We start from the raw sequence: 56930 nt of genomic DNA, 5'->3' as shown, positions 1-56930 counted from the left end.
GGCCGGTACCCGCACCAGTTCTCCGGCGGCCAGCGGCAGCGCATCTCGATCGCCCGCGCGCTCGTGTGCCGTCCCCGCATCCTCGTGGCGGACGAACCCGTCTCCGCCCTCGACGTCTCCGTGCGCGCTCAGGTGCTCAACCTGCTCTCCGATCTCGTCGACGAGTACGGTCTCACCCTCGTGTTCGTCTCCCACGACCTGGGCGTGGTCCGGCACCTCTGCGACGAGGTGGTGGTCATGCGTGCGGGCGAGGTCGTGGAGGCCGGTCCCGTCGACGCCGTCTACGACCGTCCGCAGGAGGAGTACACGCGCGCGCTCGTCGCGGCGACGCCCACCCTCGCCGGCGCCCTCGCACGCAGCTGAAGCGGCCCCTCGACGAAAGGCAGCGAAGAATGCACACCCACACACCCGCGTCCCACGGCCTCGCGGACCTCGGCACCGCAGAACTCGTCGCCGGGTACCGCAGCGGCGCGTTCACCCCCGTCGAGGTGCTGGAGGCCGTGCGCCGGCGGGTCGAGGAGCTCGAGCCCACTGTGAACGCTCTCTGGGCCGGCGATCTCGACGACGGCTCCGCCGCCTGGGCGGCAGCGGAGGAGGCCGGCAGGCGCTATGCCGCAGGCACGCCGCGCGGTCCCCTTGACGGGGTGCCGGTGACGGTGAAGGAGAACATCGCCCGGAAGGGCGTGGCGAAGCCGGCCGGTCATGCGGCCGGGGTGCCGCCGGTGGCGGAGGCGGACGCTCCCATCGTCGCCCGGCTCCACGAGGCCGGTGCCGTGCTCTTCTCCTCCACGGTCATGCCGGACTGGGGCATGCTCTCCTCCGGCGTCTCCTCCCGTCACGGGATCACCCGTTCTCCGCTGGACCCCACGCTCACCACGGGCGGCTCCTCCTCCGGTGCCGGCGCCGCGGCGGCAGCCGGCTACGGCCCCGTCCACATCGGCTCGGACATCGGCGGCTCCATCCGCCTGCCCGGCACCTGGCTGGGGCTCGCCACGCTCAAGCCCAGCTTCGGCCGCGTGCCGCTGGACGCGCCCTACCTCGGGCGTTGCGCGGGTCCGCTGGCCCGCCGTGTGTCGGACCTCCGCGCGGCGATGCAGGTGATCGGCAGGCCGGACGTCCGCGACGTCTCCGAGCTCCCGCCCTACCACGGCGACTACTCCCGCCCGCTGTCCGCGGCCCCGGGGCCTGCGCAGGCCCCGGGCTCACGGCCCGCCTCGCTGGAGGGCGTGCGGATCGCGTGGCACACGGACGCCGGCTGCGGCGCGAGCACGGATCCGGAGGTCGCAGAGGTGGTCGTGCGGACGGCGGAGCTGCTCCGCGACGCGGGAGCCGAGCTCACGGAGATCCCGCCCTTCATGGACCCCGGTCTGCTCGCCGACGTCGACAGGTTCTGGCGGGTGCGCTCCTGGGGAGACCTCCGGGCGCTGCCCGTCGAGGAGCAGCACAGGATCCTGCCGCACGTGGCGCAGTGGTGCCAGGCCGGTGCGGACGTGAGCGGGGTGGAGGTGCTGCGGTGCTACCACTCCATCCAGCAGATGCGGGAGGCCGCGATCGCCGCGACAGCGGCCTACGACTTCGTGCTCTCCCCGGTGGCGCCGATGGCCGCCTTCCCGGCCGAGCAGCCGATGCCCTTCCTCGACCCGAGCGTTCCCATGACCCACATCGGCTTCACGGTGCCGTACAACATGTCCGAGCAGCCCGCGGCGACCGTGGACGCGGGAGCCACCGCGGACGGCCGGCGCGTGGGCGTCCAGCTGGCCGGGCGCCGGTTCGACGATGCCGGCGTGCTCAGCCTCGCGGAGGTCCTGGAGGGTCTGCTGAGCGGCTAGGGTCTGCCGGGAGGCTCCGCAGGCCCGCAGGCCTGCGGAGCCTCCGCTCAGCCGTTCGTGAGGAAGTCGATGACGATCTTGTCGTCCTCGATCTTCGTCGTGCCGGAGGGGCCCAGGTCCGCCTCGAGCTGGTACTCGTCGCCGTTCTCCGCCTCGACGACGGCCTCCACCTTCCCGCGCTTGCCGTCCTCGGTGTAGAAGGAGCCGGTGGCGACCAGCCCGAGTGAGGACACCGTGACGGTGGGCTTCTCCTTGAGGTCGAAGTCGACGCCGTCCTTCTTGAGCGTGTCGAACTTCTCCTTCTCGTCCTCCGTGGCGAAGGCGTCGCGGGAGAAGAACCCGCAGTCGGTCTCGAGCTTCTCCGAGTCCACGCACTTCTCCAGTGCGGCGTCGACGGCCTTCTGCACGTCCTCGGCGTAGGCCTTGTTGGTGTGGATGGTCACGTCCAGCGGTGCCGGCTGCGGCTCCGGCGTCTCCGAGAAGCCCAGCGAGATCGTCGACTCCGCCGGTTCGGTGTACTTCGTCTCCGCCACCGCCGCGCGATAGGTCCCGGGCATCACTGCGTACTCGGTGGCTCCGGACTGCAGGGACACGTCCACGTCGTTGACGGTGGTGCCGTCCGTCTGCACGAGGTCGAGCGTGAGGGTCTGCAGGACCGGAGCGTTCAGCGTCCACTCGTCGAAGAAGAGACCCGTCCGCCCGGTCCGCGTCGCCGTGAGCGGCAGCTCGTAGCTCTGCCCGTCCACGCTGTAGGCGGCGGTGAGCGTGGCGGAATCCCCGTCGATCCGGGGCTCGGAGACGGAGACCTCTTCGATGCTCTCCGCCGCGGCCCGTGCGATCTCCGGGTCGAGCAGTGTCGTGTCCGCGCCGTTGGGCACCTGCGGCTCCGCGATCGCCTGCGCGGCATCGAGATCCCCGTCGGCCACCGCGTCCATGTACTTCTGGGCCACCACGTCCGGCCCGTACTCGGACCGGTTGACGTTCCTCACCGTGAGGATGCCCACCACCACGAGGACGAGGACGACTCCGACGGCGCACAGGGAGAGGATGAGCGGCAGCCGGCGCTTCCTCTCCCCGCGGGAGCCCCGCCGGGTCTCCGGGGCGGCCTGGGCTCCGGTGGGGCCGGTGCCCGCGTATCCGGGAGCGGGCGCAGGCTGGGGCACCCCGTCCGGGCCGGAGCCCGGGGGCGGTCCCGAGGCGGCTCCCGGGCTGAAGTCCGCAGGCGGGACGGGACCGGATCCCGGGGGCGGAGAGCCCGGCGGCGGCTGCTGCGGCATCGGTGGGAACTGATCATGGGAGCTCATCGGAGGACGCTCACCTTCATGACGGGGACGGGCACGGTGTTCAAGCTACCACCCGGCCGCGGACCCCCGCCTGCTGTGACGGCCGCGACGCCGGTGTGTCGAGGACCCTCTCAGCACTCGGGAGCGGGGAAGATGGGCTCGATGTCTCCTGCACCTGAACCTTCCCCCTCCCTCAGCCGCCACCCTGTGACGATCGGCGCCCTCGAATCCCTGCGCGCCTTCGTCGTCACGGCCTGTGTCGCCCTCATCGTCGCGACGGCGGCCTGGTTCGTCGCTCTCGCTCAGCAGCAGCCGCTCAGCGTCGTCCCCGTGTGGGCCGGCACTCTCGTGGGCACCGCCGCGGGCTGGGCGACCGAGGCCCCGCCCGCTCTGCCTCCCACCCTCCTCACCGTGGGCCTCGTCGTGCTGCTGGGACAGGCGTTCGGCCGCACGCGCAGGGCACTGGCGGTGAACGCGGACCTGGCCCGCGCCGGGCGCCTGCCCGCTTCCCCGCACGCGTTCCTGTGGGGCATCTCCACCGTCGTGGGCGCGAGCGTCGTGTGGGTGGCGGTGAGCGGCCTGCTCGTGGGCGCCTGCGCCGCCGGCCCGCTCGGCACCGCCCGCTTCCTGACGGTCCTGCTGTGCGCCGGCCTGCTCGCCTTCCTCCGACCGGCGCGCTCGCGTCGTGAGCGCAGGGCGGAGCGCCGGGCGCGCCGCGCGGCTCGCAGAGAGCAGCCCCCGGGCCGGGTGCGGCGGGATCCCGGTGCCGAGGCCGCGTGGGCGCACCGGCTCACCGGCTGGGCGGAGCCGCGCGTGGGCGAGGACTGGGCGGCGGCCGCGCTGCGCGGGCTGCGGCTGACCGGCCGCACCTGGGTCGCCTTCGGCATCCTCGCCCTCCTGCTCGTGGGCACCGGGCTCGTGCTGGGCCGCACAGCGGTGGGCACGGCCCTCGACGCCTACTCCGATCCGGCGGCCGCGGCCGTGGGGCTCACCCTGGTGCAGCTGGCCTTCGCCCCGACCATCGGCCTGCTGGCGCTCTCGTGGGCCTCCGGTGCGGGGATCTGGATGTCCTCGACGGTGCTCGCCTCACCGTCCGCGGGCTTCGAGGGGCCGGTGCCGGCGGTCCCGGTGCTCGCCCTGGTGCCGGCCGATCCGCCGGCGTGGTGCGGCTTCCTCGTCGTGGCGCCGGTCCTCGCCGCCGTCCTCGCCGCGGCGGCGAGGAGGGAGTGGACGGACGGGCTGGACTGGCGGACGCTCGTCGTCCACACGGCGCTCATGTGCGTCTCGGCCGGTGCCGGTGCGCTGTTCTCCCGCGGCGGGATCGGTCCGGAGGGGCTGGAGCAGTTCGGCGCGCCGGTCCTGCTCATGACCGCCCTGCTCACCGCCTGCGCGGCGGTGGGTGCGGCGGCGGTGTGGGGGCTGCGCCTGCTCGCCGAACGCAGGGGCGAGGAGTGAGGCGCCGGGTCAGCTCTGCGAGCCGGGGAGGGGCTGACCGGTGAGCTTCTCGAACCAGTCCGCCACACCGCTGCTGTAGTCGTTCTGGCAGGTCGCCTGCGCCTGTTCGGTGAGTGCGTGCGAGACGCAGTCCTCGAACTCCTGGCGCAGCGGCCAGATCGCCGCCGTGGACGCAGCGGAGACGAGGACGTATCCGGCCACGAGGATGCCGATGACGCCGGTGACGATCGCCTGCGCGGCGTTCCCGGCGCGCACGCCGGCGACGATGCTCATGACCGCGCAGACGATCGCGGCCACGGCGAGCACGCCGGAGACGATGACGAAGGGCAGCGGCAGCAGGGAGGTGAGCACCGCGCCGGCGAGGAGCAGCGTGAGGACGAGGCCCAGTTTCACGGCCCGCTTCTGGGGGCCGGTGGGCTCCGGTGTCCCTCCCGTGCCGGGATCCTCCGTGCCCGGGGTGCGGGTGCGGTCTTCGTCGGTCCTGTTCGGTGTGCTCACCGGATCAGTCTCCCACATCCTGCTCCGTCCCGGACGCGGCGGGCCGACGGGGACGCGGCCGTCTAGACTGTGGCCCGTGCGCTGCGTACTCCTTGCCTCCGGTTCCGGAACCCTCACCCAGGCCGTCCTCGATGCCCATGCCGGCACGGGGACCGGCGTCGACGTCGTCGCCGTCGGTTCGGACCGCCCCCGGGCGCAGGTGCTCGACCGTGCGCGCGCGGCGGGGGTCGAGACCTTCGCGGTCCCACCTGCGGAGCATGCGGACCGCTCCGCCTGGAACTCGGCGCTCACGGCGGCCGTGGCCGCCTACGCCCCTGACTGGGTGGTCTCGGCCGGTTTCATGCGCATCCTCGGCGAGGAGTTCGTGGACCGCTTCGCCCACCGCATCATCAACACCCACCCTGCTCTGCTGCCGTCCTTCCCCGGCGCCCACGGCGTCAGGGACGCGCTCGCCTACGGGGTGAAGGTCACCGGCACGACGATCCACCTCGTCGACGCGGGCACGGACACCGGGCCCATCATCGCGCAGTTCCCCGTGCCGATCCGGGAGGACGACGACGAGGACTCGCTCCACGAGCGGATCCGCGCCGTGGAGCGGGCCCGCCTCGTCGAGCTGCTGGGCCACCTCGCCTCCGCCGGCCTCAGGGTGGAGGGCCGGAGAGTGACGGGATGGAGCCCCGTCGAGTAGGCCCGCTCCCGCCACCCATGCTCCCCGCACGACGCCCCGGCAGCCGTGCGGGACACACACCAGACAGCCGGATCCGCGAGTTCCAGGAGGACAGAAGACCGTGAACGTAGCCCGCCCCATCCGCCGCGCCCTCATCAGCGTCTACGACAAGACAGGTCTGGAGGAGCTGGCCCGCGGTCTGCACGCCGCCGGCGTCACGATCGTCTCCACGGGCTCCACCGCCGCGCGCATCGCCGATTCCGGCGTGCCGGTCACGCCGGTCGAGGAGCTCACCGGCTTCCCCGAATGCCTGGAGGGGCGGGTGAAGACCCTGCATCCCCGCGTGCACGCCGGCATCCTCGCCGACACCCGCAAGCCGGACCACCTCGCCCAGCTGGAGGAGCTGGGTGTGGAGGGCTTCGACCTGGTGGTCGTCAACCTCTATCCCTTCACGCAGACGGTGGCCTCCGGTGCGGGCTTCGACGAGTGCGTCGAGCAGATCGACATCGGGGGCCCCTCGATGGTCCGCGCGGCGGCGAAGAACCATCCCAGCGTGGCCGTCGTCACCCGCCCGGAGACCTACGCGGAGGTCGTCGAGGCGGCCGCGGGGGAGGGCTTCGGCCTGGACCGCCGCACACAGCTCGCGGCCGAGGCCTTCGCCCACACCGCCGCCTACGACGTCGCCGTGGCCTCCTGGCTGGCGGAACAGACCGCGGCGGAGTCCGCACTCCCGGCCTTCGCCGGTCTGGCCGGGGAGAAGACCGCTGATCTGCGCTACGGCGAGAACCCGCATCAGGCGGCCGCCGTCCATGCTCTGCCGGGCGCGGGAGGCACGGCGAACGCCGTGCAGCTGGGCGGCAAGGAGATGTCCTTCAACAACTACCAGGACATCGACGCGGCCATCCGCGCCGCCTATGACTTCGCGGAGCCGGCCGTGGCGATCATCAAGCACGCCAACCCCTGCGGTATCGCCGTGGGCGAGGACATCGCACAGGCGCACCGGCGTGCGCACGCCACGGACCCCGTCTCCGCCTACGGCGGGGTGATCGCCGCCAATCGCGAGGTCACGCTGGCCATGGCGGAATCCGTCAAGCCGATCTTCACGGAGGTGCTCGCCGCTCCCTCCTTCGCCGCGGACGCGCTCGAACTCCTGCGGACGAAGAAGAACCTGCGCCTGCTGCAGCTGGGCGAGGTGGAGCGCGAGACCACGGAGCTCAAGCCCATCTCCGGAGGCTTCCTCGTGCAGGAGCGCGATCTGCTCCAGGCCGAGGGCGATGCGCCGGAGAACTGGACGCTGGTGGCCGGCGAGGCCGCGGACGTGCAGACGCTCGCGGATCTCTCGTTCGCCTGGCGTGCCTGCCGCGCCGTGAAGTCCAACGCCATCCTGCTGGCGAAGGACGGCGCGGCCGTGGGCGTGGGCATGGGCCAGGTCAACCGCGTCGACTCCGCCAGGCTCGCCGTCGAGCGCGCCGGTGAGGAGAGGGCTGCGGGCTCCGTGTGCGCCTCCGATGCGTTCTTCCCCTTCGCAGACGGCCCCCAGGTCCTCTTCGACGCAGGCGTGAAGGCGATCGTGCAGCCCGGCGGCTCCATCCGGGACGAGGAGGTCGTCGCGGCGGCACAGGCAGCCGGGGTGACGATGTACGTGACGGGGTCGCGTCATTTCTTCCACTGAGCATCCGCGCCACGTGAGGGCGTCCCTGCCGCGCACCGGCCGCGGCAGGGGCTGGTTCTCCAAGCGCTGGATCTACTGGAAGCGGCGGTACTCGGATCCCACCCGCCGCGACTGGGTGATGCTCGCGGTCCTGCTCGCGATCCTGCTGGCCCTTGCGCTGTCCCCGGTGAGCTTCCGCCTCACGGGGGGAGTGCTGGCCGCGGTGCCTGCGGGGATGGGCGTGCTCCGCCTCCTGGGCGACGAATGGGCGGCCACGGTGCGCAACCGCGGCCGCGGTTTCGATGCGACGCTCCTGTTCGCCGTCGCGGTGCTGCTCGCCCTGCTGACCGTCACGGTTCCGGGCTGAGCGGGACGGCGGGACCGGGGCAGTCTGTGAGGCCCCTGTGCGATCCGCGCGAGATGCCCGCAGATCGTGTGGCCGGCGACGCCGACCGTTGCGCCGGTGCCCGCGGCCTGGAAGGCTCGGGGGTGAAGCCGCCGGACGAAGGCGGTCCCCAGCCGACAGGAGGTGCCGCATGGGATTCGGCGACATTGCGAACAAGGCCAAGGACGCTCTCAACTCGGACAAGGCGGAGCAGATCACGGACACGGGTCTGGACAAGGCCGCCGCGGCCGCGGACAAGCTGACCGGCGGCAAGTACACCGAGCAGATCCAGAAGGGCCGTGACGCGGCCGACGAGAAGATCGGCAACCGCGGTGCCGACGGCGGGCAGGCGGACTCCCGCCCCTGAGAGGTCGCACACCACGAGAGAAGGCCGGTTCCCTGCGCGGGAACCGGCCTTCGCCGTGAACGGGAGTCCTCAGAGCTTCTCCACCGGGGCGTAGCGCATGAGGAGACGCTTGGTGCCCTCCGAACCGAAGTCCACGACCGCGACCGTCTTGTCCCCGGCGCCGTTGACCTCCACGACGGTGCCGAGTCCGAAGGAGTCGTGGGAGACGCGATCGCCGGCCTCCACGGACACCATCTCGCGCTGCGGCCGGATGCGGTTGGGGAAGCCGGTGCCCGGCCGGCTCGAGGCGCTCGCGCTCCGGCTGCCGCCCGCACCCCCGAAGCCTCCCGAGGCGGCAGCGCCGAACAGCCGGTCCGCACCACCCGTGGACCCTCCTCCGCCGTAGGCCGCGCCGTACGCACCCGCGCCGCCCGCGCCGAGGCCGCCGATCCCGCCGGAGCCGGTCGACTCCCAGTCGATCAGCGCTTCCGGGATCTCCGCGAGGAAGCGGCTGGGCGGGTTGTACTGCGGCTGGCCCCACTGGCTGCGCGTCTCCGCCCGCGTGAGGAGGAGCTTGCGCTTGGCGCGGGTGAGCCCCACGTAGGCCAGCCGGCGCTCCTCGGACATCTCCTGGGAGGAGGTGAAGGAGCGCTGGTGCGGGAACGCCCCGTCCTCCATGCCGGTGAGGAACACCACCGGGAACTCCAGGCCCTTCGCGGTGTGCAGGGTCATGAGGGTGACCTCGCCGCCGTCCTCGTCCGGCAGGGAGTCCGAGTCCGAGGAGAGTGAGACCGCCTCGAGGAACTCGTCCAGGGTGCCCTCGCCCTCGTGCTGCGCATCGAACTGCTCCGCGACCGCCACCAGCTCCGCCAGGTTGTCCACGCGTGATTCGTCCTGCGGGTCCGTCGACTGGGAGAGCGAGGCGAGGTACCCGCTCTGCTCCAGGGCGGCCTCGAGCACGGGTGCCACCCCGCCGGCCTCGGCCACGCCCTGCAGATCCGTCATGAGGGTGAGGAAGGTGCGGATGGGGCCGAGGGAGCGCGAGGTGATGCCTATCGCGTTCTCCGCGTCCTCCAGCGCGGTGCGGAAGTCCGTCCGTTCGCGTTCCGCGTGCGCGGCGACGAGGGCCTCCGTGCGATCGCCGATCCCGCGCTTGGGCTCGTTGAGCACGCGGCGCAGGTTCACGTCGTCCGCCGGGTTCGCCACGGCGCGCAGATAGGCGAGCGCGTCCTTGATCTCCTTGCGTTCGTAGAACCGGGTGCCGCCCACCACGCGGTAGGGCATGCCGGCCCGCACCAGCGCGTCCTCGATCGCACGGGACTGGGCGTTGGTCCGGTAGAACACCGCGAAGTCGCCGTAGCTCAGCCCGTGCTCGTCCCGGAGCTCGTCGATGCGCTCCACGACGAAGCGCGCCTCCGCCTGCTCCGTCTCCGCGACCCAGCCCGTCACCTTGTCGCCGTCGCCCCGGTCCGTCCACAGCCTCTTCTCCCGCCTGTCCGGGTTGTGGGAGATGACGGCATTGGCCGCGGAGAGGATCGTCTGGGTCGAGCGGTAGTTCTGCTCCAGCAGGATGGTGCGCGCCTGCGGGAAGTCCTTCTCGAACTCGACGATGTTGCGCACCGTCGCCCCGCGGAAGGCGTAGATGGACTGGTCCGCGTCGCCCACCACCGTGAGCTCTCCTGTGGGCGCGGGCAGATCCGCTCCCGCGAGAGCACGGATGAGGCGGTACTGCGCGGGATTCGTGTCCTGGTACTCGTCGACGAGGATGTGCCGGAACCGGGCGCGGTAGTTCTGCGCGAGCGCCTCGAAGGCCTCCAGCAGGTGGACGGTCTCCATGATGATGTCGTCGAAGTCCAGCGCATTGGCCCGCCGCAGCCGCTCCTGGTAGCGGCGGTAGACGTCTGCGACCTCCGCCTCGTGGGCACGCTCACCCGCGGTCGCGGCGAAGTCCTCCGGCGTGAGGAGGTCGTTCTTGAGGTTCGAGATGCGGCTGCGCAGGGCCCGGGGCGGGTGCTTCTTGGGGTCGAGGTCCGCCTCCCTCGCCACCTGCGTGATGAGGCGCAGGGAGTCCTGTGCGTCGTAGATCGTGAAGTTCGACTTCATGCCGAGCGTGGCGGCCTCGCGCCGCAGTATCCGCACGCAGGCGGAGTGGAAGGTGGAGATCCACATGCTGCGCGCGGCGGGCCCCACCAGGGAGGCGACGCGCTCCTGCATCTCCTTCGCGGCCTTGTTCGTGAAGGTGATGGCGAGGACCTCGCCGGGCCGTGCCCGTCCGGTGCGCAGGGCATAGGCGATCCGGCGCGTGAGCACGCTCGTCTTCCCGGAGCCGGCGCCCGCCACGATCAGCAGCGGCGAGCCCGTGTGGAGGACCGCCTCCCGCTGCGCGGGATTGAGCCCGTCCAGCAGAGCGTCCGCACCGGAGGCGGCACCCGCAGGGCCGGGGGCATGACCGACGGCGGTCTCCGCGGGGTCTCCGGCGGAGCCTGCGGCTGCCGGCGGAGCGTCTGCGGGCGCGGCGTCCGGGTGTGCGGGGCCGGTGAGAGCGGAGAGGAAGTCGAACGGCGAACTCATAGTGCTCACGAACCTATCAGCGGGGACGGACGCAGCCCGGAGGCACGAGGCGTCCGGGCTGCGGGGAAGGAGAGAGGGCGGTTCAGCGCGGGGTGGACGCTCAGGTCCAGAAGACCGCGACCGCGACGGCGGCGACGGCAGCGACGACAGTGCCGTGGGCGAGCCCCGCGGAGGTTCCCTCTCCCGGTGCGGCCTTCTCCCGGCGGTTGCCCAGCAGGGCGAGGACCGTCACCGCGAGGGCGAGGACGAGCTTCACAGCGATCTTCGCGTGATCGACATCTCCCGGTCCCATCTCCGCGACGCCCACCAGTGCGAGGCCGGTGAGGAGCTGGAGGAACGAGGCGTGCAGCATGCCGGGGATGACCCGCGGGGCCTTCACATTGGCGAAGTAGCCGCCGATGATGAGAGCCATGCCGAGCAGGTGCAGGAAGAGGAGGATGAGACGGAGGATTTCCATAGCGCTGAGTCTAGTGGCAGGATTGCACCCGGTGCTGGGCGGCCCCGCGCAGTCCGCCCTGGTGTAATGGCAGCACGCCGGCCTTTGGAGCCGTGCAGTCTAGGTTCGAGTCCTAGGGGCGGAACTCCTCCGCCGGCCGCGGGGTGCGGCAGTGCGCACCACGCAGCGAAACCGATCCACGAGGAGCTTTAGAGCATATGGCGGACCACTCTCCGGCAGCGGTGATCGTCCTCGCCGCAGGCGAAGGCACCAGGATGAAGTCCGCGACGCCCAAGGTGATGCACCCCATCGCCGGGCGCTCCCTCCTCCATCACGCGATCAGCGCGGCGGCCGGCACCGAGCCCGAGCACCTCGTGGTGGTCCTGCGCCACGCCCGCGAGCAGGTCGCGGCCCACGTGGAGCACGTCTCCGCCTCCGTCCGGCGCTCCGTGCTCATCGCGGACCAGGACCACGTCCCGGGCACCGGCCGCGCCGCCGAATGCGCCCTCACGCAGCTCCCGGAGTCCCTCTCCGGCACCGTGGTCGTCACCTACGGGGACGTCCCCCTGCTCACGACCGCGACCCTCGAACAGCTCATCGCCCACCACGAGGAGCAGGGCAACGCCGTCACCGTACTGTCCGCACAGGTGAGCGATCCCCACGGCTACGGCCGGATCGTGCGTGACGCCGCAGGGGGCCTCGAACGCATCGTCGAGGAGAAGGACGCGGACGACGCGGTCCGGGCCATCACCGAGATCAACTCCGGCATCTATGCCTTCGACCTCGCGGCCCTGCGCCGTGCGCTCGCCCAGGTGAGCACCGAGAACGCCCAGGGGGAGAAGTACCTCACGGACGTCATCGGGATCGAGCGCGAGGCGGGCTCCCGCGTGGCCGCCTTCACCACCGAGGACGTGTGGCAGGTCGAGGGGGCGAACGACCGCGTGCAGCTCGCGCAGCTGGGCCGGGAGCTCAACCACCGGATCGTGGTCGCCCACATGCGCGCCGGCGTCACGGTGGTGGACCCGGAGACGACGTGGATCGACGCAGACGTCGTCATCGCCCCGGACGTGACGGTGCTCCCGGGCGTGCAGCTGCACGGAGCGTGCGACATCGCCACGGGCGCGGTGATCGGCCCGGACACGACGCTGGCGGACACCGAGGTGGGCGAGGGCGCACAGGTGATCCGCACCCACGGTTCGCTCGCGGTGATCGGCGCGGGCGCCTCGGTGGGTCCCTTCGCCTACCTGCGCCCGGGCACGGAGCTGGGTCCGGAGGGCAAGATCGGCACCTTCGTCGAGACGAAGAACGCGCAGATCGGCGCCGGGTCCAAGGTTCCGCACCTCACCTATGTGGGGGATGCGACGATCGGCGAACAGTCCAACATCGGGGCCTCCTCCGTGTTCGTCAACTACGACGGCGTGAACAAGCACCGCACGACGATCGGCTCGCACGTGCGAATGGGCTCGGACACCATGTACATCGCCCCCGTGGAGGTGGGCGACGGCGCCTATTCCGGTGCCGGCGCGGTGATCACCGAAGATGTTCCTGCAGGGGCGCTGGCCATCAGGGAAGGCCGGCAGCGCAACATCGAAGGGTGGGTCGTGCGTAAGCGACCGGGCACCCCTGCGGCACAGGCGGCCCAGCTGGCCGCGGACAGCGAAGGTCCCACCGCGGATAAGGAGTCCCGATCGTGAAGTCGATCACCACAGCAGGCGAGAAGAAGCTCGTCCTCGTCGCCGGACGCTCCAACCAGGAGCTCGCCCAGCAGGTCGCCGAGAGCCTCGGCACCGAGCTCCTGGAGACTGACGTCTACAACTTCGCCAACGGCGAGATCTACGTGCGGTTCGGCGAGTCCGTGCGCGGCTGCGACGTCTTCGTCATGCAGTCCCACTCCGCGCCCATCAACGAGTGGGTCATGGAGCAGCTCATCATGGTGGACGCGCTCAAGCGGGCCTCCGCCAAGCGGATCACGGTGATCGCCCCGTTCTTCCCCTACGCCCGGCAGGACAAGAAGCACCGCGGCCGCGAGCCCATCTCCGCCCGCCTCATGGCGGACCTGTTCAAGACCGCCGGCGCGGACCGCCTCATCACGGTCGATCTCCACACCGCGCAGATCCAGGGCTTCTTCGACGGCCCCGTCGACCACCTCGTGGCGATGCCGATCCTCTCCGACTACGTCAAGCGGAACTATCCCGGCGATCTCGCCGTGGTCTCCCCGGACGCCGGGCGCATCAAGGTGGCCGAGAACTGGTCCGCCTCCCTGGGGGGCGTGCCGCTGGCCTTCATCCACAAGACCCGCGACATCACCCGGCCCAACGAGACGAAGGCCAACCGCGTGGTGGGCGAGGTCGAGGGCCGCACCTGCGTGCTCGTCGACGACATGATCGACACGGGCGGGACCATCGTCCAGGCCGCCGAGGCGTGCATGGCGGCCGGTGCGAAGGGCGTCATCATCGTCTCCACGCACGCCGTGTTCTCCGGCCCCGCGGTGGAGCGCCTGTCGAGCTCCGTGGCGGAGGAGGTCATCGTCACGAACACCCTCCCGATCGAGGACGAGAAGCACTTCGACAAGCTCACGGTGCTCTCGATCGCCCCGCTGCTCGCGCGTGCCGTGCACGAGGTGTTCGAGGACGGCTCCGTCACGAGCCTCTTCGACATCTGAGCATCCCTGCTGTGCGCCTCCGCTCCGTGCGGAGGGCCCGAGACCCCGTTCCGGCATGCGCCGGGACGGGGTCTCGCCGCGTCTGCGGGTCGGGAAGCGTGGGGACGAGGATGCCCCGTGCGGTGCGGACTCCAGATATTCGTCTGCTTTCTGTCCATCGCTGAGCAGGCGGCATCGCTCTTCGGTGAGGGGTTGCCGTTCGATGGAGGCGCTGCTCGCAGCTTGGGCCTCATACTCCAGGCAGTCGTGAGGCATGGTGGGCGGCCTCGTGCCCACATGAGGGATCGCATGATCGCTGCTGCGGCGGCCGCGAATGATGTGCTGTTGCTTACGCTCAACGCGGCCGACTTCCAAGGGCTTGAAAGCGTTGTGGAGGTCGTGGAGCCGGTGTGAAGGCCCGTTTGGCGTGGCGGGGCAGCGCGCGTATCCTTGTGGGGTTGCCTCGGCGAGGGAAGCCCACATGGCTTCCGTGATCGACGCGGTGCTCTCAGCCTCCTCCCGGCCGTTCGCCGGTGCAGGTGCGGTTCCACGAGCAGCGTCCGCCGTGGTCCCGTCACCACGAAGGAGAAGACAATGGCTGACACCATCAAGCTGCTCGCCGCGAAGCGCGAGGAGTTCGGCAAGGGAGCGTCGCGCCGCGACCGCCGCGCGGGCAAGATCCCCGCAGTCCTCTACGGCCACGGCACGGAGCCGGAGCACCTGCTGCTCGAGGGCCACGCCACCATGCTCGCGCTGCGCAACGCCAATGCCCTGCTGGAGCTCGAGAACGCCGAGGGCACCCGCAACGAGCTCGCGCTCCCCAAGGACGTCCAGGTGCACCCGGTCTCCCGTGAGATCGAGCACGTCGACCTCATCATCGTCAAGCGCGGCGAGAAGGTCGAGGTCGAGATCCCCGTGCACGTCGTGGGCGAGGCCGCCCCCGGCACGCTGGTCTCCCACGAGGCCACCACCCTGCTGCTCGAGGCCGACGCCCTCAAGCTGCCTGAGCACGTCGAGGTCAGCATCGAGGGCCGCGAGGCAGGCGAGCACGTCTACGCCGCCGATGTGGTGCTGCCCAAGGGCACGACGCTCGCGGGCGACCCGGAGCTGCTCGTCGTCAACGTCTCCGCCGAGATCTCCGAGGCGCAGCTCGAGGCCGAGCTCGAGTCCGACGCGGTCGAGGGTGACGCCGTCCCCGCTTCGCAGGAGGACGAGGGCCCGGCGGAACCCGCCGACAAGGAGTGAGCCGCTCGTGGCCGGCGGAACAGCGCCCGGCTGCGTGATCGCACACCGCTGAGGGGCGGGGCCGCACGGTCCCGCCCCTCAGCCGTGAGGCCTCCTCTGCAGTGATCGCGGCGGAGACGGCATCCGGACGCGGGCGGGTGCAGAAGCACCGGCAGTTCCGGGAGAGACAGCAACGGGGGAGAGGACGGGCAGATGGCGGAGGACACGTGGCTGATCGTGGGGCTGGGCAATCCCGGCTCCCGCTACGCCGGGACGCGGCACAACATCGGCTATCTCGTGGTCGACGAGCTGCTGGAGCGCATGGGTGCGGCCCTCACGAAGACGCGCTTCCAGGCGACCGCGGCGAGCGGGCGGCTGCCCGGCAGCGGCGGGCTGCCGGGACCGCGGGCGGTCCTCATGCGCGCCGCCGCGTACATGAATGAGTCCGGACAGGCGGCGGGCGCCCTCGCACGCTTCCATTCGATCCCCGCCTCCCACGTCATCGCCGTCCACGACGACGTGGACCTCGACTTCGACACGGTCCGGCTCAAACGCGGCGGGGGAGAAGGCGGTCACAACGGCCTCCGCTCGCTCACCCGGCACCTCGGGACCAGGGACTACCTGCGGCTGCGAGCAGGGGTGGGCAGGCCGCCGGGGCGCATGGACACAGCCGACTACGTGCTGGCCCGCTTCTCCAAGGACGAGCAGCAGACCCTGCCGATCTTCGTCTCCGATCTCGCCGACGCCGTGGAGCAGCTCACGGCGGAAGGCCTCGAAGCCGCACAGCAGCGCTTCCACAGCCGCGGCTGAGGGGAACTGACGCGCAGGCGTCCCGTCCTGAGCCGCCGCCTCACTCTCCTGCCGCCGGGGCTGCCCGGAACGGCTGCTGCACCAGCCCGGAAGGGCCGGTGCACCCGCTGCGGAATCGCCGGTGCAGCCTTACCGTGAGGCGGCTGTGCAGATGCAGGCGCGGTTGCCGTCCGCATCCTCGAGCACGGTGAAGCTGGGGGCCTGGGAGTCATCGGCGACCCGCCCACCTGCGTCCACCACTGCACGGATGCGCGCCGGTGCGACGGCCTCGGGCAGCCAGAGGTCCACGTGCAGGCGCTGGTGCGGGACCTCGTGGGGCTCGCAGTCCTGGAACCACAGAGTGGGGAGCTGACCGCTGGGGTCGACGACCTCCCCGCCGGTGAGGCGATCCGGTTCCCCGGTGAGGAGTGCGGACCAGAACGGGAGGATCTCGTCCCTGCGCGCGGTGTCCAGTCCGAGTTCCATGACGGCAGGCGCCGCGGGGAGCGCAGCCACCCCCGCCTCCCGGGCGAGCGCGCTGATCCGCGCGGCGAGACCGAGGTCCCGGTCCGTCACCGCACCGGTGTCATGGCTGGTGAGGCGCACATCGAGGTGCGGGTACGTGAGCGTCAGATCCGGGTGGTGGTTCGCTGCCTCCGCCGCGTCGCCGATCTTCTGGGCGAGGGCGAGGCCGGCGGCGAAGTTCCCGGTGGCGAAGCGCGCCCGGATGCACCCGGGAAGCACCTGCCAGTCCTCGAGGCCCGCCTGCGCGAGCGCGTCCAGGAGTCGCTGGCTCCGGTACGCGTTCTCCTGCTGGTCCTGCTCCGGTGTCCGTCCCTGTTCGGCAGTCATGCCCGCATGCTACGCGCCGGCCGCGGCGCTCCGGAACCCCTCAGGAGCAGTCCCGCGCACACCCCTCCCACTGCGCCGGACAGATGCCCCTGCCAGGAGACTCCGGGGCTCACGGGCAGCACGCCGGTGAGCATCGAGCCGCCGTAGACCGCGACGACGAGCACCGCGATGACGATCTGCAGGACGCGCCGCCCGCCCGGCGGCGTGCGCTTCACCCTCACCAGCAGGTAGGCGAAATAGCCGAAGACCAGGCCCGAGGCCCCCACCGTGACGGTGCCCGGCACGGCGAGCAGCCAGGGGCCCACTCCGCCCACCAGGGCGACGATCGCCGTCACGGCCCAGAAGCGGCGCCCGCCCTCGGCGGCGACCAGGATCCCGAGCACGAGGAACGGGACGGAGTTGGCGATGAGATGGCTCCACGTGGAGTGGAGCAGCGGTGCGAGGAGGATGCCCTGCAGATGAGTCACGTCCCAGGCGCGGATGCCGAAGACCTCGAAGCTGCCGGGCAGGACGGCATCGGCCGCCTCGACGACCCACATGAGCGCCAGGAGGAGGACGGGCGGCAGGAACCGGGCGAGGGCGGAGGCGGGGGCTGAGGAACCCGAGGTCTGCGGCATCCTCCCATTCTCCCCGAGGATTCTGGGTGCGGGATGCTGGGTGGCGGCGAGGGTGGTGGCGGTGGCACGACTGCTGTTTCGATCGGTCTGTGGGCGACTGGCAGGCACCAGGGCCGCAGCAGTGTCAGCCTTCGTAGATTGCGCTCCGGTGGTCTGTATCAAGTGCGACGATGGCCAATTCGCCCCGGCGGATATCGATGATCGTCCGGTAGTCGCCAGTCCGAATGTGCCAGAGGCCTTCGAGGGGCCCAGTCATCGGTTTGCACCGCACAGAAGGATCTTCCAGTGTGCAGAGCCCGTAGAGCTTGACGAGGATCCGCCGCTGCACGTGCCGGTCCAGCTTGCTCAGAGCCTTGTCGAACTTACGGGTGCGGATCACGTCGTAGGTCATGATGGAGTGGTGCGCGGCGGTTACTCGGCGGCCTCGGCACGCGCCTCAGCGCGCAGCTCCTCCGGATCGAACCCGAGCTCGCGTGTCAGTTCGTCCAGGGGGCCGGTTTCAGCAACGCCTGCGCGGGCGGCTTCTGCATGCGCAGCAAGATCGTAGGCCCACTCGATGCCGCTCAGGTGCTCTTCCAGCGCCTCACGCACGTAAAAGGACTTGGGTCGCTGCGTCGATTCAGCGAGCCGGTTCAGGCGGTCGTTGAGATCCGCCGGCAGGCGAAGCGAGATGGTGTCCGACATGTAATACATTGTCCACCGCCAGTCCTCCGACCACAAGAGCCGTGCCCCGGCCCCACGGCCGCGTCCGCCCCTCCGCCTAGAATGGGCGGGTGCTCTCGAGACTCAGCGATGCCCTCACCCTGCCCCAGTTCGCCGCCGTCCGCGAGGCCGTCGCGGACGCCTCCTCACCGGGCGGCACCGTCTCGCTGGTGCGAGGGCTGTGGCCTGCGCTGACGGCAGCCACGGCACGCAGCGGCCCGGTGCTCGCCATCACGGCCACCACCCGTGAGGCCGAGGATCTCGCCCGCGCCCTGGGCGACTATCTGCCGGCGGACGCCGTCGCGGTCTTCCCCTCCTGGGAGACGCTGCCGCACGAGCGGCTCTCGCCGCGTTCGGACACCGTGGGCGCCCGCCTCACGGTGCTGCGCCGGATCACGCATCCGGAAGGGGAGGCCACCCCTCTGCAGGTCGTCATCGCACCGGTGCGGGCCGCACTGCAGCCCCTGGTGAAGGGCCTCGGCGAACTCGAACCGCTCACCCTGGCCGCCGGTGACAGAGCTGACCTCACGGCACTCGCGGAGCGTCTGTCCGCACTCGCGTACTCGCGTGTGGACATGGTCTCCCGGCGCGGCGAGTACGCGGTGCGCGGCGGCATTATCGACGTCTTCCCGCCCACGGCGGAGTCCGCGCTGCGCATCGAGTTCTTCGACGACGAGGTCGAGGAGATCCGCCGCTTCTCCGTGGCGGACCAGCGCTCGCAGCCGGCGGAGCCGGGGGAGACGGTCACGCTCTGGGCGCCGCCGTGCCGGGAGGTCCTGCTCACCCCCGCCGTGCGTCAGCGTGCTGCAGAGCTCGCGAAGACGGTGCCCGCTGCTGCGGACATGCTCACGAAGATCGCCGACGGCACCGCGGTGGAGGGCATGGAGTCCCTCGCCCCGGTGCTGGCGGACGGCATGGAGCCGCTCGTGGCGGTGCTGCCGGCCGGGACCCGGGTGCTCGCGATCGAACCGGAGCGCATCGCCGCCCGGGCCGAGGACCTCGTGCGCACTTCGGAGGAGTTCCTCGCCGCGGCCTGGGAATCCGCCTCGGACGGGGCTCAGGCACCCGTGGACCTCTCCGCCGCCAGCTTCCGGACCCTCGAGCAGACGCGCGAAGCCGCGCAGGTCCTCTCACTGCCCTGGTGGGAGATCGGGGGCTTCGCCGCCGACGAGGAGCTCGCGGCCCCCGGCGAGGAGGTCTACACGGTTCCCGCGCGTGAGCCGCGCGGCTACGCCGGTGACGTGGAGGCGATCCTCGCGGACGTGCGCGCACTCGTCCACGACCAGTGGTCCGTGGTGGTCCTCACCGAGGGGCACGGGCCCGGCCAGCGCCTCGTCGAGGTGTTCGCGGAGGCGGATGTGCCCGCCGCGTTCGTCGAGGAGCCGGACTTCGCGGCCGCCGCGCGGGTGGAGGTGGCGACGGCCGCCGGATTCGGCGGGTTCGTCGTCGACGACCTCAGGCTCGCCGTCCTCACGGAGGCGGACGTGCTGGGCAGGGCGTCCGCGGCCTCCACCCGTGACATGCGGAAGCTGCCGGCACGGCGCAGGCGCAACCAGGTGGACCCCCTCAACCTGGCGCCGGGGGACTATGTGGTGCACGAGCAGCACGGCGTGGGCCGGTTCGTGGAGATGATCCAGCGCACCGCCGGACGGGGGAAGGACGCGCACACCCGCGAGTACCTCGTCATCGAATACGCGCCGTCCAAGCGCGGGCAGCCCGGAGACCGCCTGTTCGTCCCCTCCGACTCGCTCGACCAGGTCACCCGCTACGTGGGAGGGGAGAGCCCCGGCCTCAACAAGATGGGCGGGGCGGACTGGGCGAAGACGAAGTCCCGTGCGCGCAAGGCTGTCAAGGAGATCGCAGGCGAACTCGTCCGTCTCTACTCCGCCCGCCAGGCCACCTCGGGCTACGCCTACGGCCCGGACACCCCCTGGCAGCGGGAGCTCGAGGACGCCTTCCACTACGTGGAGACCCCGGACCAGCTCACCACCATCGACGAGGTGAAGGCGGACATGCGCAAGTCCGTGCCCATGGATCGCCTCATCTGCGGCGACGTGGGCTACGGCAAGACCGAGGTGGCCGTCCGCGCCGCTTTCAAGGCGATCCAGGAGGGCAAGCAGGTGGCCGTCCTGGTGCCCACCACACTGCTCGTCCAGCAGCACTTCGAGACCTTCTCCGAACGCTACGCCGGCTTCCCCGTGACGCTGGCCTCCCTCTCGCGCTTCCAGTCCAAGAAGGAGTCCGACCGGGTGGTGGAGGGCCTCGCCGCCGGGACCATCGACCTGGTGATCGGCACGCACCGGCTGCTGTCCGGTTCCGTGAAGTTCAAGGACCTGGGACTCGTCATCATCGACGAGGAGCAGCGGTTCGGCGTGGAGCACAAGGAGACGCTCAAGGCGATGCGCGCGGACGTGGACGTCCTCGCGATGTCCGCCACCCCCATCCCGCGCACGCTGGAGATGGCCGTCACCGGCATCCGCGAGATGTCCACGCTGGCCACTCCGCCGGAGGAGCGCCATCCCGTCCTCACCTACGTGGGCCGCTACGAGGACCGGCAGGTGGCCGCCGCGATCCGGCGCGAGCTCATGCGCGAGGGCCAGGTGTTCTACATCCACAACAAGGTCCAGGACATCGAACGGGTCGCGGGCCACATCGCGGAGCTCGTGCCGGAGGCCCGGATCGGGATCGCCCACGGCAAGATGGGCGAACAGCGCCTCGAACAGGTGATCGTGGACTTCTGGGAGCGGAAGTACGACGTCCTCGTCTGCACCACCATCGTGGAGACGGGCATCGACATCGCCAACGCCAACACGCTCATCATCGACCGGGCGGACCGGTTCGGCCTCTCCCAGCTGCACCAGCTGCGCGGCCGGGTGGGGCGCGGCCGCGAACGCGCCTACGCCTACTTCCTGTTCCCCGGCGACGGCACGCTCACGGAGACGGCGCACGACAGGCTCAAGACCCTCGCCGAGCATTCGGAGCTGGGCGCGGGCATGCAGGTGGCGATGAAGGACCTGGAGATCCGCGGGGCCGGCAACCTGCTGGGCGGCCAGCAGTCCGGTCACATCGAGGGCGTGGGATTCGACCTCTACATCCGCCTCGTGGGCGAGGCCGTAGCCAACTTCCGGGGGGAGGACACCCACGAGGAGCCAGAGATGCGGATCGAGCTGCCGGTGGACGCACACATCCCCACGGACTACGTGGAGCACGAACGGCTGCGGCTGGAGGCCTACCGCAAGCTCGCCGCGGCGTCCGGGGAGGAGCAGATCCAGGAGGTGCTGGCCGAGCTCGCGGACCGCTACGGCCCGCCGCCGGCCTCCGTGGGCGTGCTCGCGGACGTCGCCCGGCTGCGGATCCGGGCGCGGGCCTCGGGCATCACCGACATCGTGATGCAGGGCAACTTCATCCGCTTCGGTCCCGTCGAGGACCTGCCGGACTCGCAGATCGCCCGGCTCAGGCGCATGTACCCCAAGTCGCTCATCAAGCCCGCCGTGCGCTCCCTGCTGGTACCCAAGCCGGTGGCCGGCAACGGCTTCGACCGGCGGGAGGTCGTCGACTCGGACATCCTCACCTGGGCGCGGTCCTTCCTCGATGCGATCCTCCCGGAGCCGGAGATCGTGCAGGGCACCGAGGTCCCGGCCACGACCGCCGGATCTGCGGGTGGTGCCGGCGCTGCGGGCACAACCGGGTCCGCGCGCGGGAACCGCTGATGGATCCGCGGGACACGCGCGAGCCGTGGCCCCGTCCGGACACGGACGGGATGAGCCTCACCGGGATCATGGCGTTCGTCCGGGCCCGCTGTCCGTGGGCCTCAGCGCACACGCACGCCACGCTCGCGCGGTATCTCGTGGAGGAGTCGGCGGAGCTCCTGGCCGCGGAGGAGCAGCTGTACGCGGAGGGGCAGCTCCGCGAACCGGGTGCCGAGGCCGGCCCCGGGCAGGCCCAGCGCGTCGACGCGGTGGAGGGCGAGATCGCAGATCTCCTCTACCAGGTGCTGTTCCACTCCGCGCTGCTGGACGATCACGGCGGACGCGCGCCCGGTGAGACCTTCGAACGGGTGGAGCGGAGACTCGCGGCCAAGCTGGTGCGCAGGCACCCGCACGTCTTCGAGTCCGCGCATCCCGTACCGCTCGACCGGGTGCAGGCGGCCTACAGTGCTGTCAAGGCAGAGGAGAAGCGGACGGGGGCCTCGGCCCCGGAACCGCCCCGCGCCGCGGGAGAGCGGGCCGTCGGGCTGATGCGGCGGGCGCTCGGGGCGGCCGAGCACAAGCTCCTCGGCACACCTGAGACGGACCACGGACCGGACCGCACCACCCGCACCGCAGAGGAGGACGGATGACGACGACACCGGGCACACGGACGCCGGACGCGCACGCACGGGAGGAGGCCGCGCCGGTGGGGGCCGGCACCCACCTCGCCCCGCGCATACCCGTGCAGGGGACCTTCAACTTCCGCGACCTGGGCGGGTACCGCACCGCCGACGGCGGGCGCATCGCCGCAGGCCGCCTCTTCCGGGCGGACGGCCTCGGCAGGCTCGACGCCAGCTCCCACTCGCTCATGGCCGAACTCGGGATCCGCAGCGTCGTGGACCTGCGGGAGGAGCGCGAGGTCGCACGCATTCCGGATGTCCTGGGGAGCGAGGCGTTCTCGTACGCACACGTCCCCCTCCTCGGCAATCGCTTCATGCCGCTGGACCCGCAGAGCCCGCGGCGGCTCACCCTCTCCGAGCATTCCCTGCCCGGCCTCTACCGGGCCATGATCGACACGGCGGGCGCGGCGTTCGTGGACGTCGTCAGCCGGCTCGCGGCGCATGAGGAGGGAGCCGTCGTGTTCCACTGCTCCGCAGGCAAGGACCGCACCGGCATGATCGCGGCCTTCGTCCTCACCCTGGCCGGTGTGCCGCGTGACGACGTCATCGCCGACTACGCGCTCACCGAGCGGTACCTGGGCGAGGACTTCCTCCGCGCGCTGGGACGCAACGTCGCCAGCGCGGGAGTCTCCGAGACCGGGATCAGCGCCACGGCGGCCCGGCCCGAGTGGATGGCGGACGTCCTCGATCGGCTCGACCGCGAGTTCGACGGGGTCGAGGGATATCTGGCCCATCACGGCCTGGGGGAGGACGTCACCGGCCGGCTGCGTCGGACGCTCGTGAGCCGGGAGGACTGAGCCGCTCCGGCCGGGCAGCCGGCGCAGGGGCACCGGCGGTCCGATGCGAGGCGGCCCCGTCCTGATGTGAGGCGGTCCCGGCGTGCGCGATCCGGCGCAGCAGGATCAGCCAGACGAGTAGTGCGAGCACGAGGCCGCCCGTGTAGGTCAGCAGGCCGGCGGGATGGGTCGTGGCGGTCTGCTGGATGAACCTGTCCGGGAGGAGCGCTGCGAAGGCGAAGGCGATGAGCGTGCCCGCGTAGCTGCCGATCATGTTGCCCGCATGGCCGCGCCGGTCGCCCCGCCGTATCCGCCACACGCCCAGTGACACCGTGCAGAGCGTGAACACCGCGAGCACGTGGAAGAACGAAACGCCGTGGTCGTAGATGAAGAGGCCGGAGACGCAGGTGGCGTACATGAGCGCGACCCACGAACGGCCGAGCAGGCGATGGAAGCGGTCCCGGCGGCGCCGGAGCATGTTCACGGGCCCGAGCAGGAGCACCGCGAGAGCGGCGGAGGCGTGGGAGACGATGAGCACGGTCTGGAGTCCCATACCTCCATCAGATAGTGTCGCTACCCGAGCCTGCAACGTGGACAGCAGCGGGGAGGATCCCTATCCAACCTCCTGGCGGCAGCCGTCACCGGCTCGGCCCCGCAGGCGGACAGTCCGGCGGGCGGGCAGCGAGGGCCCGCGGCGGGAGACGCGAGGAGGCAGGATGAAGCTCAGCGAACTCGCCGCGGCGGCGGACACCACCACCGCAAGCGTGAAGTTCTACATCCGGGAGGGGCTCCTGCCGCCGGGCGAGAAGCGGAACCAGACCACGGCGGTCTACGGCCGGCCCCACCTCGAGCGCCTCGAACTCATCCTGGGCCTGCGCCGGCACATCGGCTCCTCACTGGAGACGATTCGCGCGCTCACGGAGGTCATCGACGATCCGGAGGCCGGAGACCTGGCGGTGATGGAGGCGGCGCAGACGCTCGCCGTCGGAGAGCGCAGGCCTCCGGAGGGGCGCGCCGAGGCCTCGGGCGGGGGAGACGGTCGCGAGGCCCTCCGGGACGTCATGGAGACGCAGGGGTGGCCCGATGCCGCGAGTGCGGCCCGTGCCGCCGTGGAGGAGAGGATCGCGCGGTCCGCGGCGGTGGGCATCGAGTGGCGGACGGACACGCTCCGCACGATCGCGGACGCGGTCGGACGGATCGGCACGCTCGGCCTGGACATGACGGGTTCGCGAGACCGGACCGCCCTCGGGGTCGCGGTGGGCACGTACGAGCTCTCGCGGCTCGTGGTGGACATGCTGCGGCTGGCGCAGACCTCGGAGAGCATCAGCCGGCTCTCCGGCGGACGGCCTACCGGGCCGGAGTGAGGCGGGGAGGGCTGGAGGCCGCTCGTGCACTAGGGTTGTGGGCGTCCGCATGCCCACGCGGCTGTTGACGCATTCTTGAAGCCGGAGAGCACGCGCAGAGCGTGCGCGCGCCGCTGTGCGTGTGATGACAGAAGGAGAGCTCGTGGCAGAGATCATCGCCGCTAACGCACGGGAGATCCTCGACTCCCGTGGAAACCCCACCGTCGAGGTCGAGGTGCTCCTCGAAGACGGCGCCACGGCACGCGCGGGCGTGCCGTCCGGTGCCTCGACCGGTGAGTTCGAGGCCGTCGAGAACCGTGACGGCGATCCGGAGCGGTACCTGGGCAAGGGCGTGCTGGGTGCCGTCGAGTCCGTGGTCGACGAGATCAACGAGGCGATCGCCGGCATCGACGCGGACGAGCAGCGCATCGTCGACGACGTCCTCATCGACCTGGACGGCACGGAGAACAAGTCCCGGCTGGGTGCGAACGCGATCCTCGGCGTCTCCCTCGCGGTGGCGCGTGCGGCCGCGACGTCCGCGGACCTGCTGCTCTTCCGGTACCTGGGCGGCCCCAACAGCCACCTCATGCCGGTGCCCATGATGAACATCCTCAACGGCGGCTCCCATGCGGACTCCAACGTGGACATCCAGGAGTTCATGATCGCGCCCATCGGGGCGGCCTCCTTCAGCGAGGCACTGCAGTGGGGCGCGGAGGTCTACCACTCCCTGAAGAAGGTGCTGGCGGAGCGCGGGCTCTCGACCGGCCTCGGCGACGAGGGCGGCTTCGCCCCCAACCTGGAGTCCAATGCCGAGGCGCTGGATCTCATCCTCACCGCCATCGAGGCAGCGGGACGCATCCCCGGCAAGGAGATCGCGCTCGCCCTCGACGTCGCCTCCTCCGAGTTCCACTCCGAGGCCGGTTACAGCTTCGAGGGGCAGACCCGCACCGCCGAGCAGATGACGGACTACTACGCGGACCTCGTCGCGAAGTACCCGCTGGTCTCCATCGAGGATCCGCTCGACGAGAACGACTGGGACGGCTGGGTCACCCTCACGGAGCGGCTGGGGGACAAGGTGCAGATCGTGGGCGACGACCTCTTCGTCACGAACCCGGATCGTCTGCGCCGCGGCATCGAGTCCGGTGCCGCGAACTCGCTGCTCGTGAAGGTCAACCAGATCGGCACGCTCACGGAGACGTTCGAGGCGGTGCGCCTGGCACAGTCCAATGGCTACACGGCGATGATCTCGCACCGCTCCGGTGAGACCGAGGACACCACGATCGCCGACCTCTCCGTGGCTCTGAACGCCGGCCAGATCAAGACCGGTGCGCCCGCCCGCTCGGAGCGCGTGGCGAAGTACAACCAGCTCCTGCGCATCGAGGACTGGCTGGGCGATGCCGCGCGGTACGCGGGCCGTTCCGCGTTCCCCCGCTTCCAGGGCTGACACGCCGGGACCTTCGGAATCCGGGCGGAGTCTCGTCCCGGGGTGAGGGCCGGCGGGCGGACACGCCGGGACCTTCGGAATCCGGGCGGAGCGACAGGGGGCGCGGCACACTGGAGTGTGCCGCGCCCCTTCCCCCGTTCCGCGGCCCGAGGTGACGGATGAGCAGACGCAGCGACAAGAGCCGGCCGGAACGCGGTCCCGGACGCAGCGGTTCCGGAGCGCGCCGCAGCTCCGCCCGCGGGTGGAGCCCGGGTTCGTCGATCCTCGATCCGGACGCCGCCGACGCCACCGCTGCAGGCCGCCGCTTCACCTACCGCTCCGCGGTCATCCTCGGAGCGGTCCTCCTCGTCGCCGCGGGGCTGCTCAAGCCCATCGGCACGGGCCTGTCGCAGATGCAGCAGGTCGCCGCGCTGGAGGCGGACATCGAGTCGACGCAGGGCGAGGTGGAGCACCTGCGGGCGGAGCGGGAGAAGCTCGACGACCCCGCCCACATCGAACGCCTGGCCCGCGAGAGGATGGGCTATGTGCGCGAAGGGGAGAATGCCTATATCGTCGTCGGCGGCGGCGAGGACGGGAACGCATCGTCCACCTCGCAGGCAGGGGCGTCCAGTGAGGCGCGCGCACGCCCCTGGTACATCGAACTCGTCGACTCCCTGCGCGCGGTCGGCTACGCATACGAGGAGGACCGGTGATCACCCCCTGCACCGACGCTGACCGCGAGCGCATCCGCGAGCAACTGGGCCGGATGCCGCGGGGTGTGGTGGGAGTCGCGGCCCGCGCCGCCGGCACCGGCGAGCCCCTCGTGGTCGCGACCGCGCCCCGGCTCGAGGACGGCACGCCGTTCCCCACCACCTACTACCTCACGCACCCGGAGATCGTCGCCGAATGCTCCCGGATGGAGGCCAACGGCGTGATGGCGGAGTTCACCGAGAGGCTCGCCGCGGATGCGGACCTCCGCGCAGCCTATGCCGAGGCCCACCGCGCCTATCTCGCCGACCGCTCCCGGGTGGGCGCGGAGGCCGGTCTGGCCGAGGTGACGGAGATCGAGGACTTCTCCGCGGGCGGCATGCCCACCCGGGTGAAGTGCCTCCACGCGCTGGTGGGCCACAGCCTCGCCGCCGGTCCGGGCACCAACCCGGTGGGTGATGAGGCGCTCGCGCGCATGAGCGGGGTGCCGCTCACGGAGGCCTTCGCCGCGCATCTCGCATCGGCAGGTGCATCGGGGAACGCGGGCACGGAGGACTCCGCCGTCACACCGGGGGCCGACCGCCCTGCGGGCACGGTCCGCACCGCCGCCTTCGACTGCGGCACCAACTCCCTGCGTCTGCTGGTGGCGGACGTCGCTCCCGACGGCACGCTCACGGAGCTGGCCCGCGAGATGCGTGTGGTGCGCCTGGGTCAGGGCGTGGACGCCACCGGCGAGTTCGCCCCGGAGGCCCTCGAACGCACCTTCGCCGTGTGCGAGGAGTACGCGGAGATCGTCGCGGGCCTGCGCCCGGACCGGCAGCGGTTCGTGGCGACCTCGGCCAGCCGCGACGTGAGCAATCGGGACGTGTTCGCCGCCGGCGTCCGGGAGCGGCTCGGCATCGCGCCGGAGGTCATCGAGGGCGTGGAGGAGGCCGCGCTGTCGTTCCGCGGAGCCACCGCGGGTCTCGACGCGACCGGCCCTCATCTCGTCATGGACCTCGGCGGAGGTTCGACGGAGCTGGTGCTGGGCTCCGGCGAGGTCGCCGGAGCCCACTCCATGAACATCGGGTGCGTGCGCCTCTTCGAGCGCTGGGTGCGCAGCGACCCGCCGGCGGAGGCGGAGCTCGGCTCGCTGCGCGCGGACGTGGACCAGGCATTCGCGGAGGCGTCCGCGCACGTCGACGTCTCCGCCGCGCGCACCCTCGTGGGAGTGGCCGGCACCATCACCACGCTCGCGGCGGCTGCGCTGGAGCTCGACGAGTACGACCGCGAGGCGATCCACGGGAGCGCTCTCACCCGGACGCAGATCGTGGAGACGGCGGACCGCCTCAGCGCGATGACCGCGGACGAGCGCCGGGCGCTGCCGTACATGCATCCCGGTCGTGCGGACGTGATCGCCGCGGGCGCGCAGGTGTTCTCCCGGCTGGTGGAGCTCATCGACGACGCGGTCTCCGGCGGCGGGGGCACCCTGGAGATCCGGGTGAGCGAGTCCGACATCCTCGACGGGATCGCGCTGGGCCTGGCCTCGCCCGAGGCCGCGGGCACATCCGCGGATCCTGCCGCCTCCGCGAGCTGACCGTCGCCATGGAGCCACGAGGGCACCGGCGCGAGCGGCGCAGGCGTCTGCGCACGCGGATCCTCCGCATCGCCGCGGTCGTCGCCGCCCTCGGAATGATCGCCGTCTACGTGTTCGGCGGTGCCGCGGGCGCGGCACCCGCCCAGGCGGCCCCGGACGACGTGCCGGAGCCCGGCCCCGGGCAGTGGTTCCTTGAGGACTACGGCATCCCGGAGATGTGGGAGACCACCCAGGGCGAGGGCGTCACGGTCGCGGTCATCGACTCCGGGGTGAAGGACGACCACGAGAACCTCACCGGCAGGGTCACCGCCTCCAAGGACTTCTCCGGTTCCGGTCACGACGGCACCGTGCCCGTGGGGCCGGACGAGATCATCCACCACGGGACGGCCGTGGCCGGGGTGATCGCCGGCAACGGCACGGGCGCGGGACCGGTGGGCGTCGCGCCGCAGTCGAAGATCGCGGCGGCCTCCGTCTGGCTGGGTGCCGGCGGCCCTTCGGACGCGGAGTCCACCCGCACGCAGGCCCAGCAGGCGCTGGACTGGGCGATCGACTCCGGCGCCTCCGTCGTCAACATGTCCCTGGGCTGGAACGACCCCGCCTGGCCCGAATCCTGGGACGAGACCTTCGCCCGGGCCTATGCGGAGGACGTCGTCGTCATCGCCTGCGTGGGGAACCGCTCGCAGGGAGCCACGCAGGCGTGGTCCCCCGCGACCGTCCCGGGTGTGGTGGGGGTGGGCGGTCTCGCCCGCTCCGGCGAGGTGCGCCAGTCCTCCTCGGCGCCGGGCACCGCGGTGGACCTCATGGGACCGGCCGAGGGCATCCCCGTCCCGTTCTACGACGGCGGCTACGGCACGGCGGACGGCTGTTCGTTCGCGGCACCCGTCGTCTCCGGGGTCGTGGCGTTGCTGCGCTCCGCGCACCCGGAGATGAGCGCGGACGAGGTGGTCGCCGCGCTGGAGCAGACCGCCGGTGCGGTGAAGGGCCACGACGGCCGGAGCACCGCGGACGCCCCGGACCCGGAGGTGGGCTGGGGGAGGATCGACCCCCCGGCGGCACTGAACTGGGAACCGTCCGGTGAGACGGCCTCGGCCGCGGACGAGCTGGCGGACTGGGTGCGCATGCACAGGAGGGCGGCCGACGACGAGGCACAGGCGGGCGAGGAGACCGCCTCCCCGGACTCGGGCGGGGGACCGGGCGCGTCCGAGGACGCGGAGCAGGCGCCCGTCGCCGTGGGCGGGACCGTGCCGCCCGCCCGGCTGGGGCCTGTGGTGCTGGTGGCCGGCGGGCTCGTCTCCCTGGGCCTTCTCATCGCGGCCGGTGTGGGTCTCCTGCGGATCCGGCGGAGGTCCCGGGACGGCTAGTGAAAGTTTTCACAAGGGCCTAGGATGAGGGCATGGCTCTCATTCGAAACAACGCTCTGCGTCCTCGCATCCTCATCGTCGGCGGCGGCTACCTGGGCCTCGTGGTGGCCCAGAACCTCCTCAGCGACCTGGGTCGGGGTGAGGCCACGGTCACCGTGGTGGACCCCAACCCGTACATGACCTACCAGCCGTTCCTGCCGGAGGTCGCCGGCGGCAACATCGAGGCGCGTCACGCCGTCGTGCCGCTGCGCCGCAACCTCCGCGGTGCGGAGGTCATCACCGGCTCCGTGGCCTCGATCAACCACGAGAAGAAGTTCGTCGTCATCGAGCAGGACGGCGACGAGCCCTTCGAGCTCGACTACGACCAGATCGTCCTCGCAGCGGGCTCCGTGCCGCGCACGCTGCCGATCCCCGGGCTGGCCGAGGAGGCCATCGGCCTCAAGCGGATCGAGGAGGCCGTGGCTCTGCGCGACCACGTGCTGGGCCGCATCGCCGAGGCCTCGCTCATGGAGGACGACGCCGAGCGCCGCAAGGCCCTGACCTACGTGTTCGTGGGCGGCGGCTTCGCCGGCATCGAGTCGCTCGCTGAGCTCGAGGACCTCGCGCGCGCCGCCGTGGCCCAGTACGACACGCTCACGGAGGCCGACCTCCGCTTCGTCCTCGTCGAGGCGATGGGCCGGGTCATGCCGGAGGTGGGCGAGGCCCAGGCCCGCTGGGTGGTGGACCACCTGCGCGAGCGCGGCATCGACGTCTACCTCGAGACCTTCCTCCAGGACTGCACGGACAAGCACATCAAGCTGTCCAACGGCGAGGAGTTCGACGCGGACACCATAGTCTGGAACGCCGGCGTCAAGGCCAACCCGGTCCTGGTCGACTCCGATCTCCCGCTCGACGAGCGCGGCCGGGTGACGGTGCGTGCGGATCTGCGCGTGGAGAGCGAAGAGGGCGTCGTCGAGGGCGCCTGGGCCGCCGGCGACAACGCGGCGGTCCCGGATCTCTCCGGCGAAGGACCCGGCGGCTTCTGCGTCCCCAACGCGCAGCACGCCGTCCGCCAGGCTCCGGTGCTCGCGAAGAACCTGCTCGCCGCCATGCGCGGGGAGTCCGAATTCACCCAGTACTTCCACAAGTCGCTGGGTGCGGTCGCGGGCATGGGCCTGTACAAGGGCGTGAGCCAGATGGGCAGCTTCGAGGCCCGCGGCGTGCTCGCCTGGCTCATGCACCGCGGCTACCACGGCTACGCGATCCCCACGCTGGACCGCAAGGTGCGCGTGTTCGCGAACTGGGGCCTCAACCTGGTCCTGGGCCGCGACGTCACCCCGCTCAAGGATCTCGACGTCCCGCGCAAGGCCTTCGTGGAGGCCGCGCACTCCAAGCCCGCTCCCAAGAAGGAGCCCGCCAAGGCGTGAGCGTCTCACTGAGGTGCACGTGCAGAGGCGCGTGCACCGATGTGGGAGAGCTGAGGCGCGCGTGCCGGTGACGGCGCGATGAGCAGAGGGCCCTGGACCGCAGACATGCGGGACGGGGCCCTCCGCTCGTTCCCGGGCGCGGGACGCTGTGTGAAGCGGGGCGCTGTGTGAGGCAGGACGCCCTGTGGGGCGGGGCGCGGCGGGAGGCCTCGGCGCAGGCGGCGGGAGGCGTGTGCGCATCGCCGCGTTCGCCCCCGAACTGAGGTCACCCTTACCATGGAGGTGAGAGAGCCGCCGGCGGTGCCGCCCGGCAGCCGGGCGGCGAGTGGACTCGCACTCCGGTCGACGCGCCGGGGGAGTGGGAGGTGAGATGGACCCGAGCTCCTGGAACATGCCCTTCGCGGTGGTGTGGCTCATCATGTACGGCATCGTGCTGGTGCGTGCCGGCGGCACCTATGCGCTGGGGCGCCTGGCACGGGGCGGCCTCTCGCGGTCCCGGAGGGTGCGGCGGATGCTGGAGTCCCAGCGCTACGCCGCGGCCGAGGCCAGGGTGGGCCGCTGGGGCGCGCCTGTCGTGGCGCTGAGCTTCCTCACGGTGGGCTTCCAGACGGTGGCCAATCTGGCGGCCGGCACCGTGCGGATGCCGTTCCTCCGCTACCTGCCCGCGCTGGCACTGGGCGGCGCCGCCTGGGCGACGGTCTACTCGCTGGTGGGCTTCGCCGGGTTCGCGGCGGTGCTCTACGCCTATGAACGCGCACCCGCCGCCACGGTGGGCGTGGCGGCGGCAGCGGCCGCAGCCGTGGTGCTGATCCTGCTGATCCCTTCGCGCCGGGGTGAGGAGAAGGCGGAGCGGCGGCCCGAGGGCGCTGAGGCGAGCGGCGGCACCACACGCTAGGCTGAGCCTGCCCCCTATAGCCCAATCGGCAGAGGCAGTCGACTTAAAATCGATTCAGTGTGAGTTCGAATCTCACTGGGGGGACATGGAGCAGGGTCCTCGCCTGCATGAACGTGAGGCGAGGGGTGCGGTCGGCGTCCGAGGGCCCGCCATTGTGTGACGTGCCGTCCTTGTGCCTCAGGACTTCACGAGCCTGCGGATCGCGTCCGCGGCCTCCGTGACCTTCTCATCCGCAGAGCCTGCGCGTGCGGCGTCCACGACGCAGTGTGCGAGGTGATCCTCCAGGAGCGCCAGGGCCACGTTCTCCAGGCCGGAGGTCGTCGCGCTGACCTGGGTGAGGATGTCGATGCAGTACTTGTCCTCGTCGATCATGCGTGCCAGGCCGCGCACCTGTCCTTCGATGCGCTTGAGGCGAGCCTGCAGCCGTGCCTTGTCCCCGGAGTAGCCGTGCGTGTGGCCCTGCTCCTCGCAGGAGTCTGCGCCGTCCGTGTGCGCCGCTGCAGTACTCGTCGCGTCCGTGTCTGTGCTCATGCGGTGATCCTCTCATCCCCAGCTCCCGCGCGCTCCTCTTCCCCTCTGGCCGCATGGGAACGGGTGCGTGCATGCCTGTAGTCGAAATGATACCCCTAGGGGGTAATGGCTGCCAGGGTGTCCGCGGCCTCGGGCGAGGTGAGCGGCGTCACGGCGGGGGCGGTGCGTGCGGACTAGGATCGTCCCGGACCGCCCGGCCTCACCGGGTGGTGAGGAGGGAGACGGCATGACGGAGGCGGACGCACGCAGGACCCTGGTGGTGGCAGGCGGCGGTGCCGCGGGCAGGGCGGCCGCAGCGGCGCTCGTCGCGGCTCTCGGCCCTCACGATCCGCAGGAGGTGAGCTCGGCGGTCCCGCGGCCGGAGGACGAGCGCCCCTGGCGCGTTCTGCATCTCACCGGGCCGGAGGGGGAGGCCGTCGACCGGACGATGGTCGACAAGGCCGTCATGACCGGACGGCTGACCCCGGAGAAGGCGGCAGCCCTCCGCCCTCCGCTCGCAGGTGCCGAGACCTCCGCCGCCCGCCTGGTGCGCGTGGACATCGCGGGGACACCGGCGGACCAATCCGGCTCAGGCCCGTGCCCGGCACCGCGAGAGCGCCCCGGCAGCGCGGTGCGTGCGGACACGGCACCGCTGCTGCGCCTCACCCTCGAGAGCGGCGCGGAACTGGAGGCCGCCGCTCTCATCGTCGCGACCGGTTCCGCCCCGCATCAGCTCGAGGTGCCGGGCGCCGGAGCGTGGCGGTCCGCCGGCCGTCTCAGCTCGCTGCACACCGTCGAGGACGCCGTGCGGATCCGCGCCCTCGTCGCCGGTGCCCAGCGCCGGGACAGCTCCCCTGCGAACCGTCCGCTCCGCGTCGTGGTCTCCGGCACCGGTCTCGTGGGGGCCGAGGCCGCGAGCCTGCTGCGCGAGGCCGGCTGCGCGGTGACCCTCGTCGCCCGCTCCGTCCTGCCGGCCGCCCGGTCCCTGGGAGAGCCCGTCGCCCGTCGCCTGGCCTCTCTGCACTCTGCGGCGGTCGACGCCCGCTGGGGCGTGAGGATCACGGAGCTGGGGTCCGTGCCGACTGTGGCCGGCGGCCCCGGTGCGGTCCTCCTCTCCGACGGCACGCAGGTGGCGGCCGACCTCGTCGTCGCGGCGCACGGCTCCGTGCCCGCCCCGCCCGCCGGGCTGCGTGCGGGGGACTCCGCAGAGGCCATGGGCGCGGACGGCCCGGCAGTGCCCGGGTGGGGGAGTGCCGGGGCGGCGGACTCGGGTGCGGAGAGTGTGCTCACAGCGGGACTGCCGGTCGATTCGCGTCTGCGCCTGCGGGGCGCGGCTGCTGAGGCTGCGGGGCTGGGAGACGCGGCGGCGGGCGCGGGGGCGCCAGCGGCCTCGGGCGCGGGTGTCTGGGCGAGTTCTCATGATCCCGAGCCCGTGCCCGTCTGGGCGGCGGGTGCGGTGGCCGTCCACGCAGGCGAGACCGCTTACCGCATCGACCACTGGGACGACGCGGAGGCGCAGGGCGCCCACGCGGCGCGCTCGCTGCTGCATGCGTTCGCCGGCGGGGAGGACCCGGGGCCCTACTCCCCTGTGAGCCCGTGGTCGGCGAGGATCCACGGGCATCAGCTGGCGGGCTTCGGTGCCGTGGTGCCGGGCGTACAGGTGCACACCGTGAGCGAGGATCCTCTCCTCGTCGAGTTCGCCGCACCGGTGGACGGTCGTGTGCGGGCAGTCGTGGGCCTGGACGCAGGCAGGAGCCTCCGGGACCACGCCCGCGGGACTCTGCTGTCCGCGTGACGGGCCGCCTGGGCGTCCTGCCTGGCGAGAAGATCGCTCCCGGATCCTGGTCGCGGGCGTAGTCTGCACGCATGTCGCCCGCTTCCTCCGCTCCACCGCCTGACCGGTCCCGGAGAGGAGACGGCGCCGGTCCGCCCCCGGACGCGCGTCGCAGGCGGATCCTGGGCTGGCGCGGCCTGGCGCTGGGCGTGCTGGGGCAGACGACGGCGACGATCGTCCTCGTGGGGCCCTCCTTCCTTATCCCGCTCCTGCGGGACGCCGGCTATTCCCTCACCCTCGCCGGCACCGCAGCGGCTTCCACCAGCTTCGGCATGGTGCTCACCCTCGTGGCGTGGGGTGCGCTCGCGGACCGCCGCGGGGAACGGCTCGTCATCGCCGCGGGTCTCCTCGGCGCGGCCGCGATCACAGGGCTGGGCGTCGTGCTCTCCCGTGCAGGGATGCTCGCACACCCGCTGTCGCTCATCTGTCTGCTCGCTCTCGCCGGCGCGGCCTGCGCGAGTGTGAACTCGGCGACCGGGCGGGTGGTCGCGGGCTGGTTCTCCCGGGAGCGGCGCGGTCTGGCGATGGGGATCCGGCAGATGTCCCAGCCCCTCGGCACAGGCATCGCCGCCGTGACGGTGCCCGCTGTGGCGGCGCTGTGGGGGATCACCGGCTTCCTCGTCCTCGCCGCCGTGCTGGCCGCCGTCTCCGGTGCGGCCTGCTGGGCGGGCGTGGTCGATCCTCCGCGGCCCGCGCGCGCCGAGGTGGAGGATCCGGACGACCTGCCCACCGGTGCGCCCTCCTCGGTCAACCCGTATCGCGGGGATTCCTTCCTCCTCCGGATCCATGCGGTCTCCGCGCTCCTCGTCATCCCGCAGTTCACCTTCATGACCTACGGACTGGTGTGGCTCATGGACGTGCAGCGGATGGAGGCGCACACGGCCGGCCTGGTGGTGGGCGTCGCGCAGCTCGTGGGTGCGGCCGGGCGCATCGTCATGGGCGGCCTCAGCGACCGGGCGCCCTCGCGCATGTTCGTGCTGCGTATCGTCGCCCTCGCCGCCGCGGTCCTCACCGGGGCCGTCGCCGCGACCAGCCTGGGCGTGATGCCCGTGCTGGGTGCGGTGGTGCTGGTGCTCGCCTCCGCGGCCTCGGTCGCGGACAACGGCCTCGCCTTCACCTCCATCGCCGAGGCCGCGGGCAGCCGCTGGTCCGGCAAGGCGCTGGGGATCCAGAACACCGGTCAGCATCTCGTCTCCTCCGGCGTGGGCCCCGTGGTGGGCGCCCTCGTCACGGCGGCCGGCTACCCGCTGGCGCTCGCGTGCGTGGCCGGCGTCCCGGTGGTCGCCTCGCTCCTGGTGCCGCGCAAGGACGTGGAGCGGGACTGAGCGTTCGCCGGTTCATCGCCGGGGCGGACGCGATTCACCGGACGCTCACCTCGGGCGGCTAGTCTCGGAAACCTGCAGGAACACGTGAAGGACGGTCAATGGACAACATGCATCCCCGGCAGCGGGAGAACCTCCGGGAGTACATCGACCGGCTTCACCTGGAGGGATACCACGTCGCAGACGGGCACACCCACGATCCGGACCTCATCGATCCGGGCGGCCGTGCGGTGGAGACGTGGCGCGAGGGGTATCCCTACGAAGAGCGCATGGACCGTGAGGCCTATGAGCTCGAGAAGTACCGCCTGCAGGTGGAGCTGCTGAAGTTCCAGTACTGGGCGCAGGACGAGGACCTCAAGCACGTCATCGTGTTCGAGGGCCGGGACGCCGCAGGCAAGGGCGGCACCATCAAGCGGTTCACGGAACACCTCAACCCGCGTGCGGCGAGGGTGGTGGCGCTGGGGAAGCCGTCCTCCGTGGAACTGGGGCAGTGGTACTTCCAGCGGTACGTCCAGCATCTGCCCACCAGCGGCGAGATCGTGATGTTCGATCGCTCCTGGTACAACCGGGCGAACGTGGAGCGCGTCATGGGCTTCTGCACGGACGCGGAGTACGAGACCTTCATGGAGCAGGCGCCGCTGTTCGAGAAGATGCTCATCGACTCCGGCATCCACGTCACCAAGTTCTGGTTCTCCGTCACCCAGGCGGAGCAGCGCACGCGCTTCGCGATCCGGCAGATCGACCCGGTGCGCCAGTGGAAGCTCTCGCCCATGGACCTCGAGTCCCTGGACCGGTGGGAGGACTACACCGCCGCCAAGGAGCAGACGTTCCTGCGCACGGACACGGACTTCGCCCCGTGGATCACGATCAAGTCCAACGACAAGAAGCGTGCGCGGCTCAACGCCCTGCGCTACTTCCTCAACCAGTTCGAGTACGAGGGGCGCGACGACTCCGTGGTCTACCCGGCGGACGAGCTGCTGGTGAAGCGCGGCCGGGACGCGGTCGACGACTGAGCTCCCCGGCGGCGAGGGCACACGTCGCGACGTTTCGCACCTTTCAACGGTGTGCCCATGCGTGCACACCGTTGAAAGGTGCGAAACGTCATGGCGTCCGGCGGGATCTCACTTCCGGGCGTCCTCGTGTGAGGCCTGCCAGGCGCGGTCGAGCGCCGCGGTGAAGACCTCGACGGGCTGAGCGCCGGAGACGGCGAAGGTCATGTCGAGCACGAAGGTCGGCACCGAGCGGATGCCGAGCGCCGCTGCCTCGTCGATGTCCGCCTCGACCGCACGGATGCGGGAGCCCGAGGCCAGCTCGTCGCGGACAGCCTGTTCGTCGAGGCCTGCGCGGACGCCGATCCGCACGAGCGCCTCGGTGTCCCCGATGTCCGTGCCGTGCTCGAAGTGGGCGCTGAGCAGCGCCTCCTTCACCTCGCCGGCGAGGCCCTGCTCCTTGGCGAGGTGCAGCAGCTGGTGGCCGCGCACGGAGTTCGCCACCACGAGGGAGTCGAAGTCGTAGTCGAGCCCTTCCCCGGCCGCCTGTTCGCGCACGTGGGCGAACATCTGGCGGACCTGCTCCTCGGGCATCCCCTTGCGGGTGGAGAGGTACTGCGCCTCGGTGCCGTCGTAGTGCGCAGGCAGCGAGGGGTCGAGCTGGAAGGAGTGCCAGGCGACCGTGACCTCGTCGCGATGGGGAAAGGCAGCGAGGGCCTTCTCGAAGCGGCGCTTGCCGATGTAGCACCAGGGGCAGGCGATGTCTGACCAGATGTCGATGTTCACCTCAGGGGAACGCCGCTTTCGCGGACGGCATTCCCCGCCATCCTGATCGCTCGCCGGAGCCGGTGCGGTTCCCCGCGTTCACCGTCCCTGCGCCCACTCCCGCCTGACCTGCGCGACGGTGCGCAGGTCCGCCTGCCGGTCCTCGGCCAGCTGCGCGATCATCGTCTCGTGGTAGTCGCGGCGCTCGTCCGCGATCGCATCCGTGACGAGGGTCGTGCGGACGTTGTGGGCGTAGGCGTCCCGTGTGGTCTGCGCGATGCAGCCGTGCGTGGAGACCCCTGCCAGGACGATGCGGCCCACGCACAGGTTCCGCAGCCGCAGCGACAGATCCGTGCCGAACCACGCGCTATCGCGGGTCTTCTCCACCCGCGTCATGCCCCCCGTCGCGAGGTCCTCGACCACCGCGGTCGAATCGTCGCCGTGGAAGAGGAAGCCCTGGTCGTCGTCGAGCATGTTGAGGGTCCAGGTGGAACGGTCGCGGCTGTGCTCGGTGGTGATGAGGAAGATCGGGACATCGTGCGCACGTGCCGCATCCGCGAGCGCGTTCGCGGCTGCGACGACCTCGGTTTGCTTCTCCGCCAGACCCGGGTCCTCGAAGAAGGCGATCTGGAGGTCCACCAGCAGCAGGGCGTCGCGTCTGAAGTCCATGCACTCATGGTAGAGCGGAAGCGCCCGTGCAGCGGAGAAAAGAACTGAGGCCGGGCGAGAGGGGAAACCTCGCCCGGCCCCACATCTGTGCGGCGGCGGCGGCCGCGTCCCGGCACGCGTGCGGCGGGACGGTGCGGGCGCCGGAGCGTCAGGTCCGGGCTCTCCTCCGGGACCGGCCCACGAAGCTGATTCCGAAGGCGAAGGCGCAGAGGACGAGCGCGATGACGCCGGCGCCCACACCCGCGTCCACCCAGAACTGCGGCGGGAACAGGCGGATGAGCGAGTCGTCGAGGTAGAACGTCCAGGTGCCCTCCGCGAAGAAGACCTCGTGGAACCCGGTGAAGAACCTGTCCCAGCCCAGTGCGCCGAGCACTCCCAGCACGGCGAACAGTGCGACGGTGAGGATCGCGCCGGCGCGCAGGCTCCCGCGCATGCCGCTGCCGCCTGCCCTGCACTTGTACAGGCCCAGGAGGATGGTGCCGATCGCCGCGATGATCGCGATGAGCGTGAGCAGCCCGATGAGCGCCTTCACGTCCGCCATGTGCGCCAGCTCGCCGGCGGTGAACACCGGCACGCCGTCCGGGGTGACGACGTCCCCCAGATACCGCGCCGAATCGAGGTTGTAGAGGTAGTCCACCGTGTAGGAGCCGTAGTGGAGGCGGTCCTCCGCGGTGAAGCCGTACTGGTCCTCCGGGAAGCCGGGACGCCAGAAGTAGGTCCACTTGAGGAAGGTGCCCGAGGCCACCACGCGGACCGCGAGTGCGGCGATGATGAACGGGAGGGAGAGCGCGATCCACACGGCACCCACGATGTCGAGGGGATTGCGGCGGCGGTCCTCCGCGCCCGCGTCCGCGGCGAAGGCCGCGGCCTCCTCCCGGTCCGCGTCGAGCTTCGCCGCGCGCTTCGCGGCTCGCCGCTCCGCACGGGTGGGCTTCGCGGGTGCGGTCTGCGCGGACGCGGTCTCCGTGCGGGTGGTCTCCGAGGCGGTGGTCTCCGCGGCGGCGGGCGTCTGCGAGGCGACCGTCGGTGCGCCGGCGGCGGTGCCGGCACCGATGAGGGCCCACTCCTCCTCCGAGATGAGGGCGGGCTTGGACCCGGCGCCGGGCTCGTCGAACGGGTCGAACACCTGCGTGTCCTCGAGCTCTGTGCCGCTGCCTGCCGTCTCCGCGGCCTCGGTGCCGTCGTCGGCCCGTTCGGGCGCTGCATCGTCCTCGGCGGGCGCGGCGAGCTGCGCGGCGGTGGGCTCGTCGCCCTCCGGCTGGGAGCTCAGCCTGCGGGACAGGAGGTCCTCGGGCTCGTGCGGATCGTCTGGAGTCACGCTGTCATTGTTCTTCAGAGGCCCGGCCGGAGCGGGGAGGACACGCCCACGGCGGCGGATCTCGCGGACGCACCCGGCTGCGGAGCAGGACGGAGGCGCGTCATGCGCTAGCCGAGCAGCACGGAGACGAGTATCAGCGCCGGCACGGAGAGGATCGTGGTGATGAAGACCGCATCGCGCACCAAGCCCTCCGACTGCTTGTACTGCATCGAGTAGATGAAGACGTTCTGCGCCGTGGGCAGCGCGGAGGTGATGACGATCGCGAGCAGGTCCACACCGTCCCAGCCCAGCAGCGGCCCGCCCACGGCCCAGGCGATCGCCGGCTGCACCACGAGCTTCACGACCGTGATGAGAGTGAGGTGCGCACGCGTGCCCTTCACCGGCAGGCTCCAGCCGTCGCGGAAGCTGAGCCCGAACGTGAGCAGGGCACCGGGCACGGACATCGCCCCCATCATCTCCAGCGGATCGAAGAGCACCGGCGGGAGGGTGAGACCCGTGCCGGAGGCCGCGATGCCCAGCACGCTGCCGATCACGATGGGATTGCGCACGATCGACAGCAGCGGCGACCACCAGTGGCGCGCTCCGCCGGGACCGGTGGCGTCGAGGATCGCCATCCCGATGGGAGCGAGGATCAGCAGCTGGAAGAGGAGGACGGGCGCCACATAGCTGATGTCGTGGAGGACGTAGGCGGCGATGGGTATGCCCAGGTTCCCGATGTTCACGTAGCTCACGGCCCACCCGCTGAACAGGGCCTCTCGCGCTGTGCCGCGGCGTGCGAAGCGGACGAGGCAGAAGAGGAGGAGCGCGCAGACCGCCGCGGACCCTCCCGTCGCCAGCAGCTGGGACGAGAAGATGAACTCCAGGTCCGTCGTCGCGATGGTGGTGAACAGCAGCGTGGGGGTGGCGATGTAGAAGACGATCTTCGCGAGCACCTGCTGGCCGTGCGGGCCCAGGAGATCGAACTTCCCGGCCAGGAACCCGGTGAGGACGATGACGGCGATGACGCCGAAGCCCTCGAACACCGCCAGCACCGCTCTGTCCCTCCCGTACCCGTTCCGAAGTCGTCTGCCCGTGGCTGAGGTGCATCTCCCCGCCGGCCCACCCGTGTGCCCGCCTGTGACGTGCAGCGGAGGCCGATGCGTGTGGACGGGCCACTGCGACTGTACGCCGGTGTGCGGGCCGGTAGCCTTGTGTTCGCGATGAGAGACGAGCAGACGGGCCCCGCAGAGGGCCGGAGGAAGAACCGCCGCCGAGGCCGAGGAGGCTCCCAGCGCGGATCCGGGGACGAGCGCCGCGGCGCGGGCCGCTCCGCTCGCGGAGCCGGCCCCGCGGGTCGCGGGCCGGGCGGAGAGGGGCAGGGCGGCAGGGACCGCAGCGGATCCGCCCGCGGCACCTCCCTGCCCTCAGCCGCACAGCACGAGGCCCGGCGCGCGCTGCGCCGGGAGGCCCGCGCGGCGCAGGAACCGCTCCTGGAGTACCCGCCCGAGCTGCCGGTCGTCGAGCACCGGGAGGAGATCGCCGAGGCGATCCGCGACCACCAGGTCGTCGTCATCGCCGGCGAGACGGGTTCGGGGAAGACCACGCAGATCCCCAAGATCTGCCTGGAGCTGGGCCTCGGCGTCGAGGGCATGATCGGCCACACCCAGCCGCGCCGCATCGCCGCACGGTCCGTCGCGGCGAGGCTCGCGGACGAGATGGGGGAGGAGCTGGGCGAGACGGTGGGCTACCAGGTCCGCTTCACCTCGCAGGTGGCCGACCGCACGCGCGTGAAGGTGATGACGGACGGCATCCTGCTCTCCGAGCTGCGCCACGACCGGATGCTGCGCGACTACGAGGTCCTCATCATCGACGAGGCGCACGAGCGCAGCCTCAACATCGACTTCATCATCGGCTTCCTCACCCGGCTCCTGCCGCAGCGTGAGGACCTCAAGGTGATCATCACCTCCGCGACCATCAACCCGGAGGCGTTCAGCGAGCACTTCGGGGACGCGCCCATCATCTCCGTCTCCGGCCGGACCTTCCCGGTGGAGGTCCGCTACCGTCCGCTCGACCCGGCCGAGGAGAGCGGGCCGGACGCGGGCGCCTCGACGGAGGGCGCGGATGCCTCTGCGGAGGCACCGGACCCCGCCGCGGAGGGACTGGACCCGGAGGAGGCCGCACTGCTGGCAGAACTCCGCGCGCTCGAGGCCGAGGAGACCGGCGGTGCACAGCAGGGCACCCGCAGCTCCGCACCCGGCCCCCGCACGCCGGCACGGCGCGAGCCCAAGGATCAGGTCGAGGGGATCATCGAGGCCGTGGACGAGCTCTCTGCGGAGGCGGAGGGGGACATCCTCGTGTTCCTCTCCGGCGAGCGGGAGATCCGCGATGCCGCGGACGCGCTCAGCGACCATGTGACCCGCACCCGGGGCCGGAACCGGCGGTACCCGGACTGGGAGATCGTGCCGCTGTTCGCACGGCTGAGCTCCGCGGAGCAGCAGCGCGTCTTCGCTCCGCACTCCCGCCCGCGCGTGGTGCTGGCGACCAACGTCGCGGAGACCTCGCTGACGGTGCCGGGCATCCGCTACGTCATCGACACGGGCGTGGCCCGCATCTCCCGGTACTCGAACCGGACCAAGGTCCAGCGGCTGCCCGTCGAGCCCATCAGCCAGGCGAGCGCGAACCAGCGCAAGGGCCGTTCCGGGCGCACGAGCGAGGGCATCTGCATCCGGCTGTACTCGCAGGCGGACTTCGAGTCCCGCCCGGAGTTCACGGACCCGGAGATCCTGCGCACCAACCTCGCCAGCGTGATCCTCCAGATGGTGACGCTCGGGTTCGCGCACACGGAGGCCGAGGCGGCCGAGTTCCCCTTCCTCACCCCGCCGGACCCCCGCGCCGTGCGGGACGGGCGCGCCCTGCTCGGGGAGCTGGGCGCGCTGAAGTCGCACCGGGACGGCCGGCTCGCCGTCACCGGGATCGGCCGGAAGCTCGCCGCCCTGCCCATCGACCCCCGCCTGGCGCGCATGGTGCTCGCCGGTGCGGAGAACGGCTGCGGCGCGGAGGTGGCGGTCATCGTCGCCGCACTCTCCGTCCAGGATCCGCGCGAACGTCCTGCCGAACAGCGCGGGGAGGCGGACGCCGCGCACGCCCGCTTCACGCACGCCTCGAGCGACTTCCTCTCCTTCCTCACGCTGTGGAACTACGTCCGCACGCAGTCGCAGGAGCTCTCCGGCTCCAAGTTCCGCCGGACTCTGCGGGCCGAGTTCCTCAACTACGTGCGGATCCGCGAGTGGCAGGACCTCGTCTCCCAGCTGCGCGCGCTCGCCGGGCGCGCGGGCATCCAGCTGGGACAGGTGGAGTGGCGTGCGGATTCCGACGATCCCGGCGAGGCGATCCACCGCTCGCTCATCACGGGCCTGCTCTCGATGATCGGCCAGAAGACCCCGGACGGCCGGGAGTACGCCGGCGCCCGCGGTGCGAGGTTCGCGATCTTCCCCGGGTCCGGCCTGTTCAAGCGCAAGCCGGACTTCGTCATGGCCGCCGAACTCGTGGAGACCTCCCGCCTCTGGGCGCGCACCGTCGCGGCGGCGGATCCGGACTGGGCGGTGGCCGCGGCCGGGGATCTCGTCAAGCGCACCCATGCGGACCCGCACTGGTCGCGCAGCGCCGGGCAGGCCGTGGCGCAGGAGAAGGCCACCCTCTACGGTGTGACGCTCTACTCGGACCGCTCCGTGAGCCTCACGCGGATCGACCGTGAGCACGCGCGGGAGCTCTTCCTCCGCCATGCCCTGGTGCAGGGGGAGTGGCGCGAGCAGCACGCCTTCCAGCAGGCCAATGCCGCGACGCTGGCCGAGGCGGAGGAGTTCGCCTCCCGCACCCGGGACCGCCGTGTGCTCGAGGGCGAGGACGCGCTCCTCGCCTTCTACGCGGAGAGGGTGCCGGAGGACATCGCGACGGCGAGCGAGTTCACCGGCTGGTGGCGGAAGAAGCGCCGCGAGGACCCCGGGTTCCTGGACGTGCCCCTGAGCACGCTGCTGGCGGAGGGGGCGGAGGACCGGACCGCCGAGCTCGCCCGCCTCTACCCCACGCACTGGGCCCTGCCCGCGCGGGAGGAGACCGAGGCCGAGGCCCGGGCCGAGCTGCGGTACTCGTTCGAGCCGGGGACGGAGGGCGACGGGGTGACGGCCGAGATCCAGGTGAGGGACCTGGAGCGCGCCGATCCGCAGGCCTTCTCCTGGCAGGTGCCGGGACTGCGCGAGGAGTACGTCTCCGCCCTCATCCGCTCGCTGCCCAAGGCGAAGCGGACCTACTTCGTCCCTGCCCCGGACGTGGCGCGGGACATCCTCGGCTCCCTGCGCGCCGCCGGGGAGGAGGGCCGGGGCAGCCTGCCGGAGGTACTCGCCGCGGAGCTCACCGCCCGTGCCGGCGGTGGGCGCCTGGAGGACCGGAACCCCATCACGGTCACCGCGACCGACTTCGACCTCGGGCGGGTGCCCAGCCACCTGCGCATGCGGTTCCGACTCATGCGCGGCTCGCGTCGGCTGACGGAGTCCTTCGACCTCGCACAGCTGCAGCAGGAGCAGCGGCGCCGGCGCGCGGAGAAGCGGGAGCAGGAGAAGAGCTTCGGCGGCCCCCGTGCGGCGGCACCGGGCGGGGCGCAGGGCACCGGTGCCGGCCGCGCAGGAGCACGCGCGGACGGTGCGGCCGGAGGAGGAACGGCCTCGGGCTCGCCGTCTGCGCGGCTGCCCGGCAGGGGCCGGGGACAGGCGCCGGAGGCTCCCAGCCGCGAGGATCTCGTCGATGCCGTGGTCGCGGGGGCGGGCGCGGTGCTCGGCTATGTGAAGGAGCACCTCTCCACGCAGGAGAAGCTGGTGCTCGCCGCGCACCAGAAGCGCACCGACGCCCTGCTGCAGGCGGTCCTGCGCGTGGCCGCCCGCGGGGAGCTGGTCGCGGCGGGCGTGGGCCCGGACGGGCGGATGCTCCCGGGTGAGGGCTCGGAGTCCGGTCAGGCGCCGGATGCGGACGCGCTCGCCCGTGCCGCCCAGGCGGGGCTGCCGCAGCGGATGGACGTCCTGCTGCCCGCCCTGGTGAAGGCTCTGGAACGGGCCACTGTGCTGGACAAGCTGGTGACGTCCTCGTCCTCGCTCGTGATCCTCGCCAACCTCACGGACGTGGGGGACTGGCGGCAGGCGATGTGCGCCGCCGAGGGCGTGGCCGGGCTGAGCGAGGCCGCGCTGCTGCGCCTGCCCGTGTGGGTGGAGGCCGCCTGCATGCGCGTGCGCGCCATGGTGGACCAGCCGCCGCGGGACCGGCAGCTCATGGACAGGGCGCACACGGCGGAGGCCGCGGTGGAGAGGAAGCTGCAGAGCGCACTGCCGGAGGCGGCGCGCCTGGGGCGGGCCGCCCGCCTGGGTGCGACGGTGGAGCGCACCCCCTCTCCCAGCCAGCCGGGGGAGGGGTGGCACGGCGTGCTCTTCTCCCTCGAGGAGCTGCGGCTCAGCCTCTTCGCCCCCGCGCTCGGTGCCATGGGCAAGGTCTCCGAGCAGCGGGTGCAGAAGGCGCTGGCGAAGCTCTGAGCACGCTCAGGCCGCGCGGACGGGGACCTGCTCGCCGGAGCAGTCCGCGAACCGGAAGCCGTGGTGGTTCGCCGCGGTGAAGCCCTCGACCAGGCCGATGTAGGTGTGCGAGCCCCCGGCGAACGGCATGAACACCCGCTCTTTGCCGGGGATGTTCGCCCCCATGTACCAGGAAGCGCCCTGCGGCATGAGGGAGGCGCCTGCGATGTCGTTGTTGACCTGCACCCAGTCGTCCTCGGCCTCGGGCCGGGCCTCCACGCGGGTGAGCCCCCGCTCCCGCATGGTCGTGAGCAGACGGGTGATCCAGTCGACGTGGAACTCGATGGAGACGAGCATGTTCGTGAGCACGGAGGGGCTCTGCGGGCCCGTCACGGTGAGGAGATTGGGGAAGCCCGCGGTCATGAGCCCCAGGTAGGTGCGGGGACCGTGCTCCCACTTCTGCGCGAGTGAGAGCCCGCCGGCGGTGATGTCGATCTGCGTGATCGCGCCCGTCATGGCGTCGAAGCCGGTGGCGAGCACGATGACGTCGACCTCGAAGTCCTCCCCGCCGGCGCGCAGTCCGGTCTCCGTGAAGCGCTCCACCGGATGGGTCGAGGCGTCGTGCAGGTGCACATGCGGCAGGTTGTAGACCTCGAAGTACCCGGTGTCCACGCACATGCGCTTGGACGCGAGCGGGTAGCTGCGCGGCGAGAGCAGCTCGGCCAGCTCGGGATCATCCACCCGGGCGCGGATCTGCTCGCGGGCGTACTCGGCGAGCACCTCGTTGCTCTCGGCGTTCGTCATGACGTCCGTGAAGGCGCGCGAGTAGCCCAGTCCGCCTCGGGCCCAGCGCGCGTCCAGCTCCCGCTCCACCTCCTCCGCGCTGTGGTCCGTGAGGGGTGTGGTCCCGTCGTAGGTCGCGAAGCCCAGGCCCGAGGCCCGGTCCGCTGCACGGATCTGCGCATAGTCCCGCTTCACCGCCGCGCGCTCCTCATCCGTGAGCGTGCGGTTGTGCGCGGGGATGGCGAAGTTGGGGGTGCGCTGGAAGACCTCCAGGGCCGCCGTCTGCTCCGCGATGGCCGTGATCGTCTGGATGCCCGAGGACCCGGTGCCGATCACCGCGACCCGTCTGCCCGTGAGGTCCACCCCGTCATGCGGCCAGTCCGAGGTGTAGCAGAGCTCCCCGGCGAAGTCCTCCATGCCGGGGAACTGCGGGCGCTGCGGCACGGAGAGGCAGCCGGTGGCCAGCACCACGAACCGGGCCGTCCAGGTCTGCCCGCCGCCGTGAGGGATCTCCTCCGCCGGCGCTCCCGGAGCGCCCTGGACTCCCTGCGCCGTGGCGGGAGAGGTGCGCACCGTCCAGGTCTGCGTCGTCTCGTCCCAGTCGAGGCCCTCCACGCGGGTGGAGAAGGCGATGTCGCGGCGCAGGTCGAAGCGGTCCGCCACGTGCCGAGCGTAGGCGAGGATCTCCGGCTGCGCGGCATAGCGTTCGGACCAGTCCCACTCCTGCTGGAGCTCCTCGTCGAAGCTGTAGGAGTAGTGCGTGGACTCGATGTCCACCCGTGCTCCCGGGTACCGGTTCCAGTACCAGGTGCCTCCCACCTCGGTCGCGGCGTCGAACACGCGCACCCGGAAGCCGGCCTCCCTGAGCCTGTGGAGCTGGTACATGCCGGCGAACCCGGCGCCCACGATGACGACGTCGTAGTCGGTGCTGCAGTCCGTGCTCACTGTGCTGCCTCCTGGGGTGCTGCTGTCCGGGGTGTGGCCGCCTGCGGTGCGGCAGAGGCGTGTGCGCTCGCCTCGGACCGTGGGCTGACCTCGGGATCTGTGCTCGCCTCGGGATGCGCATGCGGCTCCGCTCCCGCGACCGTCCGGATGCGGGCGGCGACCTTCTCCAGGCCCTCCGCGTAGCCCGGCAGGAGGTTCGCCATCTGGAAGAAGATGTGCATCTGGCCCTCCGCGGTCTCGCATTCCACCGGCACTCCTGCGGCCTCGAGCGCGCGGGCGTAGTCCAGGCCTTCGTCGAAGAGGGGATCGTGTTCGGCCAGGAGCACGTACGCCGGGGGAAGCCCACGCAGGTCGGGATGGCGCAGCGGTGAGGCATCGGGCTGCGTGCGCGCCTGCGGATCCGGGAGGTAGTGGTGCCAGAACCACTCCATCGTCGGCCGGCTCAGGAGCAGCTGGTTCTCCGGGGCGTTGTAGGAGGGCCGGGAGAAGTCGCAGTCCGTGACGGGGTAGACGAGGATCTGGAGGTCGAGGTGCGGGCCGCCGCGGTCCCTGGCCCGCTGTGCCATGACGGCGGCGAGGTTGCCGCCGGCGCTGTCACCGGCGATGACGAGAGGGACATCGGCGCCCGCGAGCTCTGCACGATGTGCGTCCGCCCAGAGGAGGCCGGCCCAGGAGTCCTCGACCGCGGCGGGGAAGGGGTGCTCCGGTGCCTTGCGGTAGTTGACCATGACCAGGACGGTGCCCGAGGCCAGCGCGAGCTGGCGGGCCATGGTGTCGTACTGGTAGTCGATGTCGCTGGTCACCCAGCCGCCGCCGTGGAGGTAGACGACGACCGCGGCCGGCCGGCCCGGGGGAGTGAGCACGCGGACGCGGAAGCTCCCGCCGTCCGGTGCCGGCAGGTCGTGTTCGGCCACGGCGTCCACCTCCGGCCCGGGGCCGGAGAGCTGCGCGAGCACGGGCCCGGACATGCGGGCGACGGCGGGGGTCGATTCGTGGACGGGAGGAGAGCCTGCGGCGGCGAGCTGAGCCAGCAGCGACTGTGATGCGGCATCGAGTGTCATACCTCACTGTCGGTCAGAGCTGCGGTGCGCGTCAACATCTTTCTGCGGACGTCCGTACACGGTGGGTCGCGGGCGGCTGAGGAGTGCGTGCGGGGCGCACGCCATCGGTGCGGGGATCTCCGGCGAGTGCGGCCGCGCGGGACGTGCACATAGGGTGGGCATGACGGGAGAGGCCCTGCCGGACGTCCCGCGCGGCCGGTGGATCGCAGCGGCGGAGGCTTCGGAGCGGCGGACGAGGGGGACGGACAGTGGGGGAGGCGCTCATCGGGCTCGTGGGCCTGGGCTTCGGCCTGGTGGTGGTGAGCCTGCTGGTCCCGTGGACGGCGTATGCGGGTGCGCGGGGCCGCCTCGGGCGCAACGGCATGGTGGGAGCGCGCACGGCGGCCACCATGGCCTCGGACGCGGCCTGGCGGGCCGGGCATCATGCCATGATCCCGTTCGCCCAGGCGACCGCTGTCCTGGGCGGCGCCGGTGTCGTCCTCATGGTGCTGTTCGCCCTGCTCTGGGGCGGTGAGGCCGGGATCATCGCGGGGATGGGGGCGATGCTCGCGCAGGTGGGCCTGGTCCTCGGGTCGATCCGCCCGGTCAATCGCGCCGCGCGGAGGGCGGGGACGGGCGCCTGACGGAGGCCGCGGCTCCGGCCGTTGACCGGGAGGACGGGAGATGCCATGCTTGCCCGCATGGGAACACTGTGCACTGCGCCGTTCATGGCGCCCATGATCCGCGACCGCCGCGCCTGACGGCGCGCTCGCACCCGATCCGCTGACGCGCGCCATGAGTCCGACAGGTCATCGCACCTCGGACGGCAGGCGCCCACCGCATCGCCCAGCCCTCCCGCGCACGGGAGCGGCCCGGGCAGGACCCACCGGCCCTCCGAGGTGCTCCGGAACTCTCCTGGAGCGCATCCCTTGGTACGCAGAACCTCCCATCGCAGGAACCCGCACAACCTTCGCCCCGCCGCCTCGGTGTACGGCGGCAGGCACGAGCTGGGGCAGAACTTCCTCGTCCACACACCCACCCTCGACACTCTGACCTCCCTCGTCGCGGAGACCTCCGGTCCCGTGCTGGAGATCGGTGCCGGCGACGGGGCGCTCACGCACCGCCTCGCAGGGCTGAACCGGCCGCTCACGGCGATCGACGTGGACGAGCACCGCGTGCGAGCGCTGCGGCGCTCGCTGCCGGACGCCGTCCGGGTGGAGTGGGCGGACGTCATGCGGCACCCGCTGCGCGCGCCCGTGCTCGTGGGCAACCTGCCCTTCCACCTCACCACTCCCGTGCTGCGCCGTCTGCTCCGGCTGCGGTCCTGGCACGAGGCCGTGCTGCTCCTCCAGTGGGAGGTGGCGCGCAAGCGCGCAGGGGTGGGCGGCCGCACGCTCATGTCCGTTCAGGCCGGGCCGTGGTTCGAGTTCGACATCGTGGGGCGGGTCCCCGCCCGTGCCTTCCGGCCGGTGCCCAGCGTGGACGGGGGCATCCTGCGGATCCGTCGCCGGACCGCACCCCTGGTGCCCGCGGAGGCGCGCGGCGAGTACGCCGCCTTCGCCCACCGGGTCTTCACCGGCGCAGGGGGATCGCTGCCGCGGGTGCTGCAGCGAGCGACGCAGCACCCCGTCCGCCAGGTGCGCGTCGCGCTGGCAGAGGCGGGAGCTGCCGAGAGCTCCCTGCCCCGTGATCTGACGCCGGAGCAGTGGGCGGTGCTGTTCGCCCGGCTGCGGTGAGAGGAGGCCTGGCGAAGGGAAGTGATCCGCACACTGCTCGTTAGTTACTCTTTCCCCTAGAAGGTTCACCAGTGGATGCATGAATCATGCACATGTCAGAGGAGCGGCACATGAGTCGGACTCCGGTGGTCCGTGTTCCCCCGGTCGAGTATGAGACGGGTGAATGGCGACCTCGGCATCCGGAGATGTATTCGCGGGCGGAGTGCGCGCGTCAGACGGGGGAGTACCGCTCGGCGGTCCCTGCGCGGATCGCCGGGTGGCAGCCCATGCTTACGGGAGGCATCGCAGCGGACATCGATGACGCGTCACTCGCGCTCAAGGAGTTCGACGGATATGCGCGGATGCAGCTCGGTCGAGGCAGTGAGCTCGTTCCGATGTCGGCGATCCTGCTGCGCACGGAAAGTGCGTCCAGCAGCAGGATCGAGCAGCTCACGACATCTGCCCGACAGCTGGCGCTGGCAGAGCTGGGGGAGGGCGGGAAGCGCAATGCTGCGGCGGTGGTCGGCAATGTGCGGGCAATGGAAGCTGCACTGCGGCTCTCGGAGTCCATGGATGCAGCCGGGATTCTCCTCATGCATCGGGAGCTCATGGAGCGGCAGCCGGGCTGGGAGGGAGAACGGGGGGCTTTTCGTTCAGGGCTGGTCTGGGTGGGCGGCGCGGACAGCGCGGGACCGCGCGGTGCGGAGTACGTGGCCCCGCAGCACACCCGGGTGGAACCCGCGATTGCAGATCTCACGCGATTCATGGCTCGAACGGATCTTCCCGGACTCGTGCATACGGCCGTGGCGCATGCGCAGTTCGAGACCATCCATCCGTTCTCAGACGGCAACGGACGCACAGGGCGCGCGCTCGTGCATGCACTGCTGCGCTCGACCGGGGTGGTGACGCGGTGGACCGTACCTCTCTCCGCGGGCCTGCTGCGGAGGGTCGAAGAGTACTTCTCGGCGCTGTCCGACTATCGCGCTGGGGACGCGGGCCCGCTTCTCCGCGCGTTCGCGAATGCGGCTCGATTCTCCGCGGTGCGCGGGATCGAGCTCGTGGATGCCCTTGCTGAGCAGTTGGAGTTCTCCCGCGGGCGGCTGGAGGGGCTTCGACCCCAGGCGGTGGCGTGGTCGGTGCTGCCGCTGCTCCTCGGGCGGCCCGTGGTCAACTCGCGCTATCTCGTGGAGGCGCTCGGAGTCAGCCAGGTGACGGTGCAGCGGGCACTCGGCATTCTCGTGGAGAGGGGGGTGCTCAGTGAGAGCTCCGGGCGCGGCCGGAATCGCCTCTGGCAGCACCGCGGCATCCTCGATGTGCTCGACGGCTTCGCTGCGGGTCTGCGCCGAACCGATCTGTGAGGATGCGCGCGAGGCGCCCCCGCTCATGGATGCGGGCGGCTCCTGCACGTGGGCTGGTCGCCCGCATCCCTCACTCCCAGAAGGCTCCGGTCACGAGGCCGAGCAGCGGCATGAGGGCGGCGCAGGCCACGGCGGCCGCCGCCCAGCTCCAGCGCCACCTCCAGCTGTCCCTGCGCCAGCCGGCGAAGAGGCAGAAGAGGGTTCCCACGAGGCAGATGAAGCCGCCCAGCGTCATGAGCACCACGCCGATGAGCGTGCCCGTGTCCGCGTCGAGCTGGATGAGGAGGGAGGCGATCGAGGCGACCTCCACGCTGAAGCGCAGGGAGAACCAGAGGAACGGTCCCGCGATCAGCGCGCCCAGCAGCAGAGGGAGCAGGCGCAGCCACCGGCCGGAGCCGCCGGGGTCGCGGGCGACGACGGTCAGCTCGTCGTCCTGGTCGTCGTGGTGTGTCTTCCGTCTGCTCACTCTCCCAGCCTAAGGGCCGCGGAGGTTGCCTCTAGAATGGCCGGGTGAACTCTGGTCCCTCCTCCTCGCACAGCCCCGCCGACGTCCGCGCGCAGGCAGCCCGCCGCCGGACGTTCGCGGTGATCTCGCATCCGGACTCCGGCAAGTCGACGCTCACGGAGGCGCTCGCCCTCCACGCCCGCGCGATCGGCATGGCCGGCGCCGTCCACGGCAAGGCCGGACGCCGCGCGACCGTCTCCGACTGGATGACGATGGAGCAGGAGCGCGGCATCTCGATCACCTCGGCCGCCCTGCAGTTCGAGTACCGCGACTGCGTCTTCAACCTCCTCGACACCCCCGGCCACGCCGACTTCTCCGAGGACACGTACCGCGTGCTCTCCGCCGTGGACTCCGCGGTCATGCTCGTGGACGCGGCCAAGGGCCTCGAGGCCCAGACGATGAAGCTGTTCGAGGTGTGCGCCCACCGCGGCGTGCCCATCATCACCGTGATCAACAAGTGGGACCGCCCCGGCATGGAGCCGCTCGCCCTCATGGACGAGATCCAGGAGCGCACCGGCATGCTCCCCACTCCTCTCACCTGGCCGGTCGGCCAGTCCGGGGACTTCCGCGGAGTGCTCGACCGGCTCACGGGGGAGTACACGAAGTACACCCGCACGGACGGCGGCGCCAACCTCGCGGGGGAGGAGACCTTCGCCCCGGAGACGGCGGCGGAGCTCGAGGGCGAGGCCTGGACGACGGCGGTGGACGAATCCGATCTGCTGGACATGGAGGACCAGAACCACGAGGAGGCGACCTACCTGGAGGGAAGGTCCACGCCGGTGCTCTTCGCCTCCGCCGTCCTCAACTTCGGGGTGCACAAGATCCTCGACACGCTCGTCGACTTCGCGCCGGCGGCCGAGGCGCGTCCGGACGCGGCCGGCGAGCCGCGTCCCGTCGATGCGCCGTTCTCCGGGTTCGTGTTCAAGGTGCAGGCGGGCATGGACTCCAACCACCGCGATCGCCTCGCCTACGTGCGGGTGTGCTCCGGCGTGTTCGAGCGCGGGATGGTCGTCACGCACGCCGCGACGGGCAAGCCCTTCGCCACGAAGTACGCGCAGCAGGTCTTCGGCCGTGATCGCGAGGTCATCGACGAGGCGTTCCCCGGCGACGTGGTGGGCCTCGTCAACGCCTCCGCGCTGCGCGTGGGCGACTCCCTCTACATCGAGCGCAAGGTCGAGTTCCCCTCCATCCCCACGTTCTCGCCGGAGCACTTCATGGTGATCCGGGCCAAGGACTCCTCCAAGTACAAGCAGTTCCGCCGGGGCATCCAGCAGCTCGACCACGAAGGCGTGATCCAGGTGCTCCGCAGCGATCTGCGCGGCGACCAGGCTCCCGTGCTCGGCGCGGTGGGTCCCATGCAGTTCGAGGTGGTCGAGGACCGCATGAACAACGAGTTCAACGCGCCCAGCACGCTGGAGAGGCTCAACTTCTCGCTCGCACGGCGGACGGTCGCCGAGGACGTCCCCACGCTCGCGCGGGAGCGGAGCGTGGAGGTGCTCAGCCGATCCGACGGCGAGCTGCTCGCGCTCTTCTCCGACCGCTGGCGCCTGCAGGGCGTGGAGCGCGCCCACCCGGAGCTCACGCTCGAGCCGCTCGTCGTGAGCTGAGGGGTCCGGTCCGTGGGGCGCCGGGTCCGCGGGGGAGCCGGCTCCGCGTGCACAATCCCACAGTGGGCGGCTGTCGCCGCCCACCCCCTCCCGGACTACTATGGACTGGCGCCTGAACGACCAGGCCCGTGCGCTTCCGCGCGCAGATGGAATTCCTTGAGGAGAATCGTTAACTGTGGCTGCAAATCCGATTCGGGTCGCGATCGCCGGCCTTGGCAACTGTGCAAGCTCCCTCATCCAGGGAGTGGAGTACTACCGCGATGCGGATCCCCGCCAGAAGGTCCCGGGCCTCATGCACGTGCAGTTCGGCGACTACCACGTGAACGATCTGCAGTTCGTGGCGGCCTTCGACGTGGACGGCAAGAAGGTCGGTCAGGACATCGCCGAGGCCATCGTCTCCAGCGAGAACAACACGCTCAAGCTCGCGGACGTCCCGCCCACGGGGGTGAGCGTGCAGCGGGGCCCCACCTTCGACGGCCTGGGCCAGTACTACCGCGACACCATCGTGGAGTCCGATGCGGAGCCCGTCGACGTGGCGCAGGCGCTGCGCGAGGCCCGCGCGGATGTGCTGGTGTGCTATCTCCCGGTGGGTTCGCAGCAGGCGACGGAGCACTACGCGCAGGCCGCGCTCGACGCCGGCGTCGCCTTCGTCAACGCCCTTCCCGTCTTCATCGCCGGGACCAAGGAATGGGACGAGAAGTTCAGGGCCGCCGGCGTGCCGATCGTGGGCGACGACATCAAGAGCCAGATCGGCGCGACCATCACCCATCGCGTCATGGCGAAGCTGTTCGAGGACCGCGGCGTGGTGCTGGACCGCACGTACCAGCTCAACGTGGGCGGCAACATGGACTTCAAGAACATGCTGGAGCGCACCCGCCTCGAATCGAAGAAGATCTCGAAGACCCAGGCCGTCACCTCGAACACCTCGGCCGACCTCTCCGAGCGCGACGTCCACATCGGTCCCAGCGACTACGTGGCGTGGCTCGACGACCGCAAGTGGGCCTTCGTCCGCCTCGAGGGCCGGAACTTCGGAGATGCCCCCGTCGCGCTCGAGTACAAGCTGGAGGTGTGGGACTCGCCCAACTCCGCGGGCGTGATCATCGACGCCGTCCGCGCCGCCAAGATCGGCCTCGACCGCGGCGTGGGCGGCGCGCTCATCAGCGCCTCCTCCTACTTCATGAAGTCACCGCCGGTGCAGCAGGGCGACGATGCCGCGCACGCCGCGGTCGAGGCCTTCATCCGCGGCGAACTCGACGCCTGAGCGGAACAGCCTCCGCCGGAGCCGGCCGGTCCTCTGCCGGCTCCGCCGCCCCCTGACAGCGGGCCCTGCCGGACGGCAGGGCCCGCTGTCCGCATCGTGGGATCCCTGCGGCCGCACGCGCCGATCGCGGGCACACTCTTCTCCCGGCCCCCTCGATCCGGCAGGATGGGCGGGCGGCCAGCCGCAGCAGTCAAGGACACAGCACCAACCCGGATCCGCACACCCGCACACGGGCGCGGCCGGAGACAGGGAGGCCACCCGTGCCCATCGCAGAAGCGAAGCAGCAGGAACCCCGGGAGGAGAAGCTCGGGTTCCTCATGCGCGCCCTCATCGTCATCGAGAAGGCGGGCAACAAGCTGCCCCATCCGTTCTGGCTGTTCCTCGGCCTCGCCGCCGTCGTCATGGTGCTCTCGTGGGCGCTGTCGGAGGCCGGCGTGTTCGCGATCAACCCGGCGGACGGGGAGGAGGTCCGCCCCACCAACCTCCTGGCGCCGGAGGAGCTGCGCACCTTCCTCTCCGGGATCGTCGACAACTTCGTGAACTTCCCGCCGCTGGGCCTCGTGCTCGCGGTGCTCTTCGGCGTCGCGGTGGCTGAGCAGTCCGGCCTCATCCGGACGGTCATGAAGGTGACCCTGCGCTCGGCCTCGCCGCGGCTGGTCACCTTCGTCGTGGCCCTCGTGGGCTCTGCCGGTTCGATGGCCTCGGACGCCTCGTACATGATCGTCATCCCGCTCGGCGGCGTCGCCTTCGCCGCAGTGGGCCGCAATCCGATCATCGGCATCGCCGTCGCCTACGCGTCCGTCTCCGGCGGCTACGCAGCAGCACCGTTCGTCAATGCCTACGATGCGATCCTCGCGGGCCTCACCACCTCCGCCGCCCACATCATCGACGACTCCTACGTCGTCAGCCCGATCTCCAACCTGTTCTTCAACTTCGTCTCCATGTTCGTCGTCGCCACCGCGATCACGCTCGTGACGGAGCTGCTGCTGAACAAGCGCGGCGAGCAGCTCACGATCGACGAGTCCGCGCTGCAGAACTCCGCGGAGCACGTCGACTTCGCGGAGGGCGTCTCCGCCGCGGAGAAGCGCGGCCTGTGGGCTGCGGGCGTCACCCTGGTGGCCAGCGCCGTCCTCATCGTCCTGCTCTGCCTGCCGGCGGGCTCCGCCCTGCGCGACGAGGCCGGGGCCTTCGGCCCGGAATCCGGCCTGATGGCGGGCATCGCGCCCATCGTGGGATTCGGCTTCTTCCTCGTGGGCATCGTCTACGGCGTGGTGACCCGGTCGATCACCCGCTTCATGGACGTCCCGGAGATGATGGTGGAGGGCGTGCGCCCCTTCGCACAGGTGCTCGTGCTCTTCTTCGCCGCCGCGCAGTTCCTCGCGGTGTTCAACTCCTCGTCGCTGGGCCAGATCCTCGCCATCAGGGGCGCGGAGTTCTTCCGGTCCATCGAGGCGAACACCTTCGTGGTCCTGCTGGGCGGCTTCCTGATCGTGGCGCTGGGCGCCCTGCTGGTGACCTCGGGATCCGGGCTCTGGACCCTGCTCGGCCCCATCCTCGTGCCGATGTTCATGCTCCTGAGCATCTCCCCGGAGACCACCCAGGCGCTCTACCGGATCGGCGACTCCACGACCAACATCATCTCGCCCATGAGCCCGTTCTTCGTCGTGGTCCTCGGCTTCATCCAGAAGTACAAGCGCGATGCCGGGATCGGCACGCTCCTCTCGCTCACCATCCCGCTCAGCTTCGGCCTGTGGGTGCTGTGGGGCGTCCTGTTCTTCGTCTGGTGGGCGCTGGGCATCCCCTGGGGTCCGGGTTCGCCGATCGCCTACACACCCTGAGGCCGCGCGGCGCGGTACCTCCCGCCCGCAGGGCGCCCTGCGGGCTCGGGCTCCGGTGAGGTCACGGCTCCGAAACGATCGGTGCGGAAAGCGGGAATTCCTGGGGCCCGTCTCAGGTTGAGTCCTTAGGATGGACACCATCGAGACCACGACCTATCAGGGGAAAGGATCCCAATGAGCAATCCGCTCGTGCGCCGCGGCCTCAACGAGGGAATCAGGGCCGGACAGACGCAGAACCGCATTCCGGCACCGTCCGCGCAGGACCTGCAGAGCATGTACGAGGCACCCTCGTACCAGCCGCAGCAGTCCGCCTCCGACCGCGTGCTGACCTATGACGACGTCCTCATGAAGTCGGGCATGACCTTCGCGGTCCTGCTCGCGGGCGCCGTCCTCGGCTGGGTCGTCCCGCTCCTGGCCTTTCCGGCGATGCTCGTGGGCCTGGTCCTGGGCCTCGTCGTGGCCTTCAAGAAGGAGCCGAGCCCGCCGCTCATCCTCGCCTACGCGGTCGTCCAGGGAGCCTTCCTGGGCGGCATCTCGAAGAGCTTCGAGACGATGTACGACGGCATCGTCATGCAGGCCGTGCTCGGCACCCTCAGCGTCTTCCTCGTGATGTTCGCGCTGTTCAAGTTCAGGGTCATCCGCATGAGCCCGGGCTTCATGAAGTTCCTCATCCTCGCGGTGGGCGGCTACGCGGTGTTCTCGCTCGTGAACTTCGGCTTCGCGATGTTCAGCGGCGGTCAGATGAATGCCCGGACGATGGAGATCTCCGTCATGGGCATCGAGATGCCCCTCGGCGTCCTCATCTCCGGTGCGGCCGTCGTGCTCGCCGCGCTCAGCCTCGTGGGCGACTTCCACATGATCGAGGAGGGCGTGAAGCACCGCATCCCGGAGAAGTACTCCTGGATCTGCGCCTTCTCCCTCATGGTGACGCTGATCTGGCTCTACGTCGAGATCCTCCGTCTCCTCTCCTACTTCAGACAGGACTGACCAGCAGCATGCCGGACAGGGCCGTCGCAGGCCCGCGGTCCGGCCCGTCGGCTCGGCCGGGAGTGAGCGTGCCGGAGGCGGCTGGGACCGCTGCGGCACGCTCGGAAGGACACTGATGGACGGCAGCGCGCAGGCGGCGGATCTCCACGA

Annotated in this window: 49 protein-coding genes and 2 tRNA genes (1 of these 51 cut by a window edge); 34 read left to right on the top strand and 17 right to left on the bottom strand. The window is 71.3% G+C overall.

Annotation, left to right across the window (positions count from 1 at the left end):
* A protein-coding gene (locus tag ABD240_RS00815) for a dipeptide ABC transporter ATP-binding protein (protein WP_344334420.1) crosses the window boundary here: on the top strand, positions 1–363 show its final stretch. The gene continues 1608 nt to the left of window position 1, outside the view; 363 of the gene's 1971 nt are visible here — the last part of the coding sequence; its start codon lies off the left edge, out of view; its stop codon occupies positions 361–363.
* Between the two features lie 29 nt (positions 364–392).
* Complete coding sequence (locus tag ABD240_RS00810) at positions 393–1829, top strand: amidase (protein WP_344334418.1); 1437 nt, start codon at positions 393–395, stop codon at positions 1827–1829.
* 47 nt (positions 1830–1876) lie between these two features.
* On the opposite strand, the gene ABD240_RS00805 is transcribed toward ABD240_RS00810, so the two are convergent.
* Complete coding sequence (locus tag ABD240_RS00805; protein ID WP_291796365.1) at positions 1877–3133, bottom strand: hypothetical protein; 1257 nt, start codon at positions 3131–3133, stop codon at positions 1877–1879.
* A 141-nt stretch (positions 3134–3274) separates the two neighbouring features.
* On the opposite strand from ABD240_RS00805, the gene ABD240_RS00800 reads away from it, so the two are divergent.
* Complete coding sequence (locus ABD240_RS00800; RefSeq protein ID WP_344334417.1) at positions 3275–4567, top strand: cell division protein PerM; 1293 nt, start codon at positions 3275–3277, stop codon at positions 4565–4567.
* Between the two features lie 9 nt (positions 4568–4576).
* Here the strand turns inward: ABD240_RS00800 and ABD240_RS00795 are convergent, their stop codons facing one another.
* Positions 4577–5065: a hypothetical protein gene (locus ABD240_RS00795; protein WP_291798721.1), complete on the bottom strand. Its 489-nt coding sequence runs from the start codon at positions 5063–5065 to the stop codon at positions 4577–4579.
* A gap of 76 nt (positions 5066–5141) precedes the next feature.
* On the opposite strand from ABD240_RS00795, the gene purN reads away from it, so the two are divergent.
* The 4 genes from purN (at position 5142) to ABD240_RS00775 (ending at position 8135) form a co-directional block, all read left to right on the top strand.
* Positions 5142–5753 carry a phosphoribosylglycinamide formyltransferase gene (gene purN, locus ABD240_RS00790; protein WP_344334415.1) on the top strand — a complete coding sequence of 204 codons (612 nt, stop codon included), beginning with the start codon at positions 5142–5144 and terminating at the stop codon, positions 5751–5753.
* 100 nt (positions 5754–5853) lie between these two features.
* Complete coding sequence (gene purH / locus ABD240_RS00785) at positions 5854–7404, top strand: bifunctional phosphoribosylaminoimidazolecarboxamide formyltransferase/IMP cyclohydrolase (protein ID WP_344334414.1); 1551 nt, start codon at positions 5854–5856, stop codon at positions 7402–7404.
* 13 nt (positions 7405–7417) lie between these two features.
* Positions 7418–7750 (top strand): hypothetical protein, encoded by a 333-nt coding sequence (locus ABD240_RS00780; protein WP_344334412.1) that lies wholly within the window; start codon positions 7418–7420, stop codon positions 7748–7750.
* A gap of 169 nt (positions 7751–7919) precedes the next feature.
* Entirely contained in the window at positions 7920–8135 is a 216-nt protein-coding gene (locus tag ABD240_RS00775) for an Rv0909 family putative TA system antitoxin (RefSeq protein ID WP_291798733.1), read from the top strand.
* Between the two features lie 69 nt (positions 8136–8204).
* On the opposite strand, the gene pcrA is transcribed toward ABD240_RS00775, so the two are convergent.
* Both pcrA and ABD240_RS00765 read right to left on the bottom strand, forming a co-directional pair.
* A complete protein-coding gene (pcrA, locus tag ABD240_RS00770; protein WP_344334411.1) occupies positions 8205–10685 on the bottom strand; it encodes a DNA helicase PcrA in 2481 nt (826 codons plus the stop codon).
* 100 nt (positions 10686–10785) lie between these two features.
* Positions 10786–11142 (bottom strand): hypothetical protein, encoded by a 357-nt coding sequence (locus ABD240_RS00765; protein ID WP_291798739.1) that lies wholly within the window; start codon positions 11140–11142, stop codon positions 10786–10788.
* Between the two features lie 52 nt (positions 11143–11194).
* On the opposite strand from ABD240_RS00765, the gene ABD240_RS00760 reads away from it, so the two are divergent.
* The 5 genes from ABD240_RS00760 (at position 11195) to pth (ending at position 15796) form a co-directional block, all read left to right on the top strand.
* Positions 11195–11266 (top strand) — tRNA-Gln (locus tag ABD240_RS00760).
* Between the two features lie 73 nt (positions 11267–11339).
* Positions 11340–12815 carry a bifunctional UDP-N-acetylglucosamine diphosphorylase/glucosamine-1-phosphate N-acetyltransferase GlmU gene (gene glmU / locus ABD240_RS00755; RefSeq protein WP_291798741.1) on the top strand — a complete coding sequence of 492 codons (1476 nt, stop codon included), beginning with the start codon at positions 11340–11342 and terminating at the stop codon, positions 12813–12815.
* Positions 12812–13783 (top strand): ribose-phosphate diphosphokinase, encoded by a 972-nt coding sequence (locus ABD240_RS00750; RefSeq protein WP_291798743.1) that lies wholly within the window; start codon positions 12812–12814, stop codon positions 13781–13783. The genes glmU and ABD240_RS00750 overlap by 4 nt, the downstream gene beginning before the upstream one ends.
* Before the next feature lie 573 nt (positions 13784–14356).
* Positions 14357–15007: a 50S ribosomal protein L25/general stress protein Ctc gene (locus ABD240_RS00745; protein ID WP_291798746.1), complete on the top strand. Its 651-nt coding sequence runs from the start codon at positions 14357–14359 to the stop codon at positions 15005–15007.
* Positions 15008–15199: 192 nt separating this feature from the next.
* Positions 15200–15796, top strand: a complete 597-nt coding sequence (pth, locus tag ABD240_RS00740) for an aminoacyl-tRNA hydrolase (RefSeq protein WP_291798749.1) — start codon at positions 15200–15202, stop codon at positions 15794–15796.
* 129 nt (positions 15797–15925) lie between these two features.
* Here pth and ABD240_RS00735 read toward each other — a convergent pair whose 3' ends face one another.
* The 4 genes from ABD240_RS00735 to relB form a co-directional block, all read right to left on the bottom strand.
* On the bottom strand, positions 15926–16627 hold the full coding sequence (locus ABD240_RS00735; protein WP_344334407.1) for a 4a-hydroxytetrahydrobiopterin dehydratase: 702 nt from the start codon (positions 16625–16627) through the stop codon (positions 15926–15928).
* Positions 16624–17244, bottom strand: coding sequence for a rhomboid family intramembrane serine protease (locus ABD240_RS00730; protein ID WP_344334405.1), 621 nt, complete (start codon positions 17242–17244; stop codon positions 16624–16626). The genes ABD240_RS00735 and ABD240_RS00730 overlap by 4 nt, the downstream gene beginning before the upstream one ends.
* A 124-nt stretch (positions 17245–17368) precedes the next feature.
* Complete coding sequence (locus tag ABD240_RS00725) at positions 17369–17635, bottom strand: type II toxin-antitoxin system RelE family toxin (protein ID WP_344334404.1); 267 nt, start codon at positions 17633–17635, stop codon at positions 17369–17371.
* Between the two features lie 20 nt (positions 17636–17655).
* Complete coding sequence (relB, locus tag ABD240_RS00720; protein WP_291798761.1) at positions 17656–17928, bottom strand: type II toxin-antitoxin system RelB family antitoxin; 273 nt, start codon at positions 17926–17928, stop codon at positions 17656–17658.
* Positions 17929–18017: 89 nt separating this feature from the next.
* On the opposite strand from relB, the gene mfd reads away from it, so the two are divergent.
* The 3 genes from mfd to ABD240_RS00705 are packed head-to-tail and all read left to right on the top strand — an operon-like array spanning position 18018 to position 23112.
* Entirely contained in the window at positions 18018–21656 is a 3639-nt protein-coding gene (gene mfd, locus ABD240_RS00715; RefSeq protein ID WP_291794440.1) for a transcription-repair coupling factor, read from the top strand.
* Complete coding sequence (locus ABD240_RS00710; protein WP_291794438.1) at positions 21656–22285, top strand: MazG nucleotide pyrophosphohydrolase domain-containing protein; 630 nt, start codon at positions 21656–21658, stop codon at positions 22283–22285. The genes mfd and ABD240_RS00710 overlap by 1 nt, the downstream gene beginning before the upstream one ends.
* Entirely contained in the window at positions 22282–23112 is an 831-nt protein-coding gene (locus tag ABD240_RS00705) for a tyrosine-protein phosphatase (RefSeq protein ID WP_291794437.1), read from the top strand. The genes ABD240_RS00710 and ABD240_RS00705 overlap by 4 nt, the downstream gene beginning before the upstream one ends.
* Here ABD240_RS00705 and ABD240_RS00700 read toward each other — a convergent pair.
* Positions 23069–23644 (bottom strand): DUF2306 domain-containing protein, encoded by a 576-nt coding sequence (locus ABD240_RS00700; protein ID WP_291794435.1) that lies wholly within the window; start codon positions 23642–23644, stop codon positions 23069–23071. The genes ABD240_RS00705 and ABD240_RS00700 overlap by 44 nt on opposite strands.
* Before the next feature lie 163 nt (positions 23645–23807).
* On the opposite strand from ABD240_RS00700, the gene ABD240_RS00695 reads away from it, so the two are divergent.
* The 8 genes from ABD240_RS00695 to ABD240_RS00660 all read left to right on the top strand — a co-directional run bounded on the left by ABD240_RS00695 (position 23808) and on the right by ABD240_RS00660 (position 31887).
* Positions 23808–24455 carry a MerR family transcriptional regulator gene (locus tag ABD240_RS00695; protein WP_291794433.1) on the top strand — a complete coding sequence of 216 codons (648 nt, stop codon included), beginning with the start codon at positions 23808–23810 and terminating at the stop codon, positions 24453–24455.
* A gap of 142 nt (positions 24456–24597) precedes the next feature.
* On the top strand, positions 24598–25878 hold the full coding sequence (gene eno / locus ABD240_RS00690) for a phosphopyruvate hydratase (protein WP_291794430.1): 1281 nt from the start codon (positions 24598–24600) through the stop codon (positions 25876–25878).
* A gap of 158 nt (positions 25879–26036) precedes the next feature.
* Complete coding sequence (locus tag ABD240_RS00685) at positions 26037–26570, top strand: FtsB family cell division protein (protein WP_344334399.1); 534 nt, start codon at positions 26037–26039, stop codon at positions 26568–26570.
* The gene (locus ABD240_RS00680) at positions 26567–28141 is read left to right on the top strand and encodes a DUF501 domain-containing protein (RefSeq protein ID WP_291794426.1); all 1575 of its coding nucleotides are present in this window, start codon (positions 26567–26569) and stop codon (positions 28139–28141) included. Before ABD240_RS00685 ends, ABD240_RS00680 begins: the two co-directional genes overlap by 4 nt.
* A gap of 8 nt (positions 28142–28149) precedes the next feature.
* The gene (locus ABD240_RS00675; RefSeq protein WP_291794424.1) at positions 28150–29502 is read left to right on the top strand and encodes a S8 family serine peptidase; all 1353 of its coding nucleotides are present in this window, start codon (positions 28150–28152) and stop codon (positions 29500–29502) included.
* Positions 29503–29534: 32 nt separating this feature from the next.
* Positions 29535–30908 carry an NAD(P)/FAD-dependent oxidoreductase gene (locus tag ABD240_RS00670; RefSeq protein ID WP_291794422.1) on the top strand — a complete coding sequence of 458 codons (1374 nt, stop codon included), beginning with the start codon at positions 29535–29537 and terminating at the stop codon, positions 30906–30908.
* A 370-nt stretch (positions 30909–31278) separates the two neighbouring features.
* Positions 31279–31803: a DedA family protein gene (locus ABD240_RS00665; RefSeq protein WP_291794420.1), complete on the top strand. Its 525-nt coding sequence runs from the start codon at positions 31279–31281 to the stop codon at positions 31801–31803.
* A 10-nt stretch (positions 31804–31813) separates the two neighbouring features.
* A tRNA-Leu gene (locus ABD240_RS00660) sits at positions 31814–31887 on the top strand.
* Between the two features lie 93 nt (positions 31888–31980).
* Here the strand turns inward: ABD240_RS00660 and ABD240_RS00655 are convergent.
* The gene (locus ABD240_RS00655) at positions 31981–32334 is read right to left on the bottom strand and encodes a metal-sensitive transcriptional regulator (protein WP_291794419.1); all 354 of its coding nucleotides are present in this window, start codon (positions 32332–32334) and stop codon (positions 31981–31983) included.
* Between the two features lie 226 nt (positions 32335–32560).
* Between ABD240_RS00655 and ABD240_RS00650 the strand changes: the two genes are divergently transcribed.
* From ABD240_RS00650 to ppk2, 3 genes are all read left to right on the top strand, one after another.
* The gene (locus ABD240_RS00650; protein ID WP_344334395.1) at positions 32561–34108 is read left to right on the top strand and encodes an FAD-dependent oxidoreductase; all 1548 of its coding nucleotides are present in this window, start codon (positions 32561–32563) and stop codon (positions 34106–34108) included.
* Between the two features lie 71 nt (positions 34109–34179).
* Positions 34180–35472, top strand: coding sequence for an MFS transporter (locus tag ABD240_RS00645; protein WP_344334393.1), 1293 nt, complete (start codon positions 34180–34182; stop codon positions 35470–35472).
* Between the two features lie 107 nt (positions 35473–35579).
* A complete protein-coding gene (gene ppk2 / locus ABD240_RS00640) occupies positions 35580–36482 on the top strand; it encodes a polyphosphate kinase 2 (protein WP_291798892.1) in 903 nt (300 codons plus the stop codon).
* 108 nt (positions 36483–36590) lie between these two features.
* Here ppk2 and ABD240_RS00635 read toward each other — a convergent pair whose 3' ends face one another.
* The 4 genes from ABD240_RS00635 to ABD240_RS00620 all read right to left on the bottom strand — a co-directional run bounded on the left by ABD240_RS00635 (position 36591) and on the right by ABD240_RS00620 (position 40241).
* Entirely contained in the window at positions 36591–37244 is a 654-nt protein-coding gene (locus ABD240_RS00635) for a DsbA family oxidoreductase (RefSeq protein ID WP_344334391.1), read from the bottom strand.
* 78 nt (positions 37245–37322) lie between these two features.
* A complete protein-coding gene (locus ABD240_RS00630) occupies positions 37323–37892 on the bottom strand; it encodes a cysteine hydrolase family protein (RefSeq protein ID WP_344334389.1) in 570 nt (189 codons plus the stop codon).
* A 148-nt stretch (positions 37893–38040) separates the two neighbouring features.
* Entirely contained in the window at positions 38041–39210 is a 1170-nt protein-coding gene (locus ABD240_RS00625) for a TIGR01906 family membrane protein (protein WP_344334387.1), read from the bottom strand.
* Between the two features lie 107 nt (positions 39211–39317).
* Positions 39318–40241 carry an AEC family transporter gene (locus ABD240_RS00620; RefSeq protein WP_291798842.1) on the bottom strand — a complete coding sequence of 308 codons (924 nt, stop codon included), beginning with the start codon at positions 40239–40241 and terminating at the stop codon, positions 39318–39320.
* Between the two features lie 168 nt (positions 40242–40409).
* Between ABD240_RS00620 and hrpA the strand changes: the two genes are divergently transcribed.
* A complete protein-coding gene (gene hrpA, locus ABD240_RS00615) occupies positions 40410–44762 on the top strand; it encodes an ATP-dependent RNA helicase HrpA (protein WP_344334384.1) in 4353 nt (1450 codons plus the stop codon).
* A 6-nt stretch (positions 44763–44768) separates the two neighbouring features.
* Here the strand turns inward: hrpA and ABD240_RS00610 are convergent, their stop codons facing one another.
* Positions 44769–46469, bottom strand: a complete 1701-nt coding sequence (locus ABD240_RS00610; RefSeq protein ID WP_344334382.1) for a flavin-containing monooxygenase — start codon at positions 46467–46469, stop codon at positions 44769–44771.
* Positions 46466–47530 carry an alpha/beta hydrolase gene (locus ABD240_RS00605; RefSeq protein ID WP_344334380.1) on the bottom strand — a complete coding sequence of 355 codons (1065 nt, stop codon included), beginning with the start codon at positions 47528–47530 and terminating at the stop codon, positions 46466–46468. Before ABD240_RS00605 ends, ABD240_RS00610 begins: the two co-directional genes overlap by 4 nt.
* 248 nt (positions 47531–47778) lie before the next feature.
* On the opposite strand from ABD240_RS00605, the gene ABD240_RS00600 reads away from it, so the two are divergent.
* The 3 genes from ABD240_RS00600 (at position 47779) to ABD240_RS00590 (ending at position 50582) form a co-directional block, all read left to right on the top strand.
* Positions 47779–48153 (top strand): SdpI family protein, encoded by a 375-nt coding sequence (locus ABD240_RS00600; RefSeq protein WP_344334378.1) that lies wholly within the window; start codon positions 47779–47781, stop codon positions 48151–48153.
* Positions 48154–48495: 342 nt separating this feature from the next.
* Entirely contained in the window at positions 48496–49245 is a 750-nt protein-coding gene (gene erm, locus ABD240_RS00595; protein WP_425546975.1) for a 23S ribosomal RNA methyltransferase Erm, read from the top strand.
* Positions 49246–49511: 266 nt separating this feature from the next.
* A complete protein-coding gene (locus ABD240_RS00590; protein WP_344334374.1) occupies positions 49512–50582 on the top strand; it encodes a Fic family protein in 1071 nt (356 codons plus the stop codon).
* Between the two features lie 70 nt (positions 50583–50652).
* On the opposite strand, the gene ABD240_RS00585 is transcribed toward ABD240_RS00590, so the two are convergent.
* Positions 50653–51048, bottom strand: a complete 396-nt coding sequence (locus ABD240_RS00585; RefSeq protein WP_291798865.1) for a hypothetical protein — start codon at positions 51046–51048, stop codon at positions 50653–50655.
* A 44-nt stretch (positions 51049–51092) separates the two neighbouring features.
* On the opposite strand from ABD240_RS00585, the gene ABD240_RS00580 reads away from it, so the two are divergent.
* The 4 genes from ABD240_RS00580 (at position 51093) to ABD240_RS00565 (ending at position 56780) form a co-directional block, all read left to right on the top strand.
* Entirely contained in the window at positions 51093–52694 is a 1602-nt protein-coding gene (locus ABD240_RS00580) for a peptide chain release factor 3 (protein WP_344334371.1), read from the top strand.
* A 175-nt stretch (positions 52695–52869) separates the two neighbouring features.
* A complete protein-coding gene (locus ABD240_RS00575) occupies positions 52870–53955 on the top strand; it encodes an inositol-3-phosphate synthase (RefSeq protein ID WP_344334369.1) in 1086 nt (361 codons plus the stop codon).
* Positions 53956–54215: 260 nt separating this feature from the next.
* Positions 54216–55793: an AbgT family transporter gene (locus ABD240_RS00570; protein WP_344334367.1), complete on the top strand. Its 1578-nt coding sequence runs from the start codon at positions 54216–54218 to the stop codon at positions 55791–55793.
* A gap of 174 nt (positions 55794–55967) precedes the next feature.
* The gene (locus ABD240_RS00565) at positions 55968–56780 is read left to right on the top strand and encodes a Bax inhibitor-1/YccA family protein (protein WP_291798878.1); all 813 of its coding nucleotides are present in this window, start codon (positions 55968–55970) and stop codon (positions 56778–56780) included.
* The last annotated feature ends 150 nt before the right edge of the window (positions 56781–56930 follow it).

Source organism: Brevibacterium salitolerans (genome assembly GCF_039531405.1).
Taxonomy (GTDB): Bacteria; Actinomycetota; Actinomycetes; order Actinomycetales; family Brevibacteriaceae; genus Brevibacterium; species Brevibacterium salitolerans.
This window is presented reverse-complemented; position numbering and strand designations above follow the sequence as displayed.

Excerpts from the sequence above, each read along its gene's own strand:
- ABD240_RS00810 (WP_344334418.1), top strand. The coding sequence starts at position 393 with ATGCACACCCACACACCCGCGTCCCACGGCCTCGCGGACCTCGGCACC.
- ABD240_RS00805 (WP_291796365.1), bottom strand. The coding sequence starts at position 3,133 with ATGAGCTCCCATGATCAGTTCCCACCGATGCCGCAGCAGCCGCCGCCG.
- ABD240_RS00800 (WP_344334417.1), top strand. The coding sequence starts at position 3,275 with ATGTCTCCTGCACCTGAACCTTCCCCCTCCCTCAGCCGCCACCCTGTG.
- ABD240_RS00775 (WP_291798733.1), top strand. The coding sequence starts at position 7,920 with ATGGGATTCGGCGACATTGCGAACAAGGCCAAGGACGCTCTCAACTCG.
- pcrA (WP_344334411.1), bottom strand. The coding sequence starts at position 10,685 with ATGAGTTCGCCGTTCGACTTCCTCTCCGCTCTCACCGGCCCCGCACAC.
- ABD240_RS00765 (WP_291798739.1), bottom strand. The coding sequence starts at position 11,142 with ATGGAAATCCTCCGTCTCATCCTCCTCTTCCTGCACCTGCTCGGCATG.
- glmU (WP_291798741.1), top strand. The coding sequence starts at position 11,340 with ATGGCGGACCACTCTCCGGCAGCGGTGATCGTCCTCGCCGCAGGCGAA.
- ABD240_RS00745 (WP_291798746.1), top strand. The coding sequence starts at position 14,357 with ATGGCTGACACCATCAAGCTGCTCGCCGCGAAGCGCGAGGAGTTCGGC.
- pth (WP_291798749.1), top strand. The coding sequence starts at position 15,200 with ATGGCGGAGGACACGTGGCTGATCGTGGGGCTGGGCAATCCCGGCTCC.
- ABD240_RS00735 (WP_344334407.1), bottom strand. The coding sequence starts at position 16,627 with ATGACTGCCGAACAGGGACGGACACCGGAGCAGGACCAGCAGGAGAAC.
- ABD240_RS00730 (WP_344334405.1), bottom strand. The coding sequence starts at position 17,244 with ATGCCGCAGACCTCGGGTTCCTCAGCCCCCGCCTCCGCCCTCGCCCGG.
- ABD240_RS00725 (WP_344334404.1), bottom strand. The coding sequence starts at position 17,635 with ATGACCTACGACGTGATCCGCACCCGTAAGTTCGACAAGGCTCTGAGC.
- relB (WP_291798761.1), bottom strand. The coding sequence starts at position 17,928 with ATGTCGGACACCATCTCGCTTCGCCTGCCGGCGGATCTCAACGACCGC.
- ABD240_RS00710 (WP_291794438.1), top strand. The coding sequence starts at position 21,656 with ATGGATCCGCGGGACACGCGCGAGCCGTGGCCCCGTCCGGACACGGAC.
- ABD240_RS00705 (WP_291794437.1), top strand. The coding sequence starts at position 22,282 with ATGACGACGACACCGGGCACACGGACGCCGGACGCGCACGCACGGGAG.
- ABD240_RS00700 (WP_291794435.1), bottom strand. The coding sequence starts at position 23,644 with ATGGGACTCCAGACCGTGCTCATCGTCTCCCACGCCTCCGCCGCTCTC.
- ABD240_RS00695 (WP_291794433.1), top strand. The coding sequence starts at position 23,808 with ATGAAGCTCAGCGAACTCGCCGCGGCGGCGGACACCACCACCGCAAGC.
- ABD240_RS00685 (WP_344334399.1), top strand. The coding sequence starts at position 26,037 with ATGAGCAGACGCAGCGACAAGAGCCGGCCGGAACGCGGTCCCGGACGC.
- ABD240_RS00675 (WP_291794424.1), top strand. The coding sequence starts at position 28,150 with ATGGAGCCACGAGGGCACCGGCGCGAGCGGCGCAGGCGTCTGCGCACG.
- ABD240_RS00670 (WP_291794422.1), top strand. The coding sequence starts at position 29,535 with ATGGCTCTCATTCGAAACAACGCTCTGCGTCCTCGCATCCTCATCGTC.
- ABD240_RS00665 (WP_291794420.1), top strand. The coding sequence starts at position 31,279 with ATGGACCCGAGCTCCTGGAACATGCCCTTCGCGGTGGTGTGGCTCATC.
- ABD240_RS00655 (WP_291794419.1), bottom strand. The coding sequence starts at position 32,334 with ATGAGCACAGACACGGACGCGACGAGTACTGCAGCGGCGCACACGGAC.
- ABD240_RS00650 (WP_344334395.1), top strand. The coding sequence starts at position 32,561 with ATGACGGAGGCGGACGCACGCAGGACCCTGGTGGTGGCAGGCGGCGGT.
- ABD240_RS00645 (WP_344334393.1), top strand. The coding sequence starts at position 34,180 with ATGTCGCCCGCTTCCTCCGCTCCACCGCCTGACCGGTCCCGGAGAGGA.
- ppk2 (WP_291798892.1), top strand. The coding sequence starts at position 35,580 with ATGCATCCCCGGCAGCGGGAGAACCTCCGGGAGTACATCGACCGGCTT.
- ABD240_RS00630 (WP_344334389.1), bottom strand. The coding sequence starts at position 37,892 with ATGGACTTCAGACGCGACGCCCTGCTGCTGGTGGACCTCCAGATCGCC.
- hrpA (WP_344334384.1), top strand. The coding sequence starts at position 40,410 with ATGAGAGACGAGCAGACGGGCCCCGCAGAGGGCCGGAGGAAGAACCGC.
- ABD240_RS00605 (WP_344334380.1), bottom strand. The coding sequence starts at position 47,530 with ATGACACTCGATGCCGCATCACAGTCGCTGCTGGCTCAGCTCGCCGCC.
- ABD240_RS00590 (WP_344334374.1), top strand. The coding sequence starts at position 49,512 with ATGCTTACGGGAGGCATCGCAGCGGACATCGATGACGCGTCACTCGCG.
- ABD240_RS00565 (WP_291798878.1), top strand. The coding sequence starts at position 55,968 with ATGAGCAATCCGCTCGTGCGCCGCGGCCTCAACGAGGGAATCAGGGCC.